General features: G+C 68.3%; 30 protein-coding genes and 7 tRNA genes. 23 read left to right on the forward strand and 14 right to left on the reverse strand.

Going from position 1 to position 41,481, the window contains the following annotated elements:
- The first annotated feature begins 384 nt into the window (after positions 1-384).
- Both ACWDUA_RS13725 and ACWDUA_RS13730 read left to right on the forward strand, forming a co-directional pair.
- Complete coding sequence (locus ACWDUA_RS13725; protein WP_449751553.1) at positions 385-1,581, forward strand: RtcB family protein; 1,197 nt, start codon at positions 385-387, stop codon at positions 1,579-1,581.
- Positions 1,582-1,664: 83 nt separating this feature from the next.
- A complete protein-coding gene (locus tag ACWDUA_RS13730) occupies positions 1,665-3,335 on the forward strand; it encodes a DNA repair helicase XPB (protein ID WP_449751554.1) in 1,671 nt (556 codons plus the stop codon).
- A gap of 35 nt (positions 3,336-3,370) precedes the next feature.
- Here the strand turns inward: ACWDUA_RS13730 and ACWDUA_RS13735 are convergent, their stop codons facing one another.
- Positions 3,371-5,104, reverse strand: coding sequence for a protein kinase domain-containing protein (locus ACWDUA_RS13735; protein ID WP_449751555.1), 1,734 nt, complete (start codon positions 5,102-5,104; stop codon positions 3,371-3,373).
- A 60-nt stretch (positions 5,105-5,164) separates the two neighbouring features.
- On the reverse strand, positions 5,165-5,770 hold the full coding sequence (locus tag ACWDUA_RS13740; RefSeq protein WP_449751556.1) for a pyridine nucleotide-disulfide oxidoreductase: 606 nt from the start codon (positions 5,768-5,770) through the stop codon (positions 5,165-5,167).
- A gap of 103 nt (positions 5,771-5,873) precedes the next feature.
- Here ACWDUA_RS13740 and ACWDUA_RS13745 point away from each other — a divergent pair, with 103 nt between their 5' ends.
- Positions 5,874-7,031: a pyridoxal phosphate-dependent aminotransferase gene (locus tag ACWDUA_RS13745; RefSeq protein ID WP_449751557.1), complete on the forward strand. Its 1,158-nt coding sequence runs from the start codon at positions 5,874-5,876 to the stop codon at positions 7,029-7,031.
- Between the two features lie 9 nt (positions 7,032-7,040).
- Here ACWDUA_RS13745 and ACWDUA_RS13750 read toward each other — a convergent pair whose 3' ends face one another.
- Entirely contained in the window at positions 7,041-7,667 is a 627-nt protein-coding gene (locus ACWDUA_RS13750) for a TetR/AcrR family transcriptional regulator (protein ID WP_449751592.1), read from the reverse strand.
- A gap of 23 nt (positions 7,668-7,690) precedes the next feature.
- Complete coding sequence (locus ACWDUA_RS13755) at positions 7,691-9,955, reverse strand: MMPL family transporter (RefSeq protein ID WP_449751558.1); 2,265 nt, start codon at positions 9,953-9,955, stop codon at positions 7,691-7,693.
- A 173-nt stretch (positions 9,956-10,128) separates the two neighbouring features.
- Here ACWDUA_RS13755 and ACWDUA_RS13760 point away from each other — a divergent pair, with 173 nt between their 5' ends.
- A complete protein-coding gene (locus tag ACWDUA_RS13760) occupies positions 10,129-10,761 on the forward strand; it encodes an alpha-ketoglutarate-dependent dioxygenase AlkB (protein WP_449751559.1) in 633 nt (210 codons plus the stop codon).
- A gap of 9 nt (positions 10,762-10,770) precedes the next feature.
- On the opposite strand, the gene ACWDUA_RS13765 is transcribed toward ACWDUA_RS13760, so the two are convergent.
- The 4 genes from ACWDUA_RS13765 to ACWDUA_RS13780 all read right to left on the reverse strand — a co-directional run bounded on the left by ACWDUA_RS13765 (position 10,771) and on the right by ACWDUA_RS13780 (position 14,784).
- The gene (locus ACWDUA_RS13765; protein WP_449751560.1) at positions 10,771-11,643 is read right to left on the reverse strand and encodes an oxidoreductase; all 873 of its coding nucleotides are present in this window, start codon (positions 11,641-11,643) and stop codon (positions 10,771-10,773) included.
- 51 nt (positions 11,644-11,694) lie between these two features.
- Positions 11,695-13,419: an adenylate/guanylate cyclase domain-containing protein gene (locus ACWDUA_RS13770; RefSeq protein WP_449751561.1), complete on the reverse strand. Its 1,725-nt coding sequence runs from the start codon at positions 13,417-13,419 to the stop codon at positions 11,695-11,697.
- Between the two features lie 91 nt (positions 13,420-13,510).
- Entirely contained in the window at positions 13,511-14,614 is a 1,104-nt protein-coding gene (locus tag ACWDUA_RS13775) for a hypothetical protein (RefSeq protein WP_449751562.1), read from the reverse strand.
- A 94-nt stretch (positions 14,615-14,708) separates the two neighbouring features.
- Positions 14,709-14,784 (reverse strand) — tRNA-Lys (locus tag ACWDUA_RS13780).
- A 184-nt stretch (positions 14,785-14,968) separates the two neighbouring features.
- Between ACWDUA_RS13780 and ACWDUA_RS13785 the strand changes: the two genes are divergently transcribed.
- From ACWDUA_RS13785 to ACWDUA_RS13795, 3 genes are all read left to right on the forward strand, one after another.
- Positions 14,969-15,041, forward strand: a tRNA-Glu gene (locus tag ACWDUA_RS13785).
- A gap of 37 nt (positions 15,042-15,078) precedes the next feature.
- Positions 15,079-15,155: transfer RNA gene (locus ACWDUA_RS13790), tRNA-Asp, on the forward strand.
- Between the two features lie 28 nt (positions 15,156-15,183).
- Positions 15,184-15,260: transfer RNA gene (locus tag ACWDUA_RS13795), tRNA-Phe, on the forward strand.
- 77 nt (positions 15,261-15,337) lie between these two features.
- On the opposite strand, the gene ACWDUA_RS13800 is transcribed toward ACWDUA_RS13795, so the two are convergent.
- The gene (locus ACWDUA_RS13800; RefSeq protein WP_449751563.1) at positions 15,338-17,209 is read right to left on the reverse strand and encodes a DUF222 domain-containing protein; all 1,872 of its coding nucleotides are present in this window, start codon (positions 17,207-17,209) and stop codon (positions 15,338-15,340) included.
- Between the two features lie 153 nt (positions 17,210-17,362).
- On the opposite strand from ACWDUA_RS13800, the gene ACWDUA_RS13805 reads away from it, so the two are divergent.
- The 4 genes from ACWDUA_RS13805 (at position 17,363) to ACWDUA_RS13820 (ending at position 18,826) form a co-directional block, all read left to right on the forward strand.
- Positions 17,363-18,439 (forward strand): hypothetical protein, encoded by a 1,077-nt coding sequence (locus ACWDUA_RS13805; protein ID WP_449751564.1) that lies wholly within the window; start codon positions 17,363-17,365, stop codon positions 18,437-18,439.
- An 80-nt stretch (positions 18,440-18,519) separates the two neighbouring features.
- Positions 18,520-18,592 (forward strand) — tRNA-Glu (locus ACWDUA_RS13810).
- A 35-nt stretch (positions 18,593-18,627) separates the two neighbouring features.
- Positions 18,628-18,704, forward strand: a tRNA-Asp gene (locus ACWDUA_RS13815).
- Between the two features lie 48 nt (positions 18,705-18,752).
- Positions 18,753-18,826: transfer RNA gene (locus ACWDUA_RS13820), tRNA-Phe, on the forward strand.
- A 16-nt stretch (positions 18,827-18,842) separates the two neighbouring features.
- Here the strand turns inward: ACWDUA_RS13820 and ACWDUA_RS13825 are convergent.
- Positions 18,843-19,751 (reverse strand): cytochrome c oxidase assembly protein, encoded by a 909-nt coding sequence (locus ACWDUA_RS13825; protein ID WP_449751565.1) that lies wholly within the window; start codon positions 19,749-19,751, stop codon positions 18,843-18,845.
- A 138-nt stretch (positions 19,752-19,889) separates the two neighbouring features.
- Here ACWDUA_RS13825 and ACWDUA_RS13830 point away from each other — a divergent pair, with 138 nt between their 5' ends.
- Complete coding sequence (locus tag ACWDUA_RS13830; protein WP_449751593.1) at positions 19,890-20,531, forward strand: NUDIX hydrolase; 642 nt, start codon at positions 19,890-19,892, stop codon at positions 20,529-20,531.
- A gap of 125 nt (positions 20,532-20,656) precedes the next feature.
- Positions 20,657-21,208, forward strand: a complete 552-nt coding sequence (locus tag ACWDUA_RS13835) for a YceI family protein (protein ID WP_449751566.1) — start codon at positions 20,657-20,659, stop codon at positions 21,206-21,208.
- Between the two features lie 143 nt (positions 21,209-21,351).
- Here ACWDUA_RS13835 and ACWDUA_RS13840 read toward each other — a convergent pair whose 3' ends face one another.
- Together ACWDUA_RS13840 and ACWDUA_RS13845 are read right to left on the reverse strand one after the other, a co-directional pair.
- Positions 21,352-23,748, reverse strand: coding sequence for a LuxR C-terminal-related transcriptional regulator (locus ACWDUA_RS13840; protein ID WP_449751567.1), 2,397 nt, complete (start codon positions 23,746-23,748; stop codon positions 21,352-21,354).
- Between the two features lie 8 nt (positions 23,749-23,756).
- Entirely contained in the window at positions 23,757-25,472 is a 1,716-nt protein-coding gene (locus ACWDUA_RS13845) for an Hsp70 family protein (RefSeq protein ID WP_449751568.1), read from the reverse strand.
- 615 nt (positions 25,473-26,087) lie between these two features.
- On the opposite strand from ACWDUA_RS13845, the gene ACWDUA_RS13850 reads away from it, so the two are divergent.
- The 5 genes from ACWDUA_RS13850 to ACWDUA_RS13870 all read left to right on the forward strand — a co-directional run bounded on the left by ACWDUA_RS13850 (position 26,088) and on the right by ACWDUA_RS13870 (position 32,633).
- Positions 26,088-26,810, forward strand: coding sequence for an IniB N-terminal domain-containing protein (locus ACWDUA_RS13850; protein WP_449751569.1), 723 nt, complete (start codon positions 26,088-26,090; stop codon positions 26,808-26,810).
- Between the two features lie 195 nt (positions 26,811-27,005).
- The gene (locus tag ACWDUA_RS13855) at positions 27,006-28,121 is read left to right on the forward strand and encodes an IniB N-terminal domain-containing protein (protein WP_449751570.1); all 1,116 of its coding nucleotides are present in this window, start codon (positions 27,006-27,008) and stop codon (positions 28,119-28,121) included.
- A 298-nt stretch (positions 28,122-28,419) separates the two neighbouring features.
- Positions 28,420-29,160 (forward strand): hypothetical protein, encoded by a 741-nt coding sequence (locus tag ACWDUA_RS13860; protein ID WP_449751571.1) that lies wholly within the window; start codon positions 28,420-28,422, stop codon positions 29,158-29,160.
- Between the two features lie 112 nt (positions 29,161-29,272).
- The gene (locus ACWDUA_RS13865; protein ID WP_449751572.1) at positions 29,273-31,096 is read left to right on the forward strand and encodes a dynamin family protein; all 1,824 of its coding nucleotides are present in this window, start codon (positions 29,273-29,275) and stop codon (positions 31,094-31,096) included.
- Between the two features lie 16 nt (positions 31,097-31,112).
- Positions 31,113-32,633 carry a dynamin family protein gene (locus tag ACWDUA_RS13870; RefSeq protein WP_449751594.1) on the forward strand — a complete coding sequence of 507 codons (1,521 nt, stop codon included), beginning with the start codon at positions 31,113-31,115 and terminating at the stop codon, positions 32,631-32,633.
- 19 nt (positions 32,634-32,652) lie between these two features.
- Here the strand turns inward: ACWDUA_RS13870 and ACWDUA_RS13875 are convergent, their stop codons facing one another.
- Positions 32,653-33,474, reverse strand: a complete 822-nt coding sequence (locus ACWDUA_RS13875; RefSeq protein ID WP_449751595.1) for an alpha/beta fold hydrolase — start codon at positions 33,472-33,474, stop codon at positions 32,653-32,655.
- Positions 33,475-33,663: 189 nt separating this feature from the next.
- Here ACWDUA_RS13875 and ACWDUA_RS13880 point away from each other — a divergent pair, with 189 nt between their 5' ends.
- Positions 33,664-34,581 carry an alpha/beta fold hydrolase gene (locus tag ACWDUA_RS13880; protein ID WP_449751573.1) on the forward strand — a complete coding sequence of 306 codons (918 nt, stop codon included), beginning with the start codon at positions 33,664-33,666 and terminating at the stop codon, positions 34,579-34,581.
- Here the strand turns inward: ACWDUA_RS13880 and ACWDUA_RS13885 are convergent.
- Positions 34,578-35,756, reverse strand: a complete 1,179-nt coding sequence (locus ACWDUA_RS13885; protein ID WP_449751574.1) for a CaiB/BaiF CoA transferase family protein — start codon at positions 35,754-35,756, stop codon at positions 34,578-34,580. The two genes, ACWDUA_RS13880 and ACWDUA_RS13885, sit on opposite strands and share 4 nt — an antisense overlap.
- Before the next feature lie 148 nt (positions 35,757-35,904).
- On the opposite strand from ACWDUA_RS13885, the gene ACWDUA_RS13890 reads away from it, so the two are divergent.
- The 4 genes from ACWDUA_RS13890 to ACWDUA_RS13905 all read left to right on the forward strand — a co-directional run bounded on the left by ACWDUA_RS13890 (position 35,905) and on the right by ACWDUA_RS13905 (position 40,288).
- Complete coding sequence (locus tag ACWDUA_RS13890; protein ID WP_449751575.1) at positions 35,905-36,972, forward strand: MBL fold metallo-hydrolase; 1,068 nt, start codon at positions 35,905-35,907, stop codon at positions 36,970-36,972.
- 89 nt (positions 36,973-37,061) lie between these two features.
- The gene (locus ACWDUA_RS13895; protein WP_449751576.1) at positions 37,062-38,450 is read left to right on the forward strand and encodes a family 1 glycosylhydrolase; all 1,389 of its coding nucleotides are present in this window, start codon (positions 37,062-37,064) and stop codon (positions 38,448-38,450) included.
- Between the two features lie 50 nt (positions 38,451-38,500).
- Positions 38,501-39,409, forward strand: coding sequence for a LysR family transcriptional regulator (locus ACWDUA_RS13900; RefSeq protein ID WP_449751577.1), 909 nt, complete (start codon positions 38,501-38,503; stop codon positions 39,407-39,409).
- A gap of 3 nt (positions 39,410-39,412) precedes the next feature.
- On the forward strand, positions 39,413-40,288 hold the full coding sequence (locus ACWDUA_RS13905) for a LysR family transcriptional regulator (protein WP_449751578.1): 876 nt from the start codon (positions 39,413-39,415) through the stop codon (positions 40,286-40,288).
- Positions 40,289-41,481 lie beyond the last annotated feature (1,193 nt).

Below are 41,481 nucleotides of genomic sequence, written 5' to 3' on the forward strand. Positions count from 1 at the left end.
CAACCACCACAACCCCATTCGATGGTTGAGCCGGGACCGAGCCGCCAGGCGAGGACCCGAGTCGAAACCCGGCGACACGACAACGCCGGCAACCACCGCCCGAGGTGACCACCACTCGAACCCGGCCGACAGAGGTTTCGACACGACTCGTCGCTCCGCTCCTCATCGGCTCAACCACCAACCACCACAACCCCATTCGATGGTTGAGCCGGGACCGAGCCGCCAGGCGAGGACCCGAGTCGAAACCCGGCGACACGACAACGCCGGCAACCACCACCCGAACCCGGCCGACCGCCCGAAAACCACTGGATCCGCCTATCCTGGCACCGTAGCGTGTGCACGCCGACAACCGTCGACGGACAACACGCGAGCACTGGAAGCATCATGAAGAGCCATTTCCCCGTATCCCTTTCGGGCGCAGCCGCGTCGACCCTGTTGTGGGCCGACGAGGAATCGATCGAGCATCAGGCGCGCAATCAGCTGCGCCGGGTGTCGACGCTGCCGTGGGTGTACGGCGTCCGGGTGATGCCCGACGTCCATGTGGGCAAGGGCGCCACGGTCGGCTCGGTGATCGCGATGCGCGATGCTGTCTGCCCGGCGGCAGTGGGCGTCGACATCGGCTGCGGCATGGCTGCGGTGCGGACCGATCTGTCGGCCTCGGATCTCCCCGACGACCTGTCGGGTCTGCGGTCGGCCATCGAGGCGAGGGTACCGGTGGGATTCGAGCGACACCGGGAGCCGGTGGACGTCGTCCGGCATCGGCTGGGTGGTGGCTGGGCCGCGTTCTGGGACCGCTTCGGCGAGCTGCACCGCGGGGTGCGGCAACTCGACGGCCGGGCCCGGCGCCAGATGGGAACCCTCGGCGGCGGAAACCACTTCATCGAGGTCTGTGTCGACGACGGGCAGCAGGTGTGGATCATGCTGCACTCGGGTTCACGCAACATCGGCAAGGAACTCGCCGAGCGGCACATGTCGGCGGCGGCGAAGCTGCCCCACAACGCAGACCTGCCCGACCGCGATCTGGCCGTCTTCCTCTCCGGAACCCCGGAGATGGATGCCTATCGTCGTGATCTGGAGTGGGCGCAGGAGTATGCGGCCCGCAACCGTCGGGTGATGCTGGCGCTGGTCTGCGACGCGGTGCGCGACATCTTCTCCGGCCGGGTCGTCGCCTTCGACGAGCCGATCAGCTGCCACCACAACTATGTCGCCACCGAGCACATCGACGGCCTGGAGTTGCTGGTGACCCGGAAGGGGGCGATCCGGGCGGGTGCGGGCGATCTGGGTCTGATCCCGGGGTCGATGGGCACCGGATCGTATGTCGTGCGCGGGCTGGGGTCCGAGGAGTCGTTCTACTCCGCATCGCACGGTGCGGGGCGTCGGATGAGCCGGACTCGAGCACGCAAGACCTACACCGCCGACGATCTCGTCGCCCAGACCGTCGGTGTCGAGTCGCGGAAGGACGCCGGTGTGGTCGACGAGATCCCGGCCGCCTACAAGGACATCGATGCGGTGATCGCGGCGCAGGCCGACCTCGTCGAGGTGGTGGCCCACCTGCGACAGGTCGTGTGCGTCAAGGGCTGAGTGGTCGGCGGTAGCCCGGACGCCGCCGACCACTCTTCGTGTGCGACTCGACGCGACGTGCACCCATCTGGACAATGGATCGGGTGACTGATGGACCCCTGATCGTTCAATCCGACAAGACGCTGCTGCTCGAGGTGGATCACCCCGACGCGGCGTCGGCGCGAGCCGCGATCGCACCGTTTGCCGAACTCGAGCGCGCACCGGAACACGTGCACACCTACCGGGTGACCCCGCTCGCGCTGTGGAACGCGCGCGCGGCCGGACACGACGCCGAGCAGGTGGTGGACGCCCTGGTCACCTTCAGCCGGTACGCGGTGCCGCAGCCGCTGCTGATGGACATCGTCGACACCATGGGGCGCTTCGGCCGGTTGCAGCTGGTCAAGAATCCGGCACACGGCCTGACCCTGGTGAGTCTCGATCGCGCGGTTCTCGAGGAGATCATGCGCAACAAGAAGGTTGCGCCGATGCTCGGGGCGCGACTCGACGACGACACCGTGGTCGTGCATCCGTCCGAGCGGGGCCGGCTCAAGCAGATCCTGCTCAAGGTCGGCTGGCCGGCCGAGGACCTCGCGGGCTATGTCGACGGCGAGGCGCACCCGATCGCCCTGGAACAGGACGCCTGGCATCTGCGCGACTACCAGGAGATGGCCGCCGACTCGTTCTGGGCGGGCGGCTCCGGCGTCGTCGTGCTGCCGTGTGGCGCCGGCAAGACGATGGTCGGTGCGGCCGCGATGGCCAAGGCGCAGGCCACCACCCTGATCCTGGTCACCAACACCGTCGCCGGCCGCCAGTGGAAGCGCGAGCTGATCGCCCGCACCTCGCTCACCGAGGAGGAGATCGGCGAGTACTCCGGCGAGCGCAAGGAGATCCGTCCGGTCACCATCGCCACCTATCAGGTGATGACCCGTAAGTCGAAGGGCGAGTACAAGAACCTCGACCTGTTCGACTCCCGCGACTGGGGACTGATCATCTACGACGAGGTGCACCTGCTGCCGGCTCCGGTGTTCCGGATGACCGCCGACCTGCAGTCGCGGCGTCGGCTCGGACTCACCGCCACCCTGGTGCGTGAGGACGGCCGCGAGGGCGACGTGTTCAGCCTGATCGGCCCCAAGCGCTACGACGCCCCGTGGAAGGACATCGAGGCACAGGGCTGGATCGCACCTGCCGAGTGCATCGAGGTACGCGTGACCTTGACCGACGAGGAACGGCTGCAGTACGCGGTGGCCGAGGCCGACGAGAAGTACAAGCTGTGCTCCACCGCCCACACCAAGGTCAATGTGGTGCGCTCGATTCTGGCCCGCCACGCCGGGTCCCAGACCCTGGTGATCGGCGCCTACATCGACCAGCTCGAGGAGCTCGGCCGCGAGCTCGACGCCCCGGTGATCCAGGGATCGACCAAGAACAAGGATCGTGAGGCCCTGTTCGACCGGTTCCGGTCCGGCGAGTTGCAGACGTTGGTGGTGTCGAAGGTCGCGAACTTCTCCATCGACCTGCCCGAGGCGTCGGTCGCGGTGCAGGTGTCGGGCACCTTCGGGTCCCGGCAGGAGGAGGCGCAGCGCCTCGGCCGTCTGCTGCGTCCGAAGGCCGACGGCGGGCAGGCCCACTTCTACTCGGTGGTGTCGCGCGACACCCTCGACGCCGACTACGCCGCGCACCGTCAGCGGTTCCTCGCCGAGCAGGGCTACGCCTACCGCATCACCGACGCCGACGATCTGCTCGGCCCGACCATCGGCGAGGGCACGCCACAGGACTGAACCCCACCTTGCACCGGCCCCACCTCACGGAACGGTCAGGCGACCTGCTCGAGGCAGTAGCCGAGCGACTCGGGCATCTCGAAAGTCCACCGGGTCTCGCTCGGCGAGCAGGTCACCTGGCTGGTCGAGCGCCCGGTCACCCGGACCACCACAGTGTTCGCCAACGGAGAAGCGCTGCAGCCGATCTCGTGGTAATCGGCGAGTGATCCACCGGTCCGGGGAATCTGGTAGCACTCGTCGGGAACGAAATTCGGTGTCAGGCAGAGCTTCTGGGAAGACCCGTCGAAGGTGAGGCTGGCGTTGCGCTCGTTGGGGCAGTCCGCGGTGGCCGAGACGAACTGGGCCGCATAGAAGGTCAGCGCCGGGGTGGCACAGTCGACCCGCTCGGTCGGCACATTTCCCGAGGAGTCACGTTGCCGGCCGAACTGCACACAGTCGCCCAACGACAGTTGATCCGGACTCGACACCGGGGTGGCCTGCTGCGTCACCGGCGGCCGGGTGAACGGGGTGGACTGCGGGGTGGCGACGGTGGTGCCGGCGCCACTCGCCGACGTCGTGGTGGTCCCGCCTGCGGTGGTGTCGGTGCCATCGGAACCCGACAGCGCGTTGGCGACGAGGACGCCGGCACCGACGACGAGCACGAGTGCCACCACCGCGGCGATCACGATCAGCGGCACCTTCGAGGACTTCTTCGGCGGTGCGGGAATCGGCTGCCCGTAGGGGCCGGTGGCGAACGGGGCGGACATCGGCCCGGGCGGGACGGCCCCGCCGGGATGGCCTCCCTGCGCGTACGGCGCCTGCGGATACGGATAGACCGGCGCTCCCGGCCCCGCCGAGGTGGGCGACGTGGGGATCACCTCGGTGGGACCCGGTCCGGTGAACCCCGGTCCGGCGAAACCAGGCCCCGGCGTCGCCGGTTGTGCGAGCGCGCGAACGAGATCGGCGGCGAGCTCACCGCACGAGTGATATCGCTGATCCGGGGACTTGCGCAGGCCCCGCTCGAACACCGCGTCCACCCCCGGTGAGGTCCCGGGGCGCACCGACGACAGCATCGGCGCCGCGCTGTGGAGATGGGCGGCCACCACAGTGGTCTGGGTGCTGCCCTCGAACGGCGGTCGGCCGCACAACAACTGGAACAGTGTCGCGGCCAGGGAGTACTGGTCGGCCCGACCGTCGATCTCGGTGCCCAGCAGCTGTTCGGGGGCCACATAGGCGACGGTCCCGAGGAAGACGTTCGCCGAGGTCAGGTTGGTGACGTCCTGCTGGGACTTGGCGATCCCGAAGTCGGCGAGCAGCACCCGCGGGGCGTCCGTCGGGACGGCGCCGGCGGCCCCCTGGACGAGGATGTTGGCCGGCTTCACGTCACGGTGAAGGAGACCGTGTGCGTGAGCCGCATCGAGCGCGGACGCCACCGACGTGGCGATCGCCGACACCATCTGCGGGTCGAGTCCCTTCGGATGCCGGCCGAGCAGGGCACCGGCATCGACGCCGTCGATGTACTCCATCGCCAGCCACAGGTGGCCGTCGTACTCGCCCGAGTTGTAGATGGTGACGATCGAGGGATGCACGATGCTCGACGCGAGTTCGGCCTCCCGGATGAAGCGACGGCGGAACATCGGGTCGCGGGACAGGTCCGCCGGCAGGATCTTGACGGCTTCCTTGCGTGGCAGTGACGGGTGTTTGGCCAGATAGACCTCACCCATCCCGCCACGCCCGATCAACCGTTCGATCGTGTAGCCGGCAAACGACTCACCGGGTGTGTAGACCACCGTCACCCCTCCTCGCGTTCAGGCTCGAACATTACCGGGTGACGCGCGGTACCGGAGCCGTCACACGACCTCACGCAGGCAGTATCCGACAGGGTGCGGCTGGGTGAATGACCACTTGGTCGCATCGGTATCGCATTCGACCGACACGTCACCGCGGTTGACCGTCTGACCGATCACCGTCTCCTCGACGGCGCTCGCACCACAGTCCACCAGTCGGTAGTCGGCCAGGCGCCCGCCCTCGACGGGGATCTGATAGCACTTGCCGGTGGTGAAGTTCGGGGTCAGGCAGATCCCGCCGTCGCCGCCGAAGGTCAGGGTGGAGGTGTTGTCCGCGGTGCAGGAATCGCCCGCGGCCACCGTCGACGCAGCGTAGAAGGCCAGTGCGTCGGTGGTGTCACAGTCGACCTTCGTGGCGGCGACCTTGGCGGGATCGTCGTCGGGTCCCAGTGTCAGGCACTCGCCGGTCGCGATGTCCGACGGTTTGTTGACGGCGTCGCTGTCGGTGCCGACGTCGACCGAGCAGGCCGCGAGAAGGGCGAAGCCCATGCAGCCGACGATCACCGCGGCGCGCCAGGCCAGGCGCAGTCCGGGGCGGACGGGGACGTCGTCGAACTCGTCGACCGGATCGGGTGCGGATTCGGGGGAACACTGATCGGTGAAAGACATGGTGGGTCCTCGGGGTGTCGGGTTTGTCTGGACCGTCAGCGTCACGTGCGCTGCTTGCGGGACACTTGGGATCGCCATGGAAGCGGTGTGACAGCCTGAACCCATGGCCACCGTCACCCGCCTACAACCGTTCACCACCACGATCTTCGCCGAGATGTCGGCGCTGGCGGTGACCCACGACGCGGTGAACCTCGGGCAGGGATTCCCCGACACCGACGGCCCGGCATCGATGCTGGCGGCGGCGTGTGCGGCGATCAGCGGTGGCGACAACCAATATCCGCCGGGTATCGGGGTACCGCGGCTGCGCCATGCGGTGGCCGACGACCAGCGCGCCCGGTACGGCCTCGACTACGACCCGGACACCGAGGTGCTGATCACGGTCGGCGCCACCGAGGCGATCGCCGGTGCGGTGGTGGGCCTGACCGAACCGGGTCGCGAGGTGGTGATGATCGAGCCGTACTACGACTCGTATGCGGCGACGGTCGCGATGGCCGGCGGGGTGCGGCGCACCGTCCCGCTGGTCACCGACGGCGACGGGTTCCGGCTCGACCGCGATGCGCTGGCCGCGGCGTTCGGCCCGGAGACCGCCCTGGTGCTGGTGAACACGCCACACAACCCCACCGGCACGGTGTTGTCGGACGACGACCTGGCCGAGATCGCGCGGCTGTGCATCGAGCACGACGTCGTCGCCGTCACCGATGAGGTGTACGAGCATCTGCTGTTCGACGGGCGCGCGCACCGACCCTTGGCCACCTTCCCCGGGATGCGGGAGCGCACGCTGCGGATCTCCAGTGCGGCAAAGACGTTCAACTGCACCGGCTGGAAGGTGGGCTGGATCAGCGGACCGGCCGAGCTGGTGGCGGCGGCCCGCGCGGCCAAGCAGTTCATGACCTACGTCGGATCGGGCCCGTTCCAGCCGGCCGTCGCCGTGGCGCTCGAGCAGGAGCAGGACTGGGTGGTCACGAATGCCGCTGCGCTGCAAGCGAAGCGGGATCTGCTCTCCACCGCCCTGATCGATGCGGGGTTCGAGGTGCATCGCAGTGAGGCAACGTATTTCGTGTGCGCCGACCCCCGCCCGCTCGGCTACACCGACGGCGCGGAGTTCTGCCGGATGCTCCCCGCACGGATCGGCGTCGCGGCGGTGCCGGTGAGCGCGTTCGCCGACGACACCGAACCGTGGGATCACATGGTGCGCTTTGCCTTCGCCAAGCGTGACGACGTCATCGCCGAGGCGGCCAGGCGGCTGCGCCGCCTGGCCTGACCCGGCCACTCACACCGGCAGACCCTGCTCCAACAGATCGACCGCTTCGAGGAGTCGGTCGAGCATCCCGTCGATCGCCACGTCGGGCACACCGCACGCGATGTGGAACATCACTCCCCCGGCGGCGGCGACGAAGACCTGCAGTCGCCGATCGTCGGCCGCCACACCCAGGTATCGGGCGAAGAACTCGGTGGCGTGCGAGATCGCGGCATCGGCTTCGATCTGATTCGCGACCCGCAGCGTCGGCTCGCTCATGATCAGCCGCGCACGTGCCTGACTGGACGCCCAGGGATCGTCCATCGCCAGGCTGAAATACGCCCGGATCAGTGCGCGCAGGAGATCGAAACGACCGAGTCCCCGCGGAATCGAGGCGAGTGTCTCCTCCCGCAGATCGTCGAGGTCGTCGGCGATCACCATCTGTTCCTTGGACACGAAGTACCGGAAGAAGGTGGTGTGCGAGACCCCGGCCTCACGGGCGATCTGTTCGACTGTCGTGTGCGCATATCCCTGATCCGCGAACAGGCGGAGCGCCGCGTCACGGATCGCGGCCCGGGTGCGTTGCTTGCGTTGACCGCGCAGGCCCAGCGGGCGACCCGGGGACTTCCCCGGATCGCCCGACCGGCACCGGTCCGACATGGTGGTCATGACCTGATTCTCTATCAGCTCGTCACGGTTGCTTCCGCCGAGGCATCCTGCTCATCGGTGGACCCGTCGGACTCCGCGGCCGCCGACGGCACGCCACGGTTGCGGACCGCACCACCCTCGATGTCGAAGTCGAGGACCAGCTTGTCGAGCCACTTCGGGAGACCCCAAGCACGATCACCGAGCAGTGCGATCACCGCCGGGACCACCGTCATCCGGATGATGAAGGCGTCGAAGAACACCGCGATCGCCATGGCGAAGCCGAGCATCTTGGACGTGGTGTCCGGCGCGAGCATGAACGCGGCGAACACGCTGATCATGATGATCGCGGCCGAGGTCACCACGCGGGCGCCGTGCCGGTATCCGGCGATGATCGCATCCTTCGCCGACATGCCGTGGATGTACTCCTCGCGCATGCGGGTCACCAGGAACACCTGGTAGTCCATCGCGAGGCCGAACACCACACCGATCAGGAAGATCGGGAGGAACGACAGGATCGGCTTGGTGTGGTCGATCAGACCCAGCCAGCCCTCCTGGAAGATCGCGACGGTCACGCCGAAGGTCGCGAGCACCGAGAACAGGAAGCCGACGGTGCCGATCAGCGGAACCCAGATCGACCGGAACACCCCGATCATGATCAGGAAGGCAAGACCGACGACCACCAGCAGGTACGGGATCAGCGCCTTGTCGAGCCGGTCGGAGAGATCCGACATGATCGCGGTCTGACCGCCGACGTGCAGTTCCGCTCCGGCCTTCTCGGCGGTCGGGGCGTAGTCGCGGATGTTCTCCATGAGGGCATGGGTCGACTCCGACGCCGGTCCGCCGTTCGGGGTGACCATGATCAACGCGGTGTTCGCGTCGACGTTCGGGTTCTGCTGCGACGGTCCGTTGCCCATCCACGTCATGGTGGACGCATTGGCCACATCGGGCAGGGTCTTGATATGGGCGACCGCGGCATCCGCGGCGGTGGCGACCTGGCCGTCGCCGTCGTGCAGCACCACCAGCAGCGGCCCGTTGACACCCTCACCGAAGCCACGCTGCAGCAGGCTCTGGGCCGCGACCTCGTCGTCACTGGTCAGTTCCATGCCGAGCTCGAGCTTGGACATCGGGATCGCCGCGAGGATCAGCACCACGAGTCCGGCGATGATGAACGGGATCGGGCGACGGGTGACGGTCTGGCCGAACTTGACACCCAGGGTGTCCTCGGTGGCCGACTCCTCGGCGTGCTTGATCCACGGGATCTTCGGCGCGAAGGTGAACCGGCCGGTGGCCCCGAGCAGAGCCGGGATCAGGGTGAGGGCAGAGAGTACGGCGACCGCCACGGCAACCGCGGCACCGGCGCCCATCTGGGTGATCAGCGGGATGCCGACCACCATGAGCGCAACCACCGCGATGATCACGGTCAGGCCGGCGAACACCACCGCGGTACCCGCGGTTCCGACGGCACGGCCGGCGGCGTCGGCACGATCACCGCCTCGTCGGAGCTCGCTGCGGTAGCGGGACACGATGAACAGGGCGTAGTCGATCGAGACCGCGATGCCGAGCATCGTGACGATGCCGGTGGCGGTCTCGTTGACCGTGATGAACTCCGAACCGAGGTACAGCAGCAGCATCGTGAGCGCCACACCGACGATGCCGGTGATCAGCGGGATGAACGCGGCGACCAGCGCACCGAAGGCGACGATCATCACCACGAACGCGATCGCGAAGCCGATCAGCTCGGCGGTACCACCGGCCTCCATCACCTGCATCAGCGAACCGGTGGCCTCGACCTGCAGGCCGTTGCCGCGGTTCTTCTCCAGGATGTCCACGAGCTGCTTCTTCTCGTCGACGGTGAGGTCCATGATCTTGATGTTCTGGCGGACCTGGATCAGACCGACCTTGCCGCCGTCGCCGAGCACCGAGCCGGCGAGTGCGGGCTGGGCCTGCGCCACGGCCACCGGGTCGGCGATGGTCGCCGCATCGGTGAGGTCGGGCAGGGTCTTGAGGTCGGCGACCAGGGCGTTGATCTGGTCGGTGTGGTTGGCGAGGCCGTCGTCGGCGGCGACGAGCACACTGGTCGACGCATGCTCCTGCTGCGCCATGACCTGCGGGAAGTACTCCTGCACCTGACTGGTCGCGGTACCGGAGTCGGTGCCGGGCAGGTCGAAGTCCTTGGCCAGGGTCGGTTTGAGACCGGCGACCGCCGAGCCGACCCCGATCAGGACGACCAGCCAGGCAGCGATCACCCACCACTTGTGTTTGAAGGAGAACCGGCCGAGCCGGAAGAGCACTGAAGCCATTAGGGGGTTCCTCTGTCGACTGGACGTGAGATGTCAGCAAAAGTGTGCATGACTAACACTTGGAAAGTTCTACTCCACTTCTCGCCGTTCGGCCACCATCGTCCGCCGTCTGTGAGCAAGGGCACGCCCGGAATGGGCTAGAACATTCGTTCGACAGTCGCTACTCTGGCCGTATGACGTCCGTCGGCATGCAGGGTTCGATCTTCGATCCCGACGACACCGAACCGCAGATCGGGCAGCTCGCAGGCATGGTGACGCGCCGCGAACTCACCGACGGCGCCTGGGTGGATCTCCGACCGGGCTGGATCACCGGCGCCGACGCCCTGTTCGACTCGTTGCGGGAGAACGCGGCCTGGCGGGCCGAGCGTCGCCGGATGTACGACCGCGTCGTCGACGTGCCGCGGCTGCTCGCGCAGTACCCCGCCGGCGAGACGCTGCCCGATCCGCTGCTCGTCCATGCACGAGATGCCCTGAGCGCCCATTACCGCCCGGAACTACCCGAGGGGTTCGCGACCGCGGGGTTGTGCCTGTATCGGGACGGGTCGGATTCGGTTGCGTGGCACGGGGATCGGATCGGCCGCGGCGCGACCCACGACACCATGGTCGCCATCCTCTCGCTGGGGTCACCGCGTCCACTCGCATTGCGCCCCAACGGGGGTGGGCCGTCGATCCGGTTCCTGCTGTCGGCGGGCGACCTACTGGTGATGGGTGGCAGCTGTCAACGCACCTGGGAGCACGCGGTACCCAAGTGCACCGGCGTCGGCCCGCGGATCAGTGTGCAGTTCCGCCCGCCGGGTGTGTGGTGATCGGCTGCGCTACAGCGTGATCGAGGTACCGGTGAGATTCTCCGATGCGGTCCACAGACCGGCCCGGATCCGCTCGTCGCGCGCCCGTCCGCTGAACCCGGACTCCCCCGGCGCGCCGCGCATCCCGAAGAGCTTCGTCGGCCCGTAGAACGTGCCGTTCACCGCAGCCGGCGAGGTGGCCGCGAACAGGGTCGGCAAGGCGCCGTCGGCCGCGGACTGGGCGAACAGATTGCCGAGAACCATCACCTTGTCCATGATCGACTCGGTGTGGCCCTGCAGTCCGGTGGCGGCGTACCCGGGGTGTGCGATCAGCGACTTGCGGGTGTCACCGGCGGCGTCGAACCGTTCCGCGAGGATCTGCCCGAACATCAGATTGGCCATCTTCGAGTCGCCATAGGCCTGCCAGGCGCGGTACCGGCGACGCTCCCAGCCGAGATCGTCGAGGTCGATCCGACCCAGCTGATGCATGCCCGACGACAGCGTCACCACCCGGTCGGTGATCTTCGGCAACACCAGCGCGGTCAGCGCGAAGTGCCCGAGATGGTTGGTGCCCATCTGCATCTCGAACCCGTCGGCGGTGCGACCCAGCGGCACCGCCATCACACCGGCGTTGTTGATCAGGACGTCGGCGCCGGCGAGGTCGTCGGCGAAGGACCGCACCGAGGCCAGGTCGGCGAGGTCGAGGGCGGCCACCTCGGCCCGCTCACCGAGTTCACGGGCCACGGCGTCGGCCTTGGCGGTGTTGCGGCAGGCCAGGATCACCCGGGCACCGGCATCGATCAACGCCCGGGCGGTCTCGGCCCCGAGACCGCTGTTGGCGCCGGTGACCACGAAGGTCCGTCCCGACTGATCCGGGATGTCTCCGGTCGTCCATCCGCTCATGCGTTCCCCCTGTGGTCGTCACCCCGGCGCACCGGAGTGGGTTGGTCGATATCAGTCCGAGTTCAGTACACCGGCGGCGCCGAGCCAGCGCGCCGGGCGCAACAGTCCGGTGAGCATCTCGCCCACCGACGTCGGTCCGTGCGGCATGAGTGCCACGGGTGCGTGGATCGCGGTCGGCTCGGTGCGGCCGCGCATCACGCGCTTGCCCAGCAGCGCCCACTCATCGGCCTCCTCCGCCGCGTCGGCGATCGCGGCGCCGCTGGCGAGCACCGGAACCCGGCTGGTCTTGGCCATCTCCGACAGCCGCGCGCACTCGTTGACCGGGTCGCCGATCACGGTGTACTCATAGCGCCGCTCGGCTCCGATATTGCCGGCGAACGCCACCCCGAACGACACCCCGATACCCCAGTGGACGTCGAGGGCGTCGGTGAGCGCACGGGCGAGTTCACGTGCCGCGGCGAGTGCCGCACCGGCCGGATTGTCGATCTTGACCGGCGCGCCGAAGACCGCCAATGCGGCGTCACCCTCGAACTTGTTGACGAATCCGGCATGCTGGTCGACGACTTGGGCGACGATCTCGAAGAACTCGTTGAGCAGGGCCGCGGTGTCCTCGGGGCGACGCTCCTGCGCGATCGTCGTCGAGCCGATGATGTCGACGAGCAGTACCCCCACCTCGGTGTTGGTGCCGTGCAGACCCATCCCCTTCTCGATCGCCAGCTCGGCGACGGTGTCCCCGACGTGACGGGCGAACAGTTCGCGCATGCGTTCCCGCTCGTCGAGGCCGGCGACCATCTCGTTGAAGCCGTGCTGCAACACTCCGATCTCGGAGGAGTCGTACACGTCGACATGGGTCTCGAAGTCGCCTGCACGGACCTTCTCCACGGCGGTCCGCAGCTCGGTGAGCGGGTCACTGAGCGACTGCCCCACCAGCACCACCACCCGGGCACCGGAGGCGAGCCCGACGACCGCGAGCACCAACGCCGCCCAGTCGACCGAACCGGTGACCGGGGGTAGCAGCTCGAGATGACGTCCGGCATTGAGGATGACCAGACCGATCATCGGCACCGCCGAGCTGACCGCCCACACCGCCAGCATGCGGCCACGCACACTGTGCACGATGGTCGAAGCGGGATCGTCGGCGAGGGCGACCATCATCAGCGGCCGCGACGCCCGCTCGGCGAACAGATAGGTCAGGCAGGCGCACGACATCCCCGCGAGGGTGAATGCGACGGTGACACCCAACAGGGTGCTGATGGTGAGATCGCGGACCGACAGGATCACGTAGCTGAGCACCGCAGCCGCCCAGGCGATCATCGTCCCGACCACCTGAAGGCCCGGAATGCGTTGTACGGCGACACGTCTGGCGTGATCGGCAGGAGACCCGAGCTCGAACCAACGGACCTGCGGCCAGTGCATCACCACACCGAGTACCACGTTGACGACGATGCAGACGATCACGGCCGTGACGATGTCGGGGAAGTTCGGTGCGCCGATTGTCCCCTCGACGGTGAGCTGCCCTCCGTTGTACGAGAGCTGCACCAGCAGAAAGGTCTCGAGACCGATCAGGGCATTACTGATCACGATGGAGGCGACGGCCACGGCCATCGCACGCCGCGCGAGCCGGCCACGGTCGGCGGCGCCGAGCCCCGCCCACTCTCGCGCACCCGGCTCGCCGTCGACACCCCACACCCGGGCGGCGTAGCGTCGTCGAGCCCGGGTCCAGCCGATTCGACCAGCCGACGCCGGAGCCACACCGGTCTTGCGAGCTGGACTCATGCGTCTTCCCTGCCGTCGATATCACTCCAAAGCGTACCGAATGAGCAGGGTCACACCAGGGTCGATATCCCCGTGACCGTACACCGCGCGATCACGGACGAAGCGCGCTGAACTCCTCGGTCGCCGGGGCGTCGTCGGACCGGTCGTCCGGGCCCTCGTCGGCCCCGGTCGCCGCGTCGTTCGACGTCGCGTCACCACGTCGCAGAACACGGCCGACGACGAGCATCAGGACCAGGACCAGAAAGGCCGAGCCGCCACCGACGAGCAGTGAGGTCGCCGTGCGGTCGGAGTTGTCGACCGCCACGACAGGCGCCGCGAGGACTCCCTGCTCCCCGGCCGGGGTGAGGTTGTCGGCGGCCGACTCGAGGTTGTTGGAGATCGAGTTGAGCACAGTGGTGAGCTGGCCGACACCCTTGCTGACCGAGTTCGCGGCCGCGACGGTGTCACCGCGGGCCGACGCGAGCTGCCCGAGCCCGGTGTTCAACTGTCGGGCGGCTTGCTGTGCCTGCGTCACGCCCTCGTCGAGGTGACCGCTCGCCTCGTCGACGGCATCGCCGAGGGTCTTCATCTCCTTCTTGAGGTCGTCGAGGTTTCCGAGCTGGTTCGCGATCTCCCGCGACGACGACTGCAGGGCGGTCAGGTTGGTGAGCAGATCGGCGCTGCCGGGGACCGTGTTCTTCTGCAGGAAGGTGATGACGGGGCTGACCAGCGAATCGAGTTGCCCCGCCGTCGAGGCCAGCGACTGCAGGTCGCCGATGCCATTCGACATCGCGACCGTCATGCTGCGCACGTCGCCGCCGGCGCCCGCGGTCCCGGGTGCGGAATCGAACGCCGACACGATCTGGCCGGACGCGGTGTGGGCGGTGTCGACGGCGTCGAAGATGCTGCCGGCGCCCTCCGAGATGCTCTTGATACTGCCGGTGGCGCTGCCGAGGGCCGACGTCATCAGCCCGAACATCATCGTGGCCGACGCCACGGACTCCCGTGCCGACTCGATCTGATCGGCCGAGGGATCCGCTGCAGAAGAGTGCTTGTCGGGGCTCACCGCGAGGAACGTGGCGCTACCGGCGATGATGCCGACGAGGACCACGGTGAGGAACAACGGCACGCCGCCGAACAGCTTCCGCATCACGGGACCGAGTGCCCGCGTGCGGCGGGACGGTTCGTTCTCGAGTCGGGGACTGTTCGGGGACATCGAGTTCCTTCCCGGCGATGACATGACTGCGGCCGGGCATCATCGACCCGGCCGGCGTCACCGTACCGGCAGCACCTGAGAACTTCTGGCTTCGTGGTGCCCCCACCAGGGCTCGAACCTGGGACCTGCGGATTAAAAGTCCGTAGCTCTACCAACTGAGCTATAGGGGCAGGTAAGCCCCGCCGGAGCGGAGCCGAACAGAGTTTACCCCGCCCGACGGCGCAGTCACGCAACCCCCACCCCGGGTATGTCGAATTGACCGAGATACCCCACTGACCTGCTGATTTGTGTTTTTGTCGCGCAGTGTCCTAATCTGATTCAGCTCCCAACGGAGCGCCTCCGACCGGAGAACCGGCCCCCTTCGTCTAGCGGCCTAGGACGCCGCCCTTTCAAGGCGGTAGCGCGGGTTCGAATCCCGTAGGGGGTACGCCTGAGCTCTCACGAGTTCGGACACAAATGAATATGGCCCTGTGGCGCAGTTGGTTAGCGCGCCGCCCTGTCACGGCGGAGGTCGCGGGTTCGAGTCCCGTCAGGGTCGCCAAGGTTTCGGTTCATGACCGGCACCGTTCGGCCAGGTAGCTCAGTTGGTACGAGCGTCCGCCTGAAAAGCGGAAGGTCGCCGGTTCGATCCCGGCTCTGGCCACCAAGAGACAACCCACCGGAAACGGTGGGTTTTTTCGTGTTCGGGCCCGATCCGAGAGTCACCGGCGGAGCCGACCGTCCTCAGAAGGGTGGGGCGGGTGAGTCCGCGTGGCCGGCGGGTGTCTGGTTGCGGGCACGGTTGCGTTGGCGTTCGAGTCGTCGGCGTCGGAGTTTGCGGGCCAGTCGATGTGTGTGGGACAGGTTCGGGTCCTGGTCCAGCACTCGCTCCCCGTCGGGTTTCAGATGTGTCCCCGGTGGGGCTGGTGGTGGGTCGTCGAACCGGTATCTCCTCAGGCCGGGGAAGAAATCTTCCATGGTCTCCGCGGGTCCGGGCAGGATCAGCCCTTCGGGGGTGGTGTAGTCGATGACCAGCCGGCCGGTGTGGGGGTCACGGTATTGATCATCGATCCACCCGGAATGGGTTTTGTGGAGATGATCGAACCGGCATTTCGGATTCAGCCCGATCGGGGTGGTCTGCCCACCCGCCGCCGGGTTGTGGTGATCGTATTCGGTGACGTGGTCGAGATCGGCATCGAATGAGCTTCGGGTGCACGCCACATCGGCACACGTGCCATAGGACAGACGCACGAATGTGTCGAGGGCTGCTGAGGGCCGATACGGATCGGAGGGCAGGGTCGGCGGCAACACCACATCCTCGGGCCGAACACCTGAGGGGACCAGTCGTGTGAACCGGGCATTCGGGTGGGAGGCGAGGTCCCGCACGAACTCCGGGGCGATGACACCTTTGCCGAACAGATACCCGGGTGCGGCACCGGCCGGCAGGTCCGAGGAACCGGTCGACGCCACAGTCGGTGGAACATCGGGTGTGACAATCGGATTCGCGGCCGTGTCGATGCCGGTCGGTCCCGCCTCGACTGCCGCGTCACGCTCGCGGCGTGCCGACTGATGGGTGTCATCAGGTGTGGGAGTGTCGTCGGGCTGCTCGGTGGCACCGGTCGCAGTGACGTCGAGATCGAGCTGCCGTTCAGAACTGTTGTCGCTGTGACCTTCCGGCTCAGGTTCGGGTCGGGGTCGGCCGGTGACGGTGTCGAGGTCGGCGACGGTGGCTTCGTTGGCCATCAGGTGGATGACGTACTGCACGTGTGGGATCGTCCCGGCTTCGGGGATCTCGGCGGGGCAGTCCTCCCGACCGCAGTCACACTCGAACTGGGTGCCCGACAGGAGTGCGAACATGGCATCGGATTTCCGGTTCTGCGAGGATCTCCCATCATGTGGGCACACGGTGTTCGCGAGGGTGTTGATCACGAGGCCGCATAGTTCGACGCGGTCGGCGGCCATGGTGCCGGCGATCTCCCCGGTCCCGTCATTGCTGAACGAGGTCCACACGCCACGTTTGTCCAGGCATCGTTCGCGGGCTTCACGGACGGCGTCACGGTCGTGGCGGAACACGACTCGGTCGGTCATGTCGGTGATGGTTTTCTTCGACCACAGTCGTCGGCGTCGGCGGATCAGCTCGGCGATCTCGGCGTCGACTTTGGGTGCTGATTCGCGACCGTGTACCAGCGCGGTCCGTGACACCACCACCTTCATCAACTCGGGGGTGATCCAGCCGTCCCGCAATACTTCCGCGACGTGAGGCAGGTGGTGGAGAACGGCGATGGATTCGTCCATGAGGAGTTCGGCGGCGCGTTGGGTGATGCCACGCACACGGGAGATCTTCTTGGCCAGATCGACGAACCCGGATGGTGCCCCGGCCACACCACGGTCGGCGTCGACGTGGCGGCCGATGAGTTCGATCACCGACCGGTAGGTCGTCCAGGCGAGGAACGATCGTCCTCGATCGATCTCGCGTAACCCGATCAACAAGTCGTTGGTGGAGGATTGTTCGGGTGTTTTCGGGTCGACCCCACCCAATAGATCGGCATTGTCAAATGGCAATTGCGGCCAGGTGGAATCGGTGAACGACAGTGATGTCGTGGGTGTGGTCGTCATCTGATCACCTCCCCCCGGAGTGCCTGTGACCTGCAGTAGAGAACTGTTGTTCGATTACAGGCCACGGTACACGAGCCCACCGACAAAACTCCGTCGTCACCGAATTTCCCCGACCCCTGTGGACAATTCCGGCAACGCGGCAATACTTCAGTCATGCCCGCGAGCCGTACCCCCGCCGTCACCCGCACCGTCAACGGGACATCGGCGGTCGAATGGTTCCTGATCTTCGCCGTCGCCACGATCCTGGTCACGCGCGGATATCTGGCGGCCACCGGCTATCCACAGGTCGGCGGCGGCACCCTGCACATCGCACACGCACTCTGGGGCGGTGCACTGATGATGCTGGCCCTGGTGGCCGGCTGGATGTTCCTCGGACCGACGGCCCGAGCCGTGACGATCTTGTTGGGCGGCATCGGATTCGGACTGTTCCTGGATGAGGTGGGCAAGTTCGTCACCAAGGACAACGACTATTTCTACGGCCCGGCTGCGGAGATCATGTACGTTCTCGTCCTACTGATCCTGGTGATCGGCAGAGCGGTTCGCGATCTCCGGAAGCCCTCGGCCGCAGAGGCATTGGCCAATGCCGCGGCCATCGCCGCCGACGGGCTCACGCATGGCCTCACCCCGCGCAGACGGACCCAGGCCATCCGATTACTCACGTACACAGACGAATACGACGTCGCCCCCGAGACCGTCGCGCACATCCGGGCACTGGTCGACGCCGCACCCGACACCCCCGACCGTCTGTTGCAGCTCCGTGAGCGATGCATCCGGGCGATCCCCGGCGTGTGCCGCAGCCCCAAACTGCTCACCCTCAGCGGCTGGCTGCTGGTGGCCGGATCGGCGGTCGCAGTGATCGTCGGCATCCTGCAGTGGACGCTCGACCCCGAGCGTCTCGCCGAGCTGAACATCACCCTGGAACTCGGCACCGACGACACCACCGGATGGATCCTGTTCCTCAGCGGCGCGCTGACCCTTCCGCTGGCACTGCCGGCCATGATCGCACGCAACCGCACCACCGCGGTGTGGCCGCTGCGGTCACTGCGGATCGGGGCGATCGTCTACACCTTCACCAACGCACTCGTCGACTTCGCGACCGACGGCTTCGGGGCGATCATCGGCCTGACGATTGGCGCGATCACCCTCGCGGTGATCTCGTACCACCTGGTGGAGCGCGAGACCGCCAACGCGACCCCAGATGCCGCCGAAGCCCCGGTTCCATCCCTCTGACCAGGCGATTTACGTTTTGGGCCGGATGTGTCCTACGCTAGTGCAGCTCCCATGCGGATAGCTTCCGCGTGTGAGACCAGGCCCCCTTCGTCTAGCGGCCTAGGACGCCGCCCTCTCAAGGCGGTAACGCGGGTTCAAATCCCGTAGGGGGTACGCCTGAACTCTCACGAGTTCGGACAACAGAATATGGCCCTGTGGCGCAGTTGGTTAGCGCGCCGCCCTGTCACGGCGGAGGTCGCGGGTTCGAGTCCCGTCAGGGTCGCCATCTCGGCGTCGGTCCGGTGCGCGTCAGCGCATCGGACCGATGTCGTCCGGCCAGGTAGCTCAGTTGGTACGAGCGTCCGCCTGAAAAGCGGAAGGTCGCCGGTTCGATCCCGGCCCTGGCCACCTCCTCCTCGACCACTCACCGGAACCGCTCACGCAATTCGGGATGGTCCTGCCACCACAGCGTCGGAGCCGGCGCGTCGTCATCCTGCACCGACTCCTCTTCCCGGGCGTCGGCCAGCTCTTCCACCTGGCGTTCCTCCGACCGGAACCGCGAGAACACGACGAGCAGGAACGGTAGCCCGATCACATCGCCCAGAATCCACAGGATGCCCGCCCCGACGGTCTGGTCCGTACGGATCGACGGCCCCCACGTGCGGTGGAGGGCCTCGTAATACGACGCGGCGACGATCGACCCCTGCCACAGCACGACGCCGAGCACGCCGTCGCCGATGGTCTCCGCGAGCGAGAGCAGCAGCGTCAGCCATTGCGGGTACCGACGCGGCACCGGATCGAGCTGGAGGCGGGCATAGAAGTAACCGAGCCCACAGAGCACGAGCAGCAGTCGCGTCAGGGTGTCGAGCACATCGGACCGCAGCATCGCCGGATACCAGCCCGTGAGGTAGATCAGCCACGGCGTCACGATCACCCCCGCCGAGGTCACCACCGGTGACGCCAGTACCCGCGCGGTCCGGGTGTCGAGCGCCGCGTCCACCCGCGACTGCCCGCGTGAACCCAGGGCCGCGCGCACCACCGTCACCGGCATGGACAGGGCCAGACAGAACGGCACCACGAGCAGCACCAGGACCACCTGCAGGGCCCGCACCCAGAACAGGGTGTCGGCGTAGACGCCGATGAAGCTGCAGGCCGACACCAGCCACACCACCCCACCGGCGAGACCGGGCACCGCCCGCGTACGAGGAAGCCCCGAACGTCGCAGACAGACCAGATAGGCCCCGACGGCGAGGACGACCACCGGAACCGTCACCACATCGACCCGCCAGGAGGTCAGCACCGCATCGAGGTCGAGCGGCGGAGTCGAACTCATCCCTCGAGTATGCACTTCTCGGAACATGGTGGTCTGCAACTGATTTCGCCGATAGAGGATATCCGCGACATATCGCGCAGACCCCACCTGGCCGCGGTGACCACCCACGTGTCGGAGCGCCATGGTGAACTGGAGGACATGGTCCGCCTCGAGCGCAGCGTCGCCACCGAACGCCTCACCACCTTCGACCGCCGCGCGGTATCGACGAGCGGCACCGCCGCGGCTGTCACCCTCGTGATCGTCGAGCAGGACGAACAACAGGGCATCTGGCTGATGCGCCGGCCGATGGGTATGCGGCGCCATGCGGCACAGTTCGCCCTGCCCGGCGGGCGCCTCGATCCCGGGGAGGACCAGATCGACGCCGCCCTGCGCGAACTACACGAGGAGATGGGCATCCTGCTCGACGCAGACACCGTGCTGGGCCGCCTCGACGACTACGCCACCCGGTCGGGCTACGTGATCACCCCGGTCGTGTGCTGGGCCGGACGGGCACCCGAACCCACGCCCAATCCCGACGAGGTGTCGGAGTGGTACTTCATCCCCTTCGAGGATCTGCTGGCCGAACCTCGGTTCATCTCGATCCCCGAGTCACCGCGGCCGGTGATCCAGATGCCGATCCCCGGCGTACGTCGCGATCCGGCCGACACCTCGCCGAGCGGGCGCACCTCCCTGGTCCATGCCCCGACCGGTGCCATTCTCTACCAGTTCGCCGAGGTCGTCCTGCAGGGCCGGGACACCCGCGTCGACGGTTTCGAGCAGCCGGTTTTCGCCTGGTCATGAAAACTACCGAGAAAATACTTCCACATCGGGAATGAAATCGGACCGCAGTCCGCTTATAGTGGTGATGGGTCGAGGAGCGGCCCACCAGACCTCAGCAGAAAATCGCAGAGCGTAGGAGCACCCCAATGAGCACCACCACCGTCACCGCACCGATCGCCGCCGGCACCTGGACCATCGACCCGGTCCACTCGGCCGTCGCATTCTCCGTTAAGCACCTGATGGTCAGCAAGGTCCGCGGCAAGTTCGACACCTTCAGCGGCGTCATCACCGTCGCCGAGGACGGCACCCCGTCGGTGCAGGCCGAGATCGACGTCCGCTCGCTCACCACCGGCAACGACCAGCGCGATGCCCACATCCGTTCGGCAGACTTCTTCGACGCCGACCAGTTCCCGACCGCCACCTTCGTCTCCACCTCGGTGGCCGCGAAGGGTGACGACTACGTCCTCACCGGCGACTTCACCCTGCACGGCGTGACCAAGTCGGTGGATCTGAAGCTCGAGTTCAACGGCGTCAACCCGGGTATGGGCAACGGCCCGGTCGCGGGCTTCGAGGCCGGCACCGTGCTCAGCCGCAAGGACTTCGGCATCGACATCGAGATGCCGCTCGAGGGCGGTGGCGTCGTGGTGGGCGACAAGATCACCATCACCCTCGAGATCGAGGCCGGCCAGGGCGCCTGATCAGGCCCCTCATGCCGGTGGTCGGACCACGACGAGTGAGCCGACCACACACGGGATCGGTACCGCATAACCCCGCGCGGTACCGGTCCCGTTTCTCGTCCCGGCCGGCCGCGTAGCACATCGCACCCAGGCGCCCGGTCCACTCAGGCGCTCAGCTCGTCCCCCAGCTTCATCGCACGGAGCATCGCCAGCATCTCCGCCCGGCTCTGCGCGCCGATGCGCTGACGGATCCGGGCCACATGATGCTCGACGGTCTTCGCGGAGATGAACAGCCGCTCGCCGATCCCCTTGTAGGTGATCCCCGACAGCAACAGCGCCGCCACCTCACGCTCCCGTTCGCTGAGGACGGCCACCGACGACCTCCGCTCGGCTTCGGTGGCGTCTTCGGCGATCGGTTGTCGATAGGTGCGCAGCGAGCGCGCCACCTGCAACATCGCGGCTCCCACCCGCGGATCGTCGGCGCTCAATGCGGCCTGTCCGGCCAGCCGTGCCCCGTCCCACGTGTACCCGTACTCGTCGAGGGTCCGCGCGGCCTCCTCCACCTGATCCGGGTCGACGTCCCCACCGAGGACGTTGACCCACACCCGGCCCGCCCGGGCCAACACCGCGGCCTGCGGATCGGCCCGGCCCGACTCGGCCAGCGCGCGTGCGTGGGGAACCAGATCGGTGGGAGACCGACCGGCGATCGCCGCGTGCACGCCGTACCAGTGCACCGCCGCCGACCACTGCGGCGCGTCGCCGATCCCGGTGAGCACCGCGGTGATCCGCTCGACGGTGGGCAACATCTCGTCGAGCTTCCCCAGCTGAGCTGCGGCGACCCACAACTCGCCGACGAACAACAATCCGAACAGGTCCGCGGTGTACTCGCCGAGCGGATCGACCGCCGCATCCCACGCCGCCCGCAGTGTCCCGGCGTCGCCCGTGCGGCGCGCCACCGCGACCCGCAGTGCTGCGACGCCGAGAACGTCGCGCTGTCCCATGTGTGCATGGCCGGAGCCCTCCTGCGCCATGGCTTCGACCTCCCGCGCCGCCACGGCGACGTCTCCCTCGAAGAGGGTCACCCACGCGAGCAGGATCCGACGGCGCAATCGGTGCATCGGCGGCAGCGCATCGGCAGGCGTCCGCGACAACACCGTCCGCGCCCTCGACGCCTGGCCACGGTGCAGGGCGAGGATCGCTGCGGTGGCCGCGGCGGTATCGGCACACAGCCGCGTCGACGAGCAATCCCGCTCCAGCGCGGCCGCACAGATCAGCGTGTGGAGTGCGGCGGCATCGGTCCGGGCGAAGGACTCGGCGAGCCCCCGCGCGGTCATCGCCTCGACCTGTGCGGCCAGCCTGGGCGTGACGGCCTGGTCGTCGGCGCCGTCGCCGAGCCCGCGGACGCGCCGCGCGTCACCCGAGGTGGCGTCGACGATGGCCCAGGTCAAAGACCATCCGGCCGGCGAGGCCGGTCCGTGTCCGTCGACGGACTCGGCAAGCCACGCGTACAGACGTGCCGCACGCGGTGCATCACCACGCACGATGGCGATCACCGACGCCACCTCCACCGACCGCACGCTCTGCGCGCGATCGATCCGCCCCCAGAGCGCATCGATGGTCTCGGTGGCGGTCCGCAGGTCGCCGGCCAGAACCTGCAGTCGCACTCCCTCGAGCCGGCTGTCCACCGACCGGTCCACGCCGTCGGAGGAGAGTTGCACCGCCAACCGGTCCGACACACCGCCGGCACCGGCCAGCAGATCACGCAGGGCCACCTCGATGTCACGGACGCGGGTCCGCCCCAGTACCGCGATCGCCTGTCGATGGACCTCGGCCGCGAAAGCGTCCGGGCCCCCGACGAATCCGGAGCATCGGACGGCATCCAGCAGTTCCGCGGCACGTTCGGCGTCGACGCCCAGGGTGGCGCAGACCTCGGTCGCCCCGATGGGTACGTCGAGTGTCGCCAGCGCGAGCACCGCGACCTCGACCGGATCCATCTCGTACAGCCGCTCACGGATCTCGCCGCTCGTCACCGCCCCGAGCGCCTGCACGTCGACGCCGGCCCGCAGGGCGGCAACCGCGGCCGCCACCAGACACTGCCGGCCCGCGGTCCGCGTGTGCACCGTCGCGGCCACCCGACGGTCGGTGATCCCGACTTCCGCCGACAGCTCCGCCTCGATCTCCGCAGGTGTCAGAGGCGCCAACCGAATCGGTGGATACTCCCGGGTCAGGGCCGCCAGCACGGGCCGCAACGCGGCACGGTGCCGGGTGGGGCGAGCGGCCGCCACGACGACATGCGCGCCCCCGTCGACGATGCCCGCGACGGCGTCGAGTTCCCGTTCGGCGAGCAGGTCCAGATCGTCGACGACGAGGGCATCACAATCCACGAGGGGCACGCCGGTGTGTGTCGCGACGCGCAGGCCCGCGTTGCGCAGAGCCTTCCGCACCTGCGACAACAACGAACTCTTGCCGGAGCCGGCGACGCCGAGAACCGCGACGGCCCGCGGCTGCCCCGAATCCTCCGACAGCACCGACAGCAGCTCGGCACCCTGCTCGGTCAACATGAGAATCCTTATCCGGCACCGGGATTCGGTGCCGCTGTGGGTGCTCCACCGTTGCCCGCGCCGCCGCCGGTGGGGATGGGCTCGGTGATGACCGGAGGCGGCTCCGACGTCACGCTCACGCTCGGTTCGGTCTCCGACGGCTCGGTGGTGTGGGTGGTGGCGGTCTCGGTCGGGACCTGCTGGTTGCCGACCTGCGGTTCCTGTCCCACCTCGGGGGCGGTGGCCGCAGGCGTGGTCTCGGTGGTCGTCGTGCTCGCCTCGGTACTCGTGGTGACCTTCGCCGGAGGTGCGGAACCGCCCCCGTCATCGTGGGTCACCGCCCAGACCGTCCCGGCGGACAAGGCCAGGACGACCGCCGTGCCGGCGACGATGAGTGCGCGCCGCCGATGTCCGCCGCCCCTGTCGGGTTCACCCTCGTCGTCGCCGCCGCTGTCGTGGTGGTCGGTGAAGCTGAGCACCGGACGACGTGGCCCGCTGTCGGGGGGAGGCCCACCGCCGCTGCGCGGCCCGTCCCCGGCGGGCGACTGCACCGACATCATCCCGCTGCGCGCATCGGTGGGTATGGGAGCTCCCCCCGGCGGGGTCGGCGTCGGTGGGCGGCCCATACCCGACGCCGGCATCACGCCACTGCGCGGCTGCACCGGCATCACGCCACTGCGCGGCTGCACCGGGATCGCACCGCTGCGCGGCTGCAGCGGAACAGGCGACGCGGGCTGTGCGGCCCGGGCCCCGGCCGCACCGGCGAGACCCGCGGCCGCCACGCCCGCCGCACCGGCCGTCCCCCGCCCCGACGCGGTGTCGGGGACACCACGCACCGGGATGTCCGTCGACCCCCGGGGGGCGGGCATCGCCGGCGCCGACCGCCCCGCGATCCGCGCGGCCCCGCGGGCCACGGTCGACGCCGGATCACGCTCGGTGAGCACCGGCACATGGAACTCACCGGACAGTTGCTGCGTGAGCAGCCCGATCGACGCGCCACCACCGATGGCCGCGATCGCGGTGAGGTCCGTCGTCGCCCGCCCCGCCCGATCGACCGCTTCGCGGATGGCCGGTCCCAGCCGGGACAACGGGTCGGCCAGGAGGTCCTCGAACTCGGTTCGGGTGATCCGGACGTCGCCGCGGTACACCGGCAGGTCGACGTCGACCATCGTCACGGTGGCGCGCGAGAGCTCCTCCTTGGCCGCCCGGCACCGCCTGCGCAGGGCGGTCAACGCAGCGGTGAGATTGGCGTCCGGATTGGCCAGGACGGCCGGGTCGTCGACCACCTCCGACAGCACGAACCGCATCACCGCGTGGTCGAGATCGTCCCCACTCGGCTCGTCGACCCGCACGATGTCGCCGAGCACCGTGCCGGCAGCCGGGTCGGTGACCGCGACCGACGTGCCCGACGCCCCGGAGTCGACCACGGCGACCAGTCCGGTGTGCGGCATGTCGGCGAGGGTGCCCAGCTGTGCGAGCGCACAGGTGAGGTCCGACTCCAGATGCACGTCCGCCCGGACCCCCGCCTCGGGCAACGCACCCCGCAGGGCGTCGACGGCCTGCGGGTTCCAGTGCGCCGGATATCCGACGACGACCGGCGGCGACTGTGCGAAGTGCGGCGCGACGGCCCGCATCACGCTCGCCACCGCGGTCGCCGTGAGGACCTCGGGTCGGTGGGCGGAACCGTCGGGCGCGGTGAGCGGCACCGGGTCGCCGACCCGCTCGATGAATCCGGAGAGCGTCACGCCACCGCGAGTGGATCTCGAATTCTCTTCTGGTGTACCGACTTCGGGTTTCTGATTGGGTATCGAGGTGAGTACCGCCGAATGCCGGGTGATCACCTCGACCTGCGGTGGGAAGGTACACGCACGCAGGTTGCGTGTACCCAACGAGATCCCAAGGGCTGTCGCGACCATCGATCCGTCTCTTTTCGTGCTGAACCGCTCCGGGGCTCACACCCCGGATCGTGATGGCGGGTCGACGCTCCCGTAGAACCGGCCCGTGGCCGTTCCGACGCGATCGATGATCGGTCTCGCCGGGCGACCTGAATCGAGTGAAGGCGTCCCCGGCGCCGGATACGCGAGTAGTGGACTACTCGAATCCCTTGGGGGTTCCCCGCACATCCCCCACCGCGAACACTGCGGGTGCGGCGTTCGGCGGACCGGGGATCCCCTACGCATACCGAAAGCGTACTAGGCACAGGCCCCTAGTGGACAGCATCCGGGGTTCGGGCACATACCCGTGATCGGGGGTCGGCAGCCGGGCTACCCTCGGACTGAGACCGCCGTCCGGAGGAGTTCGGACGCCCACGCCCGGCCCGCGACGAGCCGGCCGCGACATCAGCGGAGAGGGGAGAGACCGTGCCCGCCAACGCCTTGCTGCAGTTCGTCACGGCGCTGGCGCACGACCCCGACGCGGCGGCGGCCTTTGCCGACGATCCGGAGCGGGCGCTCGCCGCCGCCGACCTCCACGGGGTGTCGGTCGCCGACATCGAGAGCCTGCTCCCGATGGCGAGCGGCAGCGCACCACCCCCCGGGACCGCCGAGCCGGCGCCCACCGACATCTGGTCGGGAAGCTCCGTGGCACATGCTTTCGACGCCCTCGACGACGTGTCGTTCCCGAACGCCCTGCACGACCCGAACTCCCTGCACGACCCGAACTCCCTGCACGACCCGGGCCCTCTGCACACCGACGCCGCGTACGGCCATGATCTCGACATCGCGCACCTTCCGACCGCCGACGGTCCCGACCTGTCCTTCGACAGTTCACCCGGCGTCGGCGCCGATCTGACCGGCCAGGTCGTCCCCGACACTCCCTCGTTCGATCAGCCCGGTTTCGACCACCCGGCATTCGATCAGCCCGGTTTCGATCACGTCGCCACCGGTCTCGACAGCCACGGTCTCGACGGCTCGGGTCTCGACGGCTCGGGTCTCGACGGTCCGCATGTCGACCCCGGCGCACCGGACGGCTCCGACCCCGACCAGCCGGGGACCGACATCTCCGGCCACGCGCACGGGCTCGACGCGGACTTCGGCGAGAACGATTCCGCCGGGTCACTTTTCGATTCGCTCCCAGACCTCTGATCCCACCGACCCAGGGAATGGGGGACCGATCGGCGCACGGCCGCCGATCCCCCACACCCCCCGGTGATCCCCGTATCGATTCCCCTAACCCGCACCCCGAGAACGGTGGTTCGACCCCGTTTGGCGGCGGCCCGTCGGCTCATAGCGTGAAGTCATGTCTCCACGAAGGGAGGCCGGAATCACAAGGAGATACCCATGAGTTCGATGATCACCGAGAACGCCTTGGTCGACTTCATCAAGAGTCTGTTCGACGACGAGAAGAAGGCCGCCGACTTCGCGGAGAATCCCGGAAAGTGCCTGAACGACGTCGGCCTCGGCGACGTCACGTCGCATGAGGTCAGCCAGGCGATCACCGTTGCAGCACAGAGTGTTCCGTCACCGTCGGGCGGAGGGATGGGCTGGACACCGAGCATTCCCGATCACGGGAGTCCGGCACAGATCCTGCAGCAGGTGACCAACAACTACTACCAGCAGATCAGCAACACCACGATCATCGGCGACAACAACACCGTCGAGACCACCCAGACCAGCGCCAACGGCGACGGATCGGTCGCGGTCGGCGGTGACGCCCACGGACCGATCGCCACCACCGGCGGCGTCGCCGGCAACGACAACGAGGTGGGCAACAAGACCGACGACCACACCATCGATGTGGACAAATCGGTACACGGCAACAACAGTGGCAACGCCCAGACCACCGACATCGCCGACAACAGCTCCAACGACAGCCACAACAAGGTGGGGGTGACCACTGCTCCCACCGGGCCCGGTGCACCACCCGTCGCGGTCACCACACCACCGATCCAGCCGACGGTCGGGATCGACCCGGCAGCCGCGGTGATGACCAGTGCCCAGCTGACCGGTGGGGAGTCGTTCGCACCGTTCGACGACGTCCCCACCATCCTGCCCGGCGAGCACGATATCCCGTTCATCGCCGACCCGGCACCGGATTCCGGTTCCGACACCGGTATTCCCGACGTCGCCGACCCCGGGCACGACACCCCAGGGGACCCGTTCGGCCTCCCGGGAAGCCCGGATCCGTTGACCCACGATCCCTTGGCGACCGACCCCGTCGACGGTGGGTTCGAGGTGGTACACCCCGACAACACCGGCATCTACCACGCCCCCGACCTCGGCACCGATCCCGCCGTCGACCACGGGCTGGGGGGCGACGTGGGCGCGGCCGGAGACCCCGGATACGGCTCCGATACCGGCGGCGCGGACGCGCCCGTCGGCGGTACGGATCTGGGCGGCGGCGACGTCGGCGGTGGAGATGTCGGCGGGGGCGATCTCGGAGGTGGCGGATTCTGATCTCGGACAACGGTATACACACAACTTCACACGGCCGACACGTCCGGTGGCCATCTCGACGAGATGGCGACCGGGCGCTGTCGCGCGTCATGGCCACCGGATGTGGGCCGGCATCCCGGACACGGGGCCGATCCCCGATCGACACCCCGGCCCGCCCCCACCATCCCCCGACGACCCCCACCCCAGAGGGGGGACCAACCCCGTTTCGACCGCACGGCCGGGCCCATAACGTTGGTCACATCGTTGAACACCACTCAGCGACTCCCCACACAACACCCTCACCGACAAGGACAGAACAATGACCAACCAATGGACCGGCGGACAGCAGACAGCCGGAATCGATTCCTCGACAACCACTTCGGCATCCGGTACCGGGTCGGTGGCGGTGGGCGGCGACGCCTCCGGACCGATCGCCACCACCGGTGGCGTGGCCGGTGACGGCAATTCGGTCGGCAACAGCTACGACGACCACAGCACCTGGGTCGACGAATCGGTGCACGGCAACAACAGCGGCAACACCCAGAACACCCACATCGAGGACAACAGCACCAACGACAGCCACAACCAGCTGAACGTCCACGCCGGCGGCGACGGCGGCGAGGGCGGCTGGGGCTTCGGCGGTGGCGGCGACGGTGGCGACGGTGGCGGCAACGTCGACCTCAGCGGAATCGATCTGGGGTACAGCCGCGGTGGCATCACCAGCGACAACAGCAACCACTACACCGAGACCCACGACTCACACGACATCAGCGACTCGTTCAACGACTCACACGACGACAACTCGACCCACGACTCACACGACGACAACTCGACGAACGACTCGTTCAACGACAACTCCCAGCACACCCACTCCGAGAGCGGCTTCGATCCGGGCGACCTGCTCGGTGGCGTGGCCGACGCGGCCGGCGGCATCGCCGGGGCGTACGGCGGTATCGCGGGGGATGTCGCCGGTGGCGTGGCCGATGCTGCGGGCGGGATCGCCGGTGCCGCGGGCGACGCGGTCGACGCGATCGGTGACGCACTCGGCGACCTCTTCTGAGCCGGCCACCGGTCTCCGGCGGCCACGCCCCACCCGGGCCCGGCCGCCGGAGACGGGCCCGTCACCCCCCACTGCCCCACCACCCCCATCCACTTCGACCACCGGGACCGACATGGACGCCAACACCGCGAAAGTCGTCAAGATCGTCGACCGCCTCACCGGCATGGCGGACACCGCCGGCCGCGAGGACCTCACCGCCCGTATGGCCGCCACCCGCGATCGGATCACCGATCCACGAGCTCGGGTGGTGGTGGTGGGTCAGCTCAAACAGGGCAAGAGCCACCTGATCAACTCACTACTCAACGTCCCGGTGTGCCGCGTCGGCGACGCCGAGACCACCTCCACCATCACCGTCATCGGCCACGGCGAGCAGCCCGCCGCCCGGCTGGTCGTGGCCGACACCGACGAGAACGGGAGCACCACCGGGACCGGCCGCGTGATCCCGCTGACCATGGACGACATCTCCCGCGACCTGTCACGGGCTCCGGAGGCGGGCGGCGCCAAGGTGCTGCGGGTCGAGGTCGACATCCCCAGCCCACTGCTCCAGCGTGGCCTGGTCCTGGTGGACACCCCGGGGTCGGGCGGGGTCGGTTCCCCGCACGCCGCGGCCACGCTCGGGCTGCTGAGCGCGTCCACCGCGATCATCGTCGCCTCCGATGTGAGCCAGGAGTACACGGCGCCGGAGATGGCCTTCATCCGGCAGGCCACCGAACTCTGCGAGAACGCCCTGCTGGTGGCCACCAAGACCGATCTCTACCCGATGTGGCGCGAGGTGGTCGCGGCCGATGTCGGCCATCTGCGCCGGATCGGGTCCACACTCGAACCGCATCCGGTGTCCTCGGTGTTGCGATCGCACGCAATCCGCCTCAACGACACCGATCTGAACGCCGAGTCCGGGTTCCCCGGCGTCCTCGACTTCCTCGGCGGCAAGGTGCTCACCGAGGCCGGTAACGCGATGCAGAAGTTCGTCAAGGGCGAGATCCGTTCCACCTGTGAACATCTCGCACTGAGTATGCGTCCCGAACTGACCGCACTCAAGGATCCCGGGGTGAAGGCCGGACTCGTCGCCGAGCTCGATCGCGCTCGCACCGAGGCCAAGGAGCTGACCGCGCGGACTGCCATGTGGCAGCAGGTGCTCTCGGACGGGATCGCCGATCTCTCCGCCGATTCCGACTACGACCTGCGCAACCGGACGCGCCGGCTGCTCAAGGACTACGAGGCGAGGATCGACGCGACCGACCCCGCCAAGATCTGGGGAGAGCTCGGCGAGAACCTGCAGAACGAAGTGGCCGAGGCGGTCGGCGACAACTTCATCTGGACCCACGAGCAGTCCCTGGAACTGGCCGAGCGCGTCGCCGAATCCTTCGCCGACACAGGCGATGTCGCAATTCCCCGACTCGACCTGGCGGCCGTCGGCCACGAGATCGCACCGGTCGACGGATTGTCCGATCTGGAGCAGGCCCCGTCCGGCATGGTGCACAAGCTCGTCACCGGTCTCCGCGGTTCCTACGGCGGCATGATGATGTTCGGCATGATGTCGACACTGGTCGGGATGACGATGATCAACCCGTTCTCGGTGGCCGCGGGCGTGATGCTCGGCCGCAAGTCCTACAAGGAGGACTCCGAGGCACGGCTCACCCGGCGGCGCGCCGAGGCCAAGGGCGCGATACGCCGCTTCGTCGACGACGTCCTGTTCGAGGTGGGCCGGGAATCGCGCTATCGGCTGCGCACCATCCAGCGGGTGCTGCGCGACCACTTCCGGGAGATCGCCGAGCAGACCACCCGGTCGCTCACCGAATCGATCAAGGCGATCGAGGAGGCCGCACGCACCCAGGTCTCCGAACGCGAGACCAGGGCCAAGGCGATCGAGGCCGACCTCGCATTCCTGGGACAGATCTCGACCTGGGCGGGCGGAGGCGATCGTGAGCACGTCTGACCGCCTGCGGATCTTGATGACCGCGGCCACCCAGACCTACCGGGAGACCTCCCGCGCGCCCGAGGACGCACTCGACCACATCGACCGCTGCGCCCGCCGATTGGGCGAGCCGCTGCGCATCGCGCTGGCGGGTGCGCTCAAGGCCGGGAAGTCGACGCTGCTCAACGCATTGATCGGAGAGGAGCTCGCGCCCACCGATGCCACCGAGTGCACCAAGATCGTCACCTGGTTTCATCATGGCCCCACCCCGACCGTCCGTGCGCACCACATGAACGGTCTCAGCGCGCCGGTGCCCATAGCCCGCGTCGACGGTCACCTCGACTTCGATCTCGACACCCTCGACGCCGCCGCCATAGACAGGCTCGAAGTCTCTTGGCCGACAACCGAACTGGCCCGCCGAACGATCATCGACACCCCCGGCACCGCCTCGCTCAACTCCGATGTGTCTGCTCGCACCATGCGCCTGCTGGCGCCCGAGGACGGTGTATCCGGCGCCGACGCGGTGGTCTATCTGATGCGTTCGACCACGGCGTCGGACGTGTCGATGCTCTCCGAGCTGAGCCGGCAGGTCGGCGGCAGCGGTGCGCCCCTGGGTGTGATCGGGGTGATCTCCCGGGCCGACGAGATCGGCGTCGGCCGGATCGACGCCATGCTCTCGGCGCGGGAGGTCGCCGCGAAATCGGCCGCCGACCTCTCCGCGTCGGGGTTGTGTCAGGCCGTGGTGCCGGTCGCGGGACTGCTCGCGCTCACCGCACGCACCATGCGTCAGCGGGAGTTCCGGGCGTTGTCGGCGCTGGCGACGGCACCGGCCGAGGACCTCCAACTGGCGATGCTCTCGGCCGACCGCTTCACGCGGGCGGAATCGACGCTGCCCCTCGACGCGGAGGCCCGCACGCATCTGATCCGGCGATTCGGCCTGTTCGGCATCCGGATCGGCATCGCGCTCGTCCAGGGCGGGGTGGACGACGCGAACTCGCTCGCCGAGGAGTTGCTCGCGCGCAGCGGGTTGATCGAACTCCAGCAGATCGTCGACGTGCAGTTCGGCCAGCGCGCCGAACAGCTGAAGGTGCATTCGGCGCTGGTCGAGCTCACCCGGATCTTCGCCCGGTACCCGACGCCGGCCACCCGGCCACTCGCCGACGAGGTACGCCGCATGCTGGGTGACGTCCACGGTTTCGAGGAGGTCCGGCTGCTCGGCATGTTGCGCTCGCGGCGGACCACCCTCTCCGACGGCGAGATCGTCGACGCGACCCGGCTGATCGGCGGCTACGGGACCTCGGCCGACGACCGGCTCGGCCTCGACCCGTTCGAGACGATGACGTCGGGCCGGCCTGCCGCCATCGCCGCCGTACAGCGATGGCGGGGGCGCGCCGGGCATCCGATGAACGACTCGTTCACCACCCGGGTCTGCCAGGCCGCCGCCCGCAGCGCCGAGGGCATCGTCGCGGCGATGGATGCCGCAGCGCACCAGGCGAACGCGGCGGCCGGCAGCGACGTCCCGACCGGGGGGATCGAACCGGGTGGTCGTCGTGGGTGACCCCGCGACCGCCGGATGATCAGGGCACGATGAGACGAGGCGGGGACGCCAGATCGGCCGCACGCACCACCGCGTCGACGGCCTCGAGGAACGGCGGCACGAACTTGTCCGCACCGATCACGCAGCACGCGTGTCCGCCGTCGACGTCGAACCGCTGCGCCCCGGCGATGCCGTCGACCAGCAACTGCTGACGATCCGGGTCCACGACGCGGTCGCGGGTGGACACCACCACCGACGTCGGCACGTCGATCTCGCCCAGCCATGGCCGGGAATCGAAGCGTCCCAATCCTTCCCCGAAGTCGCCGGTGTGCGAGAGCGGCGTGGACATGAACTGTTTGATCCCCCACGCCAGCGTCGTCGACGACGGCTTGTCGAGGCTCGCGTCCGACGGCCGGGGGATCACCTTGTACACCGGCTTGAGGAAGCGGCCGGTGCGGTTCGCCTGCTCCCGCAGTTCGGGGTCGTTGGTGCTGAAGTACGGCCCGGTGGAACACAGGACCAGACCGCCCACACGTTCACGATGACGCTTCCACACCAGCTGCGAGATGCCACCACCCATCGAGAAGCCTGCGGTCACGAAGCGGTCGATGCCGAGCAGGTCGGCGAGGGCCACCGCGTCGTCGGCACAATCACGCAGATCGAAATGATCCGAGCGGATACCGCGGCCATGCCAGCGGTGATCGAGTGTGACGACGCGATAGCGCTGGTTGAGTTCGGGGATCACCGGGTACCAGCACAGCAGTCCGGTGGTCAGCACCGAGTGCTGCAAGAAGATCGCCGGTGCGTCCGCAGGACCGGAGTCGGTGACGAAGGTCGTCCCCCGACCGGGCAGTTCCACCATCCGACCTGCGGGAAGATCGCGGACGTCGGCATAGAGACCGTCGACGCGCAGGGCCCGAGAAATCCGGTCTTTGGCAGTTGAACTCACTCTTACGACGTTACGCGAATCGACGCGGATGCGACCGGACCGCGACGATCCGCCCCCGACCTGTCGAGTCGACCGGCCGGTACGACATGAGATGCTGATCACATGAAGGGGATCGATCGTCCGAAGATCGAGGGTTCGGTGGGGGTCGACGGAGGGCGCCGTCGAATCGGCTTCGCCGAGTTCGGATCGGCCACCGGCCGCGCGGTGATCTGGTTGCACGGCACACCCGGCGCGCGTCGCCAGGTGCCGACCGAGGCGCGCGAGTTCGCCGCCGACAACCACATCCGGTTGATCGGCCTGGACCGGCCCGGCGTCGGCAGCTCGACGGCACACCGGTACGAACGCGTCGTCGATTTCCCGGCCGACCTCGCACCGGTGCTCGAGGCCCTCGGGATCGACGAGTTCTCCGTGGTCGGCCTGTCCGGCGGCGGGCCCTATGCCCTGGCCACCGCGTATGCGTTCCCGTCACGGGTGGTCGACGTCGGCATCCTCGGCGGGGTGGCGCCGACCGTCGGGCCCGACGCGATCGCGGGCGGGGCGATGACCTACGGCAGCCTCGCCGCGCCCCTCGTCCGGGTCGCCGGCGCCCCGCTCGGGCAGCTGATCAGCTCGTTCCTGTCCGTCGCGCGTCCCGTCGCCGACCCCGCGATCCGGCTCTACGGCCGGTTCTCCCCGCGCGCCGACCGCGAACTGCTCGCCCGCCCGGAGTTCCGGGCGATGTTCCTCGACGACCTGCTACACGGCGGCCGGCGCCGGATGGAGGCACCGTTCACCGACATCCTCGTCTTCGCCCGGGACTGGGGATTCCGGGTCGGCGACGTCACCACCCCGGTGCGCTGGTGGCATGGTGACCACGACCACATCATCCCGTTCGAGCACGGCCGCCACATGGTGTCGTTGCTGCCCGACGCGAAGCTGTTCGAGCTCCCCGGCGAGAGCCACCTCAGCACACTGGGCAGCTCCGCGGACATCCTCGCCGAGCTGCTGTCGGTGTGGGATTCGCGTCGTTCGCCCGCCTAGCCCGTCTCGCCCAACTCCGTGAGGATCGCCGCGGTGTGTTCGCCGAGCGCGGGTACCGCACCCATTCGCAGCTCGACGTCGTCGAAGGTCATCGGCGGCAGGACGGCCCGGATCGGACCGATCTCGGTGTCGACGGTGCGCCAGCGGTCGCGCGCGGCCAGCTGCGGGTGGTCGACGACGCCGCCCACGTCACGGATCTGCGCGGCCGGCACGCCTGCGGCAGCCAGCCTGGCGTCGAGGTCGGCGGTGGTGAACGTGCGGGTGTGATCGGCCACCAGTCGGTCGACCTCGGCCCGTCGCGCCACGCGCTCGATGTTGGTGGCATAGCGCGGGTCGTCGGCCAGGCCGGGCGCACCGAGGACGTCGGTGACCAGCGTGCGCCAACCGCGATCGTTCTGCACCCCGATCAGGATCTCGCCGTCGGCGGTGGGATAGCCGTCGTAGGGGACGATTGCTGCATGCCCCAGCCCGCACCGCGGGATCTGCCGGCCACCGTGCATCCGGATGTACATCGGGTGCCCCATCCACTCGACCACCGCGTCGAACATGGACACGTCGATCCGGGCGCCACGACCCGAGACCCCCCTCCTCACCAGCGCCGACAGCACCGAGGTCAGTGCGTACATCCCGGCCGCGATGTCGGCGGTGGGAATCCCCGTCTTGGCCATCGTGTCGGCGGAGCCGGTCACCGAGATCAGTCCGGTCTCGGCCTGCACGAGCATGTCGTAGGCCTTACGGTCACGCATCGGGCCGTCGGTGCCGTAGCCGCTCATGTTGACCACGATCAGCCCGGGATGGTCGGCACGCAACGACTCGGCGTCGAGACCCAGCCGGTCGGCGGCGCCCGGCGCGAGGTTCTGCAGGAAAATGTCGGCCCGGGCGATCAGCCGCCGCACCAGATCCAGGCCGCGAGGGGTCTTGAGGTCGACGGTGAACGACTCCTTGCCCCGGTTGAGCCAGACGAAGTGTGAGGCCAGACCACCCACCGCGGCATCGTAGTGCCGGGCGAAGTCACCCTCGACCTCCCGCTCGATCTTGATCACCCGCGCCCCCAGATCGGCGAGGTGACGGGTGGCCAGCGGCGCGGCCACCGCCTGCTCGAGGGCCACCACCGTCAGCCCGCTCAGCGGCAGTTCGTCAGCGGGTGCGGCGTCGGGTGAGGCATCGGTCACCACTGCACCTTGGCCGGTGCGGCGCAGCGGTGTCAACGCGCCCCGCGGGCGTGGCCGCACGGCTCGCGGACATGGCCTCATAGGAGCTGACTCACGGTCTGTGAATCGACCAGTCTTTGCGCACAGCGGATTTCCGTGTTCAGATGCTGAGATGAGCGTCACCATCGAGATCACCGGCCATGCCCAGCGCGAGGCATGGGCGCGCAAGGAGATTCCACCGGTCGAGGAGGTCCGCCCCGGACTGTGGTCGATCCCGGTCTCGATGGGTCAGAACCCGTTGCGCTACATCCTCGTCTACGCGCTGGCCGCCGCCGACGGGACGCTGGCCCTGATCGACACCGGCTGGGACTCCGACGAGGGCTGGCAGATGCTGGTCGACGGCATCCACACCACCGGGCACGACGTCTCGGATGTGCAGAAGGTGGTCATCACCCACCTGCATCCCGACCACTTCGGGATGGTGCCGCGGTTGCTCGAGCACGCCGATCCCGTCCTCGGGATGCACCGTAACGATGCCCGGCACCTGCGATTCCACACCGACGAGGAGGTCCGCCGCCAGCTCGCCCAGGGGCAGGCCGAACTGCTGCAGCTGGGCGTCACCGACAACACCGTCGACATCGGGCTGAACCAGTTCACCCGGCTCCCCAAGGGACGGACCATGGACGTCGAACTCGCCGACGGCGACCCGATCGGCGTGCCCGGCTGGGATCTGCGCGCGGTGTGGACGCCCGGGCACACCGCCGGCCACCTGTGTTTCATCGACGACACCGCCGGGGTGATCTTCACCGGCGACCACCTGCTGCCGCGGATCAGTCCCAATGTGTCGACCAATCCGTTCCAGGCCGAGAGTCCCCTGGCCGACTACCTGATCTCGCTGGCCAACACCGAGCAGCTCCCCGACCACGAGGCGCTGCCCTCCCATGAATACCGCTTCCGCGGACTGGCCACCCGGGTCGGCGACCTGCTGACCCATCACGAGGAGCGGCTCGACGAGATCACCGCCGCCGTCGCCGCCGACCCCGAGATCACCGCGTGGGACGTCACCCGCTCGGTGACCTGGTCGCGCCCGTTCGCCGAGCTGTCGGTGCCGTTGTCGCACATGGCGTTGCGTGAGACCCACGCACACATGCTGGTGCTGGCCGCCCGCGGTGTGCTCACCGCCACCGAACCGAGCTCCGAGGCCGACCCGGTCCGGTGGTCGGTCACCACCCCGGCCTGATCCTCCCGACGTTCACCCGCACGAGGAGTCCCGTTGAGTTCCGCCACCCCCGCCGTCGCCGAGAACCGCGTACCGAACCGGACGGGTCGATGAACCGCGACGTCACCCGCCGCGACCTGCTCCGCGCGGTGGGCGGCGCCACACTCGGTGCGGGTGTGCTCGGTACCGGGGCACTGGGTGCACAGGGTTCCGGACGAGCCACCGCCGCTCCGGCCGGATTCGTCACACCACCAACGGTTCCCGGCTGGACCGACCGCTTCTGCCTCGGCGTCGCCAACTCCGGGTTCCAGGCGGAGGGACACAACCCGGACTCCAACTGGAAGCGCTACACCGATCGTGCCGCCGCGTCGGGCAGCGTCGACCCGGTCGGCAACGCCGTCGACTTCCGGCACCGCTACCGCGAGGACATCCTGCTCGCGAAAGACATGGGCCTCAACACCTTCCGCTTCGGGATCGAGTGGGCCCGGGTGGAGCCACGCCGCGGCCACGTCGATCCCGTGGCACTCGCCTTCTACGACGACGTGGTGGCGACCATCCGGTCGCTGGGCATGTGCCCGATGATCACGTTGCTGCACTACGTGTATCCGGGATGGGTGGTCGACCGGGGAGGCTTCCTCGGCGCCCGCACCCTCGGCGACTGGACACGGCACGTCGAGATGATCACCGCGCGCTACGCCGGAGCCGACACCATGTGGATCACCATCAACGAACCGGTCGTGTTCTTCGGTCACGAGATGGAGATCGGCGCGGTGACGGCTTCCGACCTGTCGCGCTTCCTCGATCGGGTGGCGCAGGCACATCGCGTCGCCCACCGCGCCGCACATCGGGCCGATCCGGCATCCCGGGTCGGAGCCAACGAGGCCTTCCTGCCCGCGGTCACCCCGGCCGTCGACGCCATGTTCTTCGACCGGGTCCGCGACACCCTCGACTTCGTCGGCATCGACTTCTACTACGGTGCCGCGCTGAGCAATCTCACCGCGATCTACGGGGCCACCGCCGATTTCGCGAAGATCCGACCGCAGCCCGACGACATCTATCAGGCCTGCCACCACTATGCACAGGCATACCCGGGTACACCGATCTACATCGTCGAGAACGGGATGCCCACCGACGACGGCCGTCCCCGCGCCGACGGTTACACGCGCGGCAACTTCATCGAAGACACCTTGTTCTGGTTGCAACGCGCCCGCGGCGAGGGACTCCCCGTCGTCGGCCACAACCACTGGTCGATCACCGACAACTACGAATGGGGTACGTACAGTTCACGATTCGGCCTCTACCAGGTGGATGTCCGGTCCGATCCGACACTGACCCGCCGACCCACCACCGGGGTGGCAGCCTACCGTCGGATGGCGGCCGGTCGCGGGCCGGCGTTCGGATATCGTCCGGTCATGGCGCCCGCTGTCGGTTCTGCGGCGAGAGTACCGCAATCGGTGTTCTCGCCCAGCCGGATCGACGGTCCGCGTGCCCTGCTCTGACATCGGGCCGGGTGCTGGCACCGGGCGCCCCGTCTTTCTAGGATGAGTGGGTGGATCTGCATCTGACCGCCTACTTCGTCGCGGTCATCGACCACGGCGGCATCACGAAGGCGGCGCAGGCCCTCTACATCTCGCAACCGTCGCTGTCGCAGGCCATCCGCACCCTCGAGAAACGTCTCGGCGTCACCCTCTTCGATCGGAGCGGCCGCCGGCTCGAACTGACCGACGCCGGCCGTCGTCTGGAGGTCGCGGCCCGCCGCATCCTCGCCGACGTCGACCGCGCCAAGGATCGGGTCACCCGCGTCCGCGAACTGCGTTCCGGGCGAGTCGACATCGTCACCAACTCCACGCTCGCCATCGATCCCCTCGTCGGTATCGTCCGGGCGTTCCGCACGCGGTACCAGCACGTCGTCGTCCGGGTCATCTCCGCCGACGGTCCCACCGGCATCCTCGCGGCACTGCGTCACGGCGAGGCCGAACTCGGACTGATCGACGCCGGCGCCGACCCCGCCACCTTCGTCACCATCCCCCTGGGCACGCAGGAGGTGGTGCTCGCCGCCGATCCCACAGTGCTCCCCGACCGTTCCGCGACGGTCCTGCCTCGTGCCGCGATCCGTTCGATCCCGCTGGTGGTCGATCATTCCGATCAGCCGACCGCTGCCATGATCGCCGATCTCGTCGCCGATGACGGGCGTAATGTGGTCGTCGACTGTGCCCACCCGGCGGCCACGTGGGAGCTGGTGTCGCGCGGTGTCGGGGCCACCATCCTGCCACGCCCCATCGCCGCCGAGACGTTGCCACACGCGGTGATCGTCGGGCTCGACCCACCGTTGCGCCGCGACTACGTACTGGTCACGCGGTCGGGTCAGCCGTCACCGGCGGCCGCCGCCTTCATCGCCGTCGCCCGTGCCCATTGCGGCGCCCCGGACGTGCCCGCCCTCGACGGTCGGGACTGGTGAGGCGTGGAACTCCGACAGATCGAGTACTTCCTGGCCGTCGTCGAACACGGCGGCATCGGCGGCGCGTCGGCCGCGCTGGGGGTCACCCAACCCACCGTGTCCCAGGCACTTCGGGCACTCGAACGCGAACTCGGGGTGCCACTGTTCCACCGGATCGGCCGCGGCATGGTGCCGAGTTCGGCCGGGCGTGCCCTCGTGGGCTCGTCACGCCAGATCATGCGCGACATCGCCGCCGTCGACGACGCGTTGTCGGCGGAGGGCGGCGAGCTGACCGGCCGGGTGGACATTCTGGCCTCCCCGTTCGTCAGCGGCGGCGCGGTCACCGACCTGATCACCACGTTCCGCACCGAGAACCCTGCGGCCACAGTGCGACTCGGTGAGCTCCGAGACGAGTCGCAGGCCATGTCCGTACTCGAGGAGGGACGCTGCGAGTTCGTGATCACCCATCTGCCGACCGTCGGTGACGATCTCGACGTCATCGTGCTCGGCGAGCAGGAGTTCTGGCTGGTGTGCCCGCCCGGGACCGACATGCCGCCGGGGCCGGTGGACCTCGCCGACCTCCCCCGGATACCGATGATCATCGTGCCCCGCGGCGGATCGGTGGCCGAGGAGATCGAGAGCGCCATCCGCGAGGCCGGGGTGCGGTTTCCCCTCGCCGTGGTCTCCGATCACCGCGAGGAGCGAATCCCCATGGTGATGGCCGGAATCGGCGGTACCCTCGCCGAACGTCGGGTGGCCGAGGCGGTGGCCGACCGCGCCGTCGTCCGCCCGGTCAACCCCCGCTTCGCGCGTACCTTCGCCCTGGTCTTCGACCCCGGCGCACTCTCCCTCGCCGGCCAGGCCTTCGCCAGCATCGCCCGCCGCGCCACCGCTGGTTGAGCAGACCGGCCATCGAACGCTCCGCGGGAGCCTGCCACAGCCCGACGTGACTCAACCACCAGATTCCCGCCGGTGATTTGAGCCGTGACCGAGCATCGCGAGGACCCGCGTGTCCGTTGGTGATTGAGCCGGGACCGAGCGAAGCGAGGACCCGCGTGTCCGTTGGTGATTGAGCCGGGACCGAGCGAAACGAGGACCCGAGTCGAAATCTCCCCAGCCAACGTCGGATGCGTAACCACCTCCAGAGTGGTCACGGTGACGAACTCGGCCGACAGAGGTTTCGACACGCCTCGTCGCTACGCTCCTCATCCGCTCAACCACCAACCGCCCGTTGCTGATTGATCGAGGACTCCCGAACGATGATTGAGCCGGGACCGAGCGAAGCGAGGACCCCCGAACGATGATTGAGCCGGGACCGAGCATCGCGAGGACCCGAGTCGAAATCCCCGCAGCCCGCGCTCGGGCGGTAACCACGTCAGAGGTGCTCACGTTGACGAACTCGGCCGACAGAGGTTTCGACACGCCTCGTCGCTCCGCTCCTCATCGGCTCAACCACCAACAGCCTCTTGCTGATTGAGCCGGGACCGAGCATCGCGAGGACCCGTGTCGAAATCTCCGGAGCCAGCACTGGGTGGTAACCACCTCCGAGGTGGTCACGCCGGCGAGCTCGGCCGACAGAGGTTTCGACACGCCTCGTCGCTACGCTCCTCATCGGCTCAACCACCAACCGCCTCTTGCCGATTGAGTGGGATAGTCCCGAACGGTGATTGAGCCGGGACCGAGCGAAGCGAGGACCCGAGTCGAAATCTCCCCAGCCTACGTCGGGTGCGTAACCACCTGCGAAGTGGTCACGTTGACGAACTCGGCCGACAGAGGTTTCGACACGCCTCGTCGCTCCGCTCCTCATCGGCTCAACCACCAACAGTCTCTTGCTGATTGAGCCGGGACCGAGCGAAGCGAGGACCCGAGTCGAAATCTCCGCAGCCAACGATGTCCCCAACAACCCCACAGGTGAACCCCAACCCCCACAGTGGACAACACTCACACGTTATCCACAAATACTGATCGACTTGACAATTCGACCGCTCTTCGCCTACACGTTCGCTACAATAGAACACATGCAGGGGGAGCTGGACACCATTCTCGACGCACTCATCGATTGTCGTTTCGACGACGATCCGACCGGGCCGGTC

The organism is Gordonia sp. NPDC003376, from assembly GCF_053589235.1.

What these genes read in the sequence shown, in the direction of transcription:
- ACWDUA_RS13775 (WP_449751562.1), bottom strand. Translation starts at nt 14,614, where the DNA reads ATGTCCCCGAACAGTCCCCGACTCGAGAACGAACCGTCCCGCCGCACG.
- ACWDUA_RS13895 (WP_449751576.1), top strand. Translation starts at nt 37,062, where the DNA reads ATGAACCGCGACGTCACCCGCCGCGACCTGCTCCGCGCGGTGGGCGGC.
- ACWDUA_RS13865 (WP_449751572.1), top strand. Translation starts at nt 29,273, where the DNA reads ATGGACGCCAACACCGCGAAAGTCGTCAAGATCGTCGACCGCCTCACC.
- ACWDUA_RS13770 (WP_449751561.1), bottom strand. Translation starts at nt 13,419, where the DNA reads ATGAGTCCAGCTCGCAAGACCGGTGTGGCTCCGGCGTCGGCTGGTCGA.
- ACWDUA_RS13725 (WP_449751553.1), top strand. Translation starts at nt 385, where the DNA reads ATGAAGAGCCATTTCCCCGTATCCCTTTCGGGCGCAGCCGCGTCGACC.
- ACWDUA_RS13880 (WP_449751573.1), top strand. Translation starts at nt 33,664, where the DNA reads ATGAAGGGGATCGATCGTCCGAAGATCGAGGGTTCGGTGGGGGTCGAC.
- ACWDUA_RS13890 (WP_449751575.1), top strand. Translation starts at nt 35,905, where the DNA reads ATGAGCGTCACCATCGAGATCACCGGCCATGCCCAGCGCGAGGCATGG.
- ACWDUA_RS13755 (WP_449751558.1), bottom strand. Translation starts at nt 9,955, where the DNA reads ATGGCTTCAGTGCTCTTCCGGCTCGGCCGGTTCTCCTTCAAACACAAG.
- ACWDUA_RS13800 (WP_449751563.1), bottom strand. Translation starts at nt 17,209, where the DNA reads ATGACGACCACACCCACGACATCACTGTCGTTCACCGATTCCACCTGG.
- ACWDUA_RS13760 (WP_449751559.1), top strand. Translation starts at nt 10,129, where the DNA reads ATGACGTCCGTCGGCATGCAGGGTTCGATCTTCGATCCCGACGACACC.
- ACWDUA_RS13855 (WP_449751570.1), top strand. Translation starts at nt 27,006, where the DNA reads ATGAGTTCGATGATCACCGAGAACGCCTTGGTCGACTTCATCAAGAGT.
- ACWDUA_RS13840 (WP_449751567.1), bottom strand. Translation starts at nt 23,748, where the DNA reads ATGTTGACCGAGCAGGGTGCCGAGCTGCTGTCGGTGCTGTCGGAGGAT.
- ACWDUA_RS13835 (WP_449751566.1), top strand. Translation starts at nt 20,657, where the DNA reads ATGAGCACCACCACCGTCACCGCACCGATCGCCGCCGGCACCTGGACC.
- ACWDUA_RS13740 (WP_449751556.1), bottom strand. Translation starts at nt 5,770, where the DNA reads ATGTCTTTCACCGATCAGTGTTCCCCCGAATCCGCACCCGATCCGGTC.
- ACWDUA_RS13750 (WP_449751592.1), bottom strand. Translation starts at nt 7,667, where the DNA reads ATGTCGGACCGGTGCCGGTCGGGCGATCCGGGGAAGTCCCCGGGTCGC.
- ACWDUA_RS13745 (WP_449751557.1), top strand. Translation starts at nt 5,874, where the DNA reads ATGGCCACCGTCACCCGCCTACAACCGTTCACCACCACGATCTTCGCC.
- ACWDUA_RS13805 (WP_449751564.1), top strand. Translation starts at nt 17,363, where the DNA reads ATGCCCGCGAGCCGTACCCCCGCCGTCACCCGCACCGTCAACGGGACA.
- ACWDUA_RS13830 (WP_449751593.1), top strand. Translation starts at nt 19,890, where the DNA reads ATGGTCCGCCTCGAGCGCAGCGTCGCCACCGAACGCCTCACCACCTTC.
- ACWDUA_RS13875 (WP_449751595.1), bottom strand. Translation starts at nt 33,474, where the DNA reads ATGGTGGAACTGCCCGGTCGGGGGACGACCTTCGTCACCGACTCCGGT.
- ACWDUA_RS13765 (WP_449751560.1), bottom strand. Translation starts at nt 11,643, where the DNA reads ATGAGCGGATGGACGACCGGAGACATCCCGGATCAGTCGGGACGGACC.
- ACWDUA_RS13825 (WP_449751565.1), bottom strand. Translation starts at nt 19,751, where the DNA reads ATGAGTTCGACTCCGCCGCTCGACCTCGATGCGGTGCTGACCTCCTGG.
- ACWDUA_RS13860 (WP_449751571.1), top strand. Translation starts at nt 28,420, where the DNA reads ATGACCAACCAATGGACCGGCGGACAGCAGACAGCCGGAATCGATTCC.
- ACWDUA_RS13870 (WP_449751594.1), top strand. Translation starts at nt 31,113, where the DNA reads ATGACCGCGGCCACCCAGACCTACCGGGAGACCTCCCGCGCGCCCGAG.